Annotated in this window: 56 protein-coding genes and 1 pseudogene (2 of these 57 only partly in view); 15 read left to right on the top strand and 42 right to left on the bottom strand. The window is 65.8% G+C overall.

Going from position 1 to position 54,971, the window contains the following annotated elements; genetic code table 11:
* Window positions 1–1,845: the 3' portion of a putative bifunctional diguanylate cyclase/phosphodiesterase gene (locus ACWPVA_RS10555; RefSeq protein ID WP_454287641.1), read on the top strand. 366 nt of this gene lie to the left of the window's left edge; the window shows 1,845 of its 2,211 coding nt (coding positions 367–2,211); the start codon falls outside the window, past its left edge; the stop codon is at window positions 1,843–1,845.
* Window positions 1,846–1,894: 49 nt separating this feature from the next.
* Here ACWPVA_RS10555 and ACWPVA_RS10560 read toward each other — a convergent pair.
* The 29 genes and pseudogenes from ACWPVA_RS10560 to ACWPVA_RS10700 form a co-directional block, all read right to left on the bottom strand.
* Window positions 1,895–4,850 (bottom strand): annotated as a pseudogene (locus ACWPVA_RS10560) (bifunctional [glutamine synthetase] adenylyltransferase/[glutamine synthetase]-adenylyl-L-tyrosine phosphorylase).
* Between the two features lie 150 nt (window positions 4,851–5,000).
* Window positions 5,001–6,413, bottom strand: a complete 1,413-nt coding sequence (locus ACWPVA_RS10565; protein ID WP_454287642.1) for a sensor histidine kinase — start codon at window positions 6,411–6,413, stop codon at window positions 5,001–5,003.
* 7 nt (window positions 6,414–6,420) lie between these two features.
* Window positions 6,421–7,179, bottom strand: a complete 759-nt coding sequence (locus ACWPVA_RS10570) for a response regulator transcription factor (protein ID WP_454287643.1) — start codon at window positions 7,177–7,179, stop codon at window positions 6,421–6,423.
* Between the two features lie 85 nt (window positions 7,180–7,264).
* Complete coding sequence (locus ACWPVA_RS10575) at window positions 7,265–8,812, bottom strand: Do family serine endopeptidase (protein ID WP_454287644.1); 1,548 nt, start codon at window positions 8,810–8,812, stop codon at window positions 7,265–7,267.
* 155 nt (window positions 8,813–8,967) lie between these two features.
* Complete coding sequence (locus ACWPVA_RS10580) at window positions 8,968–9,429, bottom strand: cytochrome c-type biogenesis protein (protein ID WP_454287645.1); 462 nt, start codon at window positions 9,427–9,429, stop codon at window positions 8,968–8,970.
* Window positions 9,430–9,467: 38 nt separating this feature from the next.
* Complete coding sequence (locus ACWPVA_RS10585) at window positions 9,468–11,459, bottom strand: heme lyase CcmF/NrfE family subunit (RefSeq protein ID WP_454287646.1); 1,992 nt, start codon at window positions 11,457–11,459, stop codon at window positions 9,468–9,470.
* Window positions 11,456–11,905: a cytochrome c maturation protein CcmE gene (gene ccmE, locus ACWPVA_RS10590; protein WP_454287647.1), complete on the bottom strand. Its 450-nt coding sequence runs from the start codon at window positions 11,903–11,905 to the stop codon at window positions 11,456–11,458. The genes ACWPVA_RS10585 and ccmE overlap by 4 nt, the downstream gene beginning before the upstream one ends.
* A complete protein-coding gene (gene ccmI, locus ACWPVA_RS10595) occupies window positions 11,902–13,062 on the bottom strand; it encodes a c-type cytochrome biogenesis protein CcmI (RefSeq protein ID WP_454287648.1) in 1,161 nt (386 codons plus the stop codon). The genes ccmE and ccmI overlap by 4 nt, the downstream gene beginning before the upstream one ends.
* 117 nt (window positions 13,063–13,179) lie before the next feature.
* On the bottom strand, window positions 13,180–13,605 hold the full coding sequence (locus tag ACWPVA_RS10600) for a hypothetical protein (RefSeq protein WP_454287649.1): 426 nt from the start codon (window positions 13,603–13,605) through the stop codon (window positions 13,180–13,182).
* 115 nt (window positions 13,606–13,720) lie between these two features.
* Window positions 13,721–15,127: an ATP-binding protein gene (locus ACWPVA_RS10605; RefSeq protein WP_454287650.1), complete on the bottom strand. Its 1,407-nt coding sequence runs from the start codon at window positions 15,125–15,127 to the stop codon at window positions 13,721–13,723.
* Window positions 15,124–15,795: a response regulator transcription factor gene (locus ACWPVA_RS10610; protein ID WP_454287651.1), complete on the bottom strand. Its 672-nt coding sequence runs from the start codon at window positions 15,793–15,795 to the stop codon at window positions 15,124–15,126. Before ACWPVA_RS10610 ends, ACWPVA_RS10605 begins: the two co-directional genes overlap by 4 nt.
* A gap of 50 nt (window positions 15,796–15,845) precedes the next feature.
* On the bottom strand, window positions 15,846–16,133 hold the full coding sequence (locus ACWPVA_RS10615) for a hypothetical protein (protein WP_454287652.1): 288 nt from the start codon (window positions 16,131–16,133) through the stop codon (window positions 15,846–15,848).
* 77 nt (window positions 16,134–16,210) lie between these two features.
* A complete protein-coding gene (locus ACWPVA_RS10620; RefSeq protein WP_454287653.1) occupies window positions 16,211–16,435 on the bottom strand; it encodes a hypothetical protein in 225 nt (74 codons plus the stop codon).
* A 409-nt stretch (window positions 16,436–16,844) separates the two neighbouring features.
* Window positions 16,845–20,687, bottom strand: a complete 3,843-nt coding sequence (locus ACWPVA_RS10625) for a baseplate multidomain protein megatron (protein WP_454287654.1) — start codon at window positions 20,685–20,687, stop codon at window positions 16,845–16,847.
* Between the two features lie 316 nt (window positions 20,688–21,003).
* The gene (locus ACWPVA_RS10630) at window positions 21,004–21,441 is read right to left on the bottom strand and encodes an NlpC/P60 family protein (protein WP_454287655.1); all 438 of its coding nucleotides are present in this window, start codon (window positions 21,439–21,441) and stop codon (window positions 21,004–21,006) included.
* Between the two features lie 267 nt (window positions 21,442–21,708).
* Window positions 21,709–22,602 (bottom strand): DUF2163 domain-containing protein, encoded by an 894-nt coding sequence (locus tag ACWPVA_RS10635; protein WP_454287656.1) that lies wholly within the window; start codon window positions 22,600–22,602, stop codon window positions 21,709–21,711.
* Window positions 22,599–23,240 (bottom strand): phage distal tail protein, Rcc01695 family, encoded by a 642-nt coding sequence (locus tag ACWPVA_RS10640; RefSeq protein WP_454287657.1) that lies wholly within the window; start codon window positions 23,238–23,240, stop codon window positions 22,599–22,601. Before ACWPVA_RS10640 ends, ACWPVA_RS10635 begins: the two co-directional genes overlap by 4 nt.
* Window positions 23,241–23,324: 84 nt before the next feature.
* Window positions 23,325–23,915, bottom strand: coding sequence for a phage tail tape measure protein (locus tag ACWPVA_RS10645; protein ID WP_454287658.1), 591 nt, complete (start codon window positions 23,913–23,915; stop codon window positions 23,325–23,327).
* A 191-nt stretch (window positions 23,916–24,106) separates the two neighbouring features.
* Window positions 24,107–24,355, bottom strand: coding sequence for a rcc01693 family protein (locus ACWPVA_RS10650; protein WP_454287659.1), 249 nt, complete (start codon window positions 24,353–24,355; stop codon window positions 24,107–24,109).
* Window positions 24,352–24,735 carry a gene transfer agent family protein gene (locus tag ACWPVA_RS10655; protein ID WP_454287660.1) on the bottom strand — a complete coding sequence of 128 codons (384 nt, stop codon included), beginning with the start codon at window positions 24,733–24,735 and terminating at the stop codon, window positions 24,352–24,354. The genes ACWPVA_RS10650 and ACWPVA_RS10655 overlap by 4 nt, the downstream gene beginning before the upstream one ends.
* The gene (locus ACWPVA_RS10660; RefSeq protein WP_454287661.1) at window positions 24,735–25,142 is read right to left on the bottom strand and encodes a phage major tail protein, TP901-1 family; all 408 of its coding nucleotides are present in this window, start codon (window positions 25,140–25,142) and stop codon (window positions 24,735–24,737) included. Before ACWPVA_RS10660 ends, ACWPVA_RS10655 begins: the two co-directional genes overlap by 1 nt.
* Before the next feature lie 55 nt (window positions 25,143–25,197).
* The gene (locus ACWPVA_RS10665; protein ID WP_454287662.1) at window positions 25,198–25,596 is read right to left on the bottom strand and encodes a DUF3168 domain-containing protein; all 399 of its coding nucleotides are present in this window, start codon (window positions 25,594–25,596) and stop codon (window positions 25,198–25,200) included.
* A gap of 202 nt (window positions 25,597–25,798) precedes the next feature.
* Window positions 25,799–26,134: a phage head closure protein gene (locus tag ACWPVA_RS10670; protein WP_454287663.1), complete on the bottom strand. Its 336-nt coding sequence runs from the start codon at window positions 26,132–26,134 to the stop codon at window positions 25,799–25,801.
* Window positions 26,135–26,136: 2 nt separating this feature from the next.
* Window positions 26,137–26,706, bottom strand: a complete 570-nt coding sequence (locus ACWPVA_RS10675; RefSeq protein ID WP_454287664.1) for a head-tail connector protein — start codon at window positions 26,704–26,706, stop codon at window positions 26,137–26,139.
* 389 nt (window positions 26,707–27,095) lie between these two features.
* Window positions 27,096–28,382 carry a phage major capsid protein gene (locus ACWPVA_RS10680; RefSeq protein ID WP_454287665.1) on the bottom strand — a complete coding sequence of 429 codons (1,287 nt, stop codon included), beginning with the start codon at window positions 28,380–28,382 and terminating at the stop codon, window positions 27,096–27,098.
* A gap of 3 nt (window positions 28,383–28,385) precedes the next feature.
* On the bottom strand, window positions 28,386–28,961 hold the full coding sequence (locus ACWPVA_RS10685; RefSeq protein ID WP_454287666.1) for an HK97 family phage prohead protease: 576 nt from the start codon (window positions 28,959–28,961) through the stop codon (window positions 28,386–28,388).
* Window positions 28,962–29,029: 68 nt separating this feature from the next.
* Entirely contained in the window at window positions 29,030–29,350 is a 321-nt protein-coding gene (locus tag ACWPVA_RS10690) for a DUF6107 family protein (protein ID WP_454287667.1), read from the bottom strand.
* Window positions 29,351–29,720: 370 nt separating this feature from the next.
* Window positions 29,721–30,893 (bottom strand): phage portal protein, encoded by a 1,173-nt coding sequence (locus ACWPVA_RS10695; protein ID WP_454287668.1) that lies wholly within the window; start codon window positions 30,891–30,893, stop codon window positions 29,721–29,723.
* Window positions 30,894–31,063: 170 nt separating this feature from the next.
* Window positions 31,064–31,672, bottom strand: coding sequence for a glycoside hydrolase family 19 protein (locus ACWPVA_RS10700; RefSeq protein WP_454287669.1), 609 nt, complete (start codon window positions 31,670–31,672; stop codon window positions 31,064–31,066).
* 240 nt (window positions 31,673–31,912) lie between these two features.
* On the opposite strand from ACWPVA_RS10700, the gene ACWPVA_RS10705 reads away from it, so the two are divergent.
* On the top strand, window positions 31,913–32,062 hold the full coding sequence (locus ACWPVA_RS10705; protein ID WP_454287670.1) for a hypothetical protein: 150 nt from the start codon (window positions 31,913–31,915) through the stop codon (window positions 32,060–32,062).
* Window positions 32,063–32,149: 87 nt separating this feature from the next.
* Here ACWPVA_RS10705 and ACWPVA_RS10710 read toward each other — a convergent pair whose 3' ends face one another.
* From ACWPVA_RS10710 to ACWPVA_RS10740, 7 genes are all read right to left on the bottom strand, one after another.
* Window positions 32,150–33,481: a DNA-packaging protein gene (locus ACWPVA_RS10710; protein WP_454289569.1), complete on the bottom strand. Its 1,332-nt coding sequence runs from the start codon at window positions 33,479–33,481 to the stop codon at window positions 32,150–32,152.
* Window positions 33,482–33,710: 229 nt separating this feature from the next.
* Window positions 33,711–34,274 (bottom strand): hypothetical protein, encoded by a 564-nt coding sequence (locus ACWPVA_RS10715; protein ID WP_454287671.1) that lies wholly within the window; start codon window positions 34,272–34,274, stop codon window positions 33,711–33,713.
* Window positions 34,275–34,724: 450 nt separating this feature from the next.
* Window positions 34,725–35,075 (bottom strand): hypothetical protein, encoded by a 351-nt coding sequence (locus ACWPVA_RS10720; protein ID WP_454287672.1) that lies wholly within the window; start codon window positions 35,073–35,075, stop codon window positions 34,725–34,727.
* Window positions 35,076–35,230: 155 nt separating this feature from the next.
* Entirely contained in the window at window positions 35,231–35,581 is a 351-nt protein-coding gene (locus tag ACWPVA_RS10725; RefSeq protein ID WP_454287673.1) for a carboxymuconolactone decarboxylase family protein, read from the bottom strand.
* Between the two features lie 229 nt (window positions 35,582–35,810).
* On the bottom strand, window positions 35,811–36,011 hold the full coding sequence (locus ACWPVA_RS10730) for a heavy-metal-associated domain-containing protein (RefSeq protein WP_454287674.1): 201 nt from the start codon (window positions 36,009–36,011) through the stop codon (window positions 35,811–35,813).
* Between the two features lie 94 nt (window positions 36,012–36,105).
* The gene (gene cueR / locus ACWPVA_RS10735) at window positions 36,106–36,558 is read right to left on the bottom strand and encodes a Cu(I)-responsive transcriptional regulator (protein ID WP_454287675.1); all 453 of its coding nucleotides are present in this window, start codon (window positions 36,556–36,558) and stop codon (window positions 36,106–36,108) included.
* Between the two features lie 14 nt (window positions 36,559–36,572).
* Window positions 36,573–39,080, bottom strand: a complete 2,508-nt coding sequence (locus ACWPVA_RS10740; protein ID WP_454287676.1) for a heavy metal translocating P-type ATPase — start codon at window positions 39,078–39,080, stop codon at window positions 36,573–36,575.
* A 313-nt stretch (window positions 39,081–39,393) separates the two neighbouring features.
* Between ACWPVA_RS10740 and ACWPVA_RS10745 the strand changes: the two genes are divergently transcribed.
* Window positions 39,394–39,654 carry a type II toxin-antitoxin system ParD family antitoxin gene (locus tag ACWPVA_RS10745; RefSeq protein WP_454287677.1) on the top strand — a complete coding sequence of 87 codons (261 nt, stop codon included), beginning with the start codon at window positions 39,394–39,396 and terminating at the stop codon, window positions 39,652–39,654.
* A 2-nt stretch (window positions 39,655–39,656) separates the two neighbouring features.
* Entirely contained in the window at window positions 39,657–39,965 is a 309-nt protein-coding gene (locus ACWPVA_RS10750) for a type II toxin-antitoxin system RelE/ParE family toxin (RefSeq protein WP_454287678.1), read from the top strand.
* A gap of 26 nt (window positions 39,966–39,991) precedes the next feature.
* Here the strand turns inward: ACWPVA_RS10750 and ACWPVA_RS10755 are convergent, their stop codons facing one another.
* The 3 genes from ACWPVA_RS10755 to ACWPVA_RS10765 all read right to left on the bottom strand — a co-directional run bounded on the left by ACWPVA_RS10755 (window position 39,992) and on the right by ACWPVA_RS10765 (window position 43,258).
* Entirely contained in the window at window positions 39,992–41,917 is a 1,926-nt protein-coding gene (locus tag ACWPVA_RS10755; RefSeq protein ID WP_454287679.1) for an FAD-binding monooxygenase, read from the bottom strand.
* Between the two features lie 154 nt (window positions 41,918–42,071).
* A complete protein-coding gene (locus ACWPVA_RS10760) occupies window positions 42,072–42,707 on the bottom strand; it encodes an NrsF family protein (RefSeq protein ID WP_454287680.1) in 636 nt (211 codons plus the stop codon).
* A complete protein-coding gene (locus ACWPVA_RS10765; protein ID WP_454289570.1) occupies window positions 42,704–43,258 on the bottom strand; it encodes a sigma-70 family RNA polymerase sigma factor in 555 nt (184 codons plus the stop codon). Before ACWPVA_RS10765 ends, ACWPVA_RS10760 begins: the two co-directional genes overlap by 4 nt.
* Before the next feature lie 227 nt (window positions 43,259–43,485).
* On the opposite strand from ACWPVA_RS10765, the gene ACWPVA_RS10770 reads away from it, so the two are divergent.
* From ACWPVA_RS10770 to ACWPVA_RS10795, 6 genes are all read left to right on the top strand, one after another.
* Window positions 43,486–43,758: a BufA1 family periplasmic bufferin-type metallophore gene (locus ACWPVA_RS10770; RefSeq protein ID WP_454287681.1), complete on the top strand. Its 273-nt coding sequence runs from the start codon at window positions 43,486–43,488 to the stop codon at window positions 43,756–43,758.
* 42 nt (window positions 43,759–43,800) lie between these two features.
* Window positions 43,801–44,091: a BufA1 family periplasmic bufferin-type metallophore gene (locus ACWPVA_RS10775; RefSeq protein ID WP_454287682.1), complete on the top strand. Its 291-nt coding sequence runs from the start codon at window positions 43,801–43,803 to the stop codon at window positions 44,089–44,091.
* Window positions 44,092–44,166: 75 nt separating this feature from the next.
* Window positions 44,167–45,021 carry an MNIO family bufferin maturase gene (gene bufB, locus ACWPVA_RS10780; RefSeq protein WP_454287683.1) on the top strand — a complete coding sequence of 285 codons (855 nt, stop codon included), beginning with the start codon at window positions 44,167–44,169 and terminating at the stop codon, window positions 45,019–45,021.
* A gap of 7 nt (window positions 45,022–45,028) precedes the next feature.
* Complete coding sequence (locus tag ACWPVA_RS10785; RefSeq protein ID WP_454287684.1) at window positions 45,029–45,799, top strand: HvfC/BufC family peptide modification chaperone; 771 nt, start codon at window positions 45,029–45,031, stop codon at window positions 45,797–45,799.
* An 89-nt stretch (window positions 45,800–45,888) separates the two neighbouring features.
* The gene (locus tag ACWPVA_RS10790) at window positions 45,889–46,353 is read left to right on the top strand and encodes a DoxX family protein (RefSeq protein WP_454289571.1); all 465 of its coding nucleotides are present in this window, start codon (window positions 45,889–45,891) and stop codon (window positions 46,351–46,353) included.
* Between the two features lie 193 nt (window positions 46,354–46,546).
* The gene (locus ACWPVA_RS10795; protein WP_454287685.1) at window positions 46,547–47,050 is read left to right on the top strand and encodes a chemotaxis protein CheW; all 504 of its coding nucleotides are present in this window, start codon (window positions 46,547–46,549) and stop codon (window positions 47,048–47,050) included.
* Window positions 47,051–47,110: 60 nt separating this feature from the next.
* Here ACWPVA_RS10795 and ACWPVA_RS10800 read toward each other — a convergent pair whose 3' ends face one another.
* Window positions 47,111–47,575: a YcgN family cysteine cluster protein gene (locus ACWPVA_RS10800; protein ID WP_454287686.1), complete on the bottom strand. Its 465-nt coding sequence runs from the start codon at window positions 47,573–47,575 to the stop codon at window positions 47,111–47,113.
* 205 nt (window positions 47,576–47,780) lie between these two features.
* Between ACWPVA_RS10800 and ACWPVA_RS10805 the strand changes: the two genes are divergently transcribed.
* Window positions 47,781–49,946, top strand: coding sequence for a transglycosylase domain-containing protein (locus ACWPVA_RS10805; protein ID WP_454287687.1), 2,166 nt, complete (start codon window positions 47,781–47,783; stop codon window positions 49,944–49,946).
* Between the two features lie 172 nt (window positions 49,947–50,118).
* Window positions 50,119–51,318, top strand: coding sequence for a diguanylate cyclase domain-containing protein (locus tag ACWPVA_RS10810; protein ID WP_454287688.1), 1,200 nt, complete (start codon window positions 50,119–50,121; stop codon window positions 51,316–51,318).
* A 25-nt stretch (window positions 51,319–51,343) separates the two neighbouring features.
* On the opposite strand, the gene ACWPVA_RS10815 is transcribed toward ACWPVA_RS10810, so the two are convergent.
* Complete coding sequence (locus ACWPVA_RS10815; protein ID WP_454287689.1) at window positions 51,344–51,553, bottom strand: hypothetical protein; 210 nt, start codon at window positions 51,551–51,553, stop codon at window positions 51,344–51,346.
* Between the two features lie 255 nt (window positions 51,554–51,808).
* Here ACWPVA_RS10815 and greA point away from each other — a divergent pair, with 255 nt between their 5' ends.
* Window positions 51,809–52,291: a transcription elongation factor GreA gene (gene greA / locus ACWPVA_RS10820; protein WP_454287690.1), complete on the top strand. Its 483-nt coding sequence runs from the start codon at window positions 51,809–51,811 to the stop codon at window positions 52,289–52,291.
* A 317-nt stretch (window positions 52,292–52,608) separates the two neighbouring features.
* Here greA and ACWPVA_RS10825 read toward each other — a convergent pair whose 3' ends face one another.
* Window positions 52,609–53,364, bottom strand: coding sequence for an SDR family oxidoreductase (locus ACWPVA_RS10825; protein WP_454287691.1), 756 nt, complete (start codon window positions 53,362–53,364; stop codon window positions 52,609–52,611).
* Window positions 53,365–53,474: 110 nt separating this feature from the next.
* Here ACWPVA_RS10825 and ACWPVA_RS10830 point away from each other — a divergent pair, with 110 nt between their 5' ends.
* A complete protein-coding gene (locus ACWPVA_RS10830; protein ID WP_454287692.1) occupies window positions 53,475–54,413 on the top strand; it encodes an AraC family transcriptional regulator N-terminal domain-containing protein in 939 nt (312 codons plus the stop codon).
* Between the two features lie 287 nt (window positions 54,414–54,700).
* Window positions 54,701–54,971: the 5' portion of a DUF1214 domain-containing protein gene (locus ACWPVA_RS10835; RefSeq protein ID WP_454287693.1), read on the top strand. The gene runs 314 nt beyond the window's last position; the window shows 271 of its 585 coding nt (coding positions 1–271); it begins with the start codon at window positions 54,701–54,703; its stop codon lies off the right edge, out of view.

A 54,971-nucleotide genomic window follows, 5' to 3' on the forward strand; every position in this document is an offset into this window, starting at 1 on the left:
TACATCGAGGCGGTGACCAGCTTCCGCAGCCGTCTCTATGAGGCCGGGCTGGTGGCGATCCTCAGTTCCATGCTTGGCTTCGGCATGTACTTTGCGCTTAGGATCTTCCCCTTGCGGGTGCTCGACCAGACGATGGGCGCTCTGCAGCGGAGCCAGAAGGATCTGGCCACCCAGAATGAGCGCCTGGATACGGCGCTCTCAAATATGTCGATGGGCCTGAGCATGTTCGACGCTCAGGAAAAGCTCGTTGTCGCGAATGGGCGATTTGCGGAAATCTTTCGGCTCGCGCCGGAAGAAGTAAGACCCGGCCGAACGGTCCGGGAATTGCTGGAGTTGGCCTTCCGGAAGGCGGGGCGAAGCGAAGAGGACCTGCAGGACACCCTGAAACTGACCCAACGCTTCATTGCCGAACGCTCGATCGGATATGCCGTCCACCGCACTGGCGATGGGCGCAGCATTGCCATGACCCACCGGCCGGCCCCAAACGGCGGCTTTGTCGCTACCTATGAGGACATTACCGAAAGACTGCTTACCGAAGAGAAGATCAAGTATCTCGCGCATCATGATGCGCTGACCGGCCTGCTCAACCGTGCTGCCTTCTATGAGCGCATGGACTCGATCGTCGGGCGAATGCCAAAATCGAGGTCGATAGCGGTTCTCAGCCTGGACCTCGACCATTTCAAGAACGTCAATGACACGCTGGGCCATCCCGTGGGTGACCTCCTTCTCCTGGCGGCCGCCGATCGCATGCGCAGTTGCACGCGCAGCGAGGATGTCCTGGCGCGACTGGGGGGCGATGAATTCGTCATCCTTCAAGTCGACCCCGAGCATCCGTCCGACGTCACGGCGCTCGCGTCCCGTCTCGTCGAAGTGCTCGGCACGCCGTTCGATCTGGATGGTCACCAGGTGGTGGTGGCGGCCAGCATTGGCATCGCGATGGCTCCCAGTGACGGTACGGTGCCGGACGTCTTGATGAAGAATGCTGATCTCGCACTCTACCGCTCCAAAGCCGATGGTGGAGGCACCTATCGCTTTTTCGAGCTTGGCATGGATGCGCGAATGCAGGCGCGACGCAGCCTTGAACTCGATCTTCGCAAGGCGATCGTGACCCACGAGTTCGAGGTCTACTATCAGCCGATCATCGACGTGAAGGCCGGGACGGTTACCGCGTGCGAAGCCCTTGTGCGCTGGCACCATCCGGAGCGCGGCATGATCTCGCCCGCGGAGTTCATCCCGGTCGCCGAAGAGACCGGCCTGATCGTGCAACTGGGTGAATGGGTACTGCAGCAGGCTTGCGCCGAGGCTGCCAAGTGGCCGAGCCACATCACGATCGCCGTGAACCTCTCCCCGGCCCAGTTCAAGCACAAGAACCTTGTTCACTCAGTCACAAATGCCCTCGTGACCTCGGGTCTGCCGGCCAGCAGGCTGGAGCTTGAGATCACCGAGCTGGTACTTATCCAGGACAACGAAAGCGCCTTTGCCATACTCCATGAGCTCCGGAACCTGGGTATCCGGATCGCGATGGACGATTTTGGCACCGGCTATTCCTCGCTGGGCTATTTGCGCAGCTTCCCGTTCGACAAGATCAAGATCGATCAGTCCTTCATACAGGATCTGCCGCACAAGGAAGAAAGCCTCGCGATCGTCCGCGCCGTCGTGGGTCTCAGCAGCAGCCTTGGGATCGACACGACCGCTGAGGGCGTGGAGACGGACGAGCAGCTTTCGAGCGTGACTTCGGAAGGCTGCACCCAGTTCCAGGGCTATCTGTTCAGCCGTCCCCAGACTGCCGAAGATATCGGGCGCACGCTAAGCGCGGAGGCCGAGCGGACAACCAAGACCGCCTGAGCGCACCGGGCGCCTTGCGGCCGCCTCTCCGGAAGCCTCGACCCTCGCGCTACTTCACGATCCCTTGAAACACTTTCCTGACCGCCTTGGTCAGGCGGCGCAGTTCCGCTTCCAGCGTCTTCAGATCGGGGCTGTCGCCGGCGCGGCAGACAAGATCGATAAGTCCGGCCGGAACTGCGGCGGGGCTGAAACCGCCATCGACGCAGAGACGGATCACCTGCGTCAAATCGGTCAAGAGCCTCAATGTTGAGAGACAAAGATCAAGGTCGTTCGGATCCATGAGTTCGCCGCCGAGACGCTTCAGCGCATCCGCCGTCGAAAGCCCGTTGACCTCCGCCGAGACACCGCGCCCTCTGGCGATCAATGCCAGGTGCTGGGCAATGAACTCGATGTCGATCAGGCCGCCGGGGATGAGCTTCAGGTCCCAGATGTCCCTCGGCGGCTTTTCCTTGGAGATCATTGCCCGCATCTCGGCGACGTCCTTCGCCGTCTTCGCCTCCTCGCGTGGTTTGGCCAGTACGGCCGCGATGACGGCACGAGTTGCGTCCATCAGTTCGGCATCACCGGCGATCAGCCTGGCGCGGGTGAGCGCCATATGCTCCCAGGTCCAGGCTTCCTCGAACTGGTACTTCGCGAAGGCGCGAAGACGCGTCGCGACCGGACCCTTATTGCCGGAAGGACGAAGCCGCATGTCGACCTCGTAGAGCACGCCCTCCGCCGTCGGTGCCGAGAGCGCCGCGATCAGCCGCTGGGTAAGCCGTGTATAATAACGCACCGGATCGAGCGGCTTTGCCCCGTCCGATTCACCCGCATCGTCGTCATGTTCGTAAAGCAGGATCAGGTCGACGTCGGAGCCGGCGGAGAAGCTCGAAGGAGCCGAGCTTGCCCATGCCGGCAAGCGCCACCTTGCCGCCGGGGATCTTGCCGTGCGCGGCCTCCATCTCGGTGACCACCGCGCCTAGCGCCTTCTCGATGATCAGGCCGGCAAGGTCTGTAAAGGCATGACCGGCGAGCGCCCCGCCGATCGTTCCGGTCAGCAACCGGATGCCGATCAGGAAGCGCTGCTCGGCGGCAAAGATGCGCAGCCGGTCGAGAATCTCTTCGTAGTGGTGGCTGCCCTGGAGGAAGGAGGAGAGACGCCTGGCGAGATAGTCGCGCGTCGGCAGCTCGACCATCAGGCCGGGATCAAGCATGCCATCGAACACATGCGGACGCCTCGCGATGATCTCGGCCAGGCGAGGTGCTGACGACATGATGTTGACGATCAGGTCGAGCAGTGCCGGATTGCTGGTCAGCAGCGAAAAGAGCTGGATGCCGGCCGGCAGGCCGGAAATGAAGCTGTCGAAGCGAAAGAGCGCCTCGTCCGCGCGCCGGCTTTCACCGAAGGTCTTCAAGAGCTGGGGCGTCAGTTCCGTCAGCCGCTCGCGCGCCTCGACCGACTGCGTGGCGCGGTAGCGGCCGTAGTGCCATGTGCGGATGACGCGGGAAATATCCTCGGGTCGCTCGAAACCGAGCGCCTTCAATGTCCGCAGCGTATCGGGATCGTCCTGCTGGCCGGTGAATACGAGGTTGCCGGTCGCAGACGATAGAACCTCCTCCTGCTCGAACAGCCGGGCATAGCGCCGCTCGACCGTCTTCAGCACGCTTTCCAGCCGGGTGGAAAAGCTCGTCGTGTCGTCGAAGCCGGCCATGTAGGCGATGCGGCGGAGTTCGGTCTCGGTTTCGGGCAGGAGATGAGTCTGCTCGTCATGCACCATCTGGATGCGGTGCTCGATGTCCCGCAGGAACCAGTAGGCCTCGATCAGTTCGTCGCGGGTCGAAGCATCGATCCAGTTGGCGGCGGTCAGCGCGTGTAGCGCCGGCTCGGTCGGCCGAAGCCTCAGTTCCGGCATGCGACCGCCAGCAATCAACTGCTGGGTCTGGGCGAAGAACTCGATCTCGCGGATGCCGCCGCGGCCGAGTTTGACGTTGTGGCCCTTGACCGCGATCGCGCCATGGCCCTTGTGCACATGGATCTGCCGCTTGATCGAATGAATATCGGCAATCGCCGCATAGTCGAGGTATTTGCGGAAGACGAAGGGCACGAGCTCGCGCAGGAAATTCTGTCCCGCTTTCAGATCGCCGGCCACGGGCCGCGCCTTGATGAAGGCGGCACGCTCCCAGTTCTGCCCCCTGCCCTCGTAATAGAGCAACGCCGCCTCGACCGGTACGGCCAGCGGCGTCGAGCCCGGATCGGGCCGGAGGCGCAAGTCGGTGCGGAAGACATAGCCGTCGCCGGTACGATCCTGCAGGATGCGAACGAGGCGGCGCATCATCCGGCCATAGGTCTCGGTCGCATCCTCGGGCGAAACGAGAATGCCCGCCTCCGTCTCGAAGAAGATGACCAGGTCGATATCGGAGGAATAGTTGAGTTCGCAGGCGCCAAGCTTGCCCATTCCGAGCACGATCAACCCGCTGCCAAGCGCCGGGGCTTGCCGGTCGGCGAGCCTGAGCTTGCCGGCGTCCTCGCCGGCGAGCAGCAGATGATCGATGGCCGCCGCGACGCAAGCGTCGGCAATGGCGGACAACCAGCGGGTCGTGTCGCGCGCGTCGAAGATCCGGGCAAGATCGGCGAGCGCGGTCAGGAAGGAGAGCTTGCGCTTTGCTATTCTCAGCCGCGTCATCACCTGCGCTTCGGTCGCGGGTGGTCCGCCGTCCTCGCCGCGCCAGGCATTGCGGGCGTCGGCGACAAGGCCTTCAAGCAGCGGTTCGAGCGGTTCGTCCAGCGCCCGCGCCAGGGTCGCCGGATCGAGCATGGCCATGTCGCGCAGATAGGGCGAGAGGGAGAGCGCCGCCGTGACGAAGCTTCTTAGCGGGCCTTCACTGGCCAGCAGCTCGGCAATCGCCGGCTGCTGCTTGGCGGCGTCCTTCAGCAGGGAGATGACCGACTTCTGTTCCGTCTGGTTGAGCGGCCGGACCACAGCCTCCGCGACCTCGGCCAGTCTTTTCGTCGTCGTCTCGCCCATCGCAAGCCTCCCCCGCACGCGCCGTTCACGAGACGCTTTCTCGCGAATCTCGCGGTTTGCGCAGAGGTTATGCTTTCTGGTCGGCGATGACCATGCCGACGATCAAGCCGTGCACCCCTCGGGCCTGGCCAAGCCGAGAGGCGAATGGCGTCACCCCTTCTGGCCGGGAAAGACCATGCTTGCGGTCAGGCCGCGCGACGCGCCGCCGACCGGGTTCGTATCGGAAAGTTCCAGCCGTCCCCCGTGCAGCGCCATGATCGCCTCGACCAGCGACAGGCCCAGCCCTGTGCCCGGCTTGCTGCGGCTGGCATCGAGGCGGACGAACCGCTTGACCACGGCCTCGCGCTTGTCAGCATCGATGCCCGCGCCGTTGTCGGCGACCGACAGTTGTACCGCCCCTCCAACCTTGGCGACCGTCACCACGATCTTGCTCTCGCCCTCGACCGTCGCGCCATATTTGATCGCATTGTCGATCAAGTTCGAAAGCGCCTGGCCGATCAGTTCACGGTTCCCCCGCACCGACAGCCCGGGCGCGATCCGCGTTTCCAGCACCAGCCCGGCTTCCTCGGCCACCGGCTCGTACAGCTCGGCGCTATCGGCCGCGATGGCCGAGAGGTCAATATCGGAAAGTTCGGCGGCGATCGAGCCGGCCTCGACCCGGGAAATCATCAGCAACGCGTTGAAGGTGCGGATCAATTGGTCGGATTCGGAGATGATGCCTTCGAGCGCCGCGCGCCGCGCCGTTTCGTCCTTCTCGGCCAAAGCGTCGGAGGCCTTGTTGCGCAGGCGTGTCAGCGGTGTTTTCAGGTCGTGGGCGATATTGTCGGAAACCTGGCGCAGGCCCTCGTTCAGCTTCACGATCCGCCCGAGCATTTCGTTGAGCGAAGAGGACAGCCGGTCGAACTCGTCGCCCGACCCGGAAACCGGAAGGCGCTGCGAGAGATCGCCCGCCATGATCTTCTTGCTCGCCGCAGAGACCCGGTCGATGCGTTTCAGCGCATTGCGGCCGATGGCGAACCAGATGATGACGGCGCCGAGGCCCATGATGGCAAGCGCCACCATCAGCGCCTGGCGCACGAGAAGTCGCAGCTTGCTCGGTTCGCCGAGGTCGCGACCGACCAGAACCCTGAGCTTGTTGTCGAGAAAGAAGACATGGCCCGCCGCCACGTGACGCTGCACATCGCCGCTCTCGTTGTAGCGCTCATAGCGGAAGGGCCGGTCGGTCCAGCCCTCATGGTCGAACAGACCCGGCTCGACCGAGGCGACGTTACCGGCAAGAATCTCGCCCACCGGGCCGGCGATGATGTAGAGATTGGCCCCGGGTTGGCGGGCGCGGCGCTCCATCAGCCCGAGCAGGCGGTTGATGCCGCCGCGCTCGAAGGCCGTCTCGATCTCCTTGACTTCCTCGTTCAGCGTGTCGCGCGTCTGGATGTAGAGAATGCGCTCCGACATCGCCGTCACATAGATCACCAGCAATGCGGCGCAGAGCGCGAAAAGCGCAATATAGAGCGCCGACAGCCGGACCGCGGTCGACTTGAACAGGAGCTTGGCACCGGCGTTCATGGCACCCTCAGCCCTCGTCCTTCATCATGTAGCCGGCACCGCGCACCGTCTTCAGCAAAGGCTTGTCGAAGTCCTTCTCGATCTTGGAGCGCAGCCGCGACACATGTACGTCGATGACATTGGTCTGCGGATCGAAGTGATAGTCCCAGACGTTCTCCAGCAGCATGGTGCGGGTCACCACCTGGCCGGCATTCTTCATCAGATATTCGAGCAGCCGGTATTCGCGCGGCTGCAGCGGGATTTCCTTGCCGGCGCGACGCACCTCATGCGACAGCCGGTCGAGTTCCAGGTCGCCGACCCGGTAGACCATGTCCTGCTCGGGCTTGCCCTTGCGCCGGCCGAGCACCTCGACACGCGCCAGAAGCTCGGAAAAGGCGTACGGCTTCGGCAGATAGTCGTCACCGCCGGCGCGAAGCCCGGTGACACGGTCGTCGACCTGGCCGAGCGCCGACAAGATCAGCACCGGCGTGTCGACGCCGCGCTTGCGCAGCTCACTGATGACGGAAAGCCCGTCGCGCCGCGGCAGCATGCGGTCGACGACCATCACGTCATAGCCATTCTCGCTGCCCATGAAGAGGCCGCTTTCCCCATCGCTGGCGTGATCGGCGACAATGCCGGCCTCGCGAAAGGCCTTGGTGATGTAGGCTGCGGCTTCAAGATCGTCTTCAATAACAAGTATCTTCATGTGCGCGACATTACCGCCTGCGGTGGTCTGCGCACAACCGGAATCGCCCGGCTGTGGCGCTTGGCCCTGCCCGGTGTGCATGATGGACGTCCTTCTCTTCAAATAAGAAAGGGGCGCCGCGTCGGATAAGACAGCGGCGCCCCAGGATCAGGTCGGTTCGGCGCCGTCAGCTCTGAGCGATCGGCAGGGCAACGAAGCGGCTACCATTCTCGGATTCGATCTGGAACAGTGCTTTTGTGCGACCGTCCTTCTTCGCCTGTTCAAGTACCTTTAGCACGTCGTCGGCACTCACGACCGACTGGTTGTTGACCGAGGTGATCTTCTCGCCGGACTTGATGCCCTTGTCTGCCGCGTCGGAGGCGGGGTCGACGTCAATAATCGTCAGGCCCTTGCCGTCCTCGGCCGGCGCAACGGAGAGACCCATGTTGGCAAGCGCCTGCTGGGTCGCCGGTGCGGGGCTGCTCTGGCTGTCCGTGCCGGCAATCGCAGTCTCGTTCGGCAGCTGGCCGAGTTCGACCTTGATGTTCGTCGCCTTGCCATCACGCCAGATCGACACATCGACCGTGGTGCCCGGATCGAAGGCGGCGATCCGCTTGGCAAGGTCGCGGGGATCCTTGACCGCTTCACCGTTGACGGCAGTGACGACGTCACCCTGCTTGATGCCGGCCTTGGCGCCCGGTGAACCTTCCTGCGGGGCGACGACCAGCGCGCCGCTCGCTTCCGAAAGGCCGAGCGAGTCTGCGATGTCCTCAGTCACCGGCTGGATCTGCACGCCGAGCCAGCCGCGTTCGACCGTTCCGCCGTCCTTGAGCTTGGCAATGACGTCCTTGGCAACCGAGGAGGGAATGGCGAAGGCGATACCGACATTGCCGCCCGACGGCGAGAAGATCGCGGTATTGATACCGACCACTTCGCCGGCCAGATTGAAGTCCGGGCCGCCGGAATTGCCACGGTTCACGGCCGCGTCGATCTGAATATAGTCGTCATAGGGGCCGGAGCCGATGTCGCGGCCACGCGCCGAGATGATGCCGGCCGTCACCGTACCGCCCAGACCGAAGGGATTGCCCACGGCCACGACCCAGTCGCCGACGCGCATGTTCTCGTCTTCGGCGAACGTGACATAGGTGAACTTCTGCTGCGGGTTCTCGACCTTCAGCAGAGCAAGGTCGGTCCGGCTGTCGCTGCCGACAAGCTTGGCGTTCAATTCCTTGCCGTCATTCATCACGATGGTGAAGGTGGAACCGTCGTTGATGACGTGGTTGTTGGTGACGATATAGCCGTCCTCGGAGATGAAGAAGCCGGAGCCTTGTGATATGGGGCGCATGCGGCCCTGGCCGCGTCCATCCGGCCTGCGCTCGGGTGCGCGTCGGCCGAATTGTTCCGAATCGGGGCCGTATTCCTTGAAGAACCGCTTCAGCGGATGATCATCCGGCAGGTCTTCGAAACCGCGGCCGCCGAAACCGAAGGAAAAGTTGCTCTGGTCGGAGGTCTGCTCGACATTGGACTGGACGCGAACGGAAACCACGGCCGGCGACACGGCCTCGACCACGTCGGCGAAGCTCGGCACCTGGGCGGCCTCGACCTTGACAGGTTCTGCATAGGCGGGGGCGACCGCGATCGGAAGCGCGCCGGCCAGCATCGCGGCGGCCAGACCCGCAGCGGTCGAATTTCTCAGGATCGTCTTGAACTTGGAGCGACCAATTTGTGCGGACATGTAATCTACCTTCATCTGTTCTTCTGACTGGAGACCGGGAAACCCGGTGGAAGCGGTGGATGATGTAGATATAGGGCGCCTCACCTTACTGCGAACTGTACGCCAGATGAAATCTTTGTAATCTTTGGAGGCATCTGCGTGCTGCGCCCGGCCGTTCACTCGTCGAGCAGTTTGCCGAGCCGGGCCTCTTCCTCGTCCGAAAGCCTCTTCGGTTCCGGTCTGTTTCGCCCTCGGGCATAAGTGATGGCGACGCCCAGGCCGACCAGCAGAAGGAACCCCGGAGCGCCCCACAGCATCAACGTCTTGGCGGAGAGCCGCGGCTTCAGCAGCACGAACTCGCCATAGCGCGACACAACGTAGTTGATCACCTGCTCGTCGCTGTCCCCCGACATGATGCGCTCACGCACAAGCACCCTGAGATCGCGTGCCAGTTCGGCATTCGAATCGTCGATCGACTGGTTCTGGCAGACCATGCAGCGCAGATTGGCCGAAAGGTCCCGCGCCCGCTGCTCCAGCTTCGGATCGGCAAGCCTCTCGCCCGGATCGACGGCGAAGGCCGGGAGGGGAAGGAGAAGGAGGGCAAGAACAATAAGGATGCGCCTCAATGCACAGGGCATACGCCCCTCATCCGGCCGCCGTTTCCCTGGATGGCGCATCATTCAGCCGCCTCCAACGCGGCCGGCACCGTCGCCTTGGCATGCCGCTTCGGCACGCCGACACGCAGCCGCCGGTCAGAAAGCGAGACAAATCCGCCTGCCATCATGATCAGCGTGCCGTACCAGATGCAAAGAATATAGGGCTTCCACCAGACACGGACGACGAGGCCGCCGCCGTCGATCTGGTCACCGAGCGCGATGTAGAGCTGGCTGACGCCGAAGGTGCGTATGCCGGCTTCCGTGGTCGGCATGCGCCGCGCCGTATAGAGCCGTTTCGACGACCAGACATCGCCGAGATCGACGCCCGCCTGCCGGATGGTGAAATGGCCGCGATCCTCGGTGTAGTTCGGGCCGGCGGCCGATTTCATGCCGTCGAAAGTGACCGTGTAGCCACCCGCATCGGCCGTCATGCCGGGTTTCATCTCGACCACGGTTTCGGTCTCGAAAGTGGTTACGGCAACGATCCCGAGAACCGTGACGCCCAGCCCCATATGAGCAAGCGCCGTGCCGATCGCCGAGCGAGGCAGGCCGTTCAGGCGGCGCAGAGCCAGCCCGGTCGCCAACTTGCGGAACCCGGCGCGATACCAGAGGTCCGACAGGGCACCGAAGATCAGGAAGAAGCCGAGGGCAAGGCCGAAGACAGCCATGACCGGACCACCGTTCTCGACATAATAGATCGCAAGCGCGAGCACCAAGGCAATTGTTGCGGCAAAATAGAGCCGCTGCAGCGCCGCGTAGAGATCGCCGCGCTTCCAGGCGAGCAACGGGCCAAAGGGTGCGGCGACAAGAAGCGGCGCCATCAGCAGGCCGAACGTCAGGTTGAAGAACGGCGCGCCGACCGAGATTTTCTCGCCCGTCAGCGTTTCGAGCAACAGCGGATAGAGCGTGCCGATCAAGACGGTCGCAGTCGAGACCGTGAGGATCAGGTTATTGAGGACGAGCGCGCCCTCGCGCGAGATCGGATGGAAGAGCCCGCCCGACTTGAGCAATGGCGCACGGAAGGCGAACAGCGCAAAGGCGCCGCCGATGAAAAACGTCAGGATGCCGAGGATGAAGATGCCGCGGCTCGGATCGGTGGCAAAGGCATGCACCGAGGTCAGCACGCCCGAGCGCACGAGGAAGGTGCCGAGCAGCGACAGTGAGAAGGTCAGGATTGCAAGCAGCACGGTCCAGATCTTCAGCGCATCGCGCTTTTCCATGACGAGCGCCGAATGCAGCAGCGCCGTGCCGGCGAGCCAGGGCATGAAGGAGGCGTTTTCGACCGGATCCCAGAACCACCAGCCGCCCCAGCCAAGCTCGTAATAGGCCCAGTAAGACCCCATTGAAATGCCGGCGGTCAGGAAGGTCCAGGCGGTCAGCGTCCAAGGGCGCACCCAGCGCGCCCAGGCGGCGTCGATGCGCCCGTCGATCAGCGCCGCGATGGCGAAGGAGAAACACACCGAGAAGCCGACATAGCCAAGATAGAGCAGCGGCGGATGGATCGCCAGACCGATATCCTGCAGCACCGGATTGAGATCGCGGCCTTCGGCCGGGATCGGCGACAGGCGGTTGAATGGATTGGAGGTCAGAAGGATGAACAGCAGGAAAGCCGCGGAGATCCAGGACTGGACTGCGAGCACATTGGCCTTCAGCCGGTCCGGAAGGTTTGCACCGAAGAAGGCGACCAGTGCGGAAAACAGCGTTAGCGTCAGCAGCCAGAGCATCATCGAGCCTTCGTGGTTCCCCCAGACGCCGGAGATCTTGTAGATCATCGGCTTCATCGAGTGGGAATTTTCGAAGACGTTCTGCACCGAGAAATCGGAGACCACATAGGCCCAGGTCAAGACAGCAAAGGAAAAGGCAATGAGCAGGAACTGTGCCATCGTGCCGGTCACGGCGACCCCCATCATCGCCGTGTCGCCGCGCTTGGCGCCGATCACCGGCAGGATGGCGACGATGATCGATGCGGCCAGCGCCAGCACCAGAGCGTAATGGCCGAGCTCGATGATCATTGGGTCTTTTCCTCTTCCTGCCAAACGCCGTCGGCCTTCAGACGGTCGGCGACTTCCTTCGGCATGTAGTTCTCGTCATGCTTGGCGAGCACGCTGTCGGCTGAGAAGACCTTGCTGCCGGCCGCAAACTTGCCCTCGGTCACCACGCCCTGGCCCTCGCGAAACAGGTCCGGCAGGATGCCGACATAGGTCACGGGTACGGTCGCGGTGCCATCGGTCACGGAGAACCGGACGGTCGAGCCCTCGCTGCGCACCACCGAACCTTCTTCAACCAGCCCGCCGAGACGGATGCGCGTTTCCGGACCGACGACCATCTTGTCAAAATCGGAAGGCATGTAGAAATAGGCGACCGACTGGCCAAAGGCGAACATCACCAGGAGAACGGCGGCAATGATGAAACTCATGCCGCCGCCGATCACGGCCAGTCGTTTCTGTCTGCGGGTCATTTCAATGCCTCCTCAACCGGCAGGCCGAGCTCTCGGCCCATGGCGATCAACTGCTTACCCTCATCCTGTTCCGACGGGAAGGCGGCAAGGCCGGCCTTCAGCGCGGTGATCGCCTTGTCCTTTTCGCCCAGCATTGCATAGGAACGAATGAGGCGCATCCAGCCTTCGAAATTATTCGGGTCTTCCTTGAGCTTGGCGTCCAGTCCCTCGACCATGCCGCGGATCATTGCGTTGCGGTCGGTCGCAGACATGCCGGCAGCCGCCTCGACGTCGCTTTCGCTCGGCCCTCCGGGAGCATTGGACGGCGCCTGCGCCGGCAAGCCGGCAACGGGCGCGCCGCCGGAATTGGCGGCAATGTGTTCCTGCACCAGCGGCAGCCAGGGCGCATCGGCCGGCGAGGCCTTGGCGAGAGCCTGGAAAGCGGCCAACGCCTCGGTCTTCTTGCCGGCCTGCTCGAGCGCCAGCGCCAGGTAGAATTGCGCACGCGAATCCTTGGGATCGAGCCGCAGTGCCTCCTCGAAGGCGGAGCGCGCGTCGTCGGTAACAATCCCGTCATTGCCAGCCAGCAGCACCTCGCCGAGGCCGTTCATGCGCCCCGGGCTCGTGCCCTGCAAGCGGATGGCGTTGCGGTAGGCGAGTTCGGCATCGCCGAGACGCTGCATCTTGAAGTAGATCGGCGCAAGAACATCCCAGCCCGAGCCATCGGCCGGATTCTGCGCCAGATGTCGCTCGACCTTGGCGACCAGCAGCTCGATGTTGTTGCCAGGATTTTCCAGTCGCGCGGCCAGAGGTGCGGCCGGCATGTCCGGACTTCCGGTCTTGAGGTAGAAGCCGAGCCCCACCGCGGGAACACAGAGAATGACGAAGGCCTGCGCGAGCTTGTTCAGGCCCTTCGTGCGGCCGCCATCGCTCGCCTTTGTACTTTCGCCCGAAACCGCCAGCAGACGTCGACCGATCTCGGCGCGGGCATAGCCGGCATCCTCGGCGGAGATAAGGCCTTCGGCCTTGTCACGCTCGAGTTCCTTGAGCTGGTCGCGATAGACGGCGGCTTCGCCGGCATCATCAAGCGCCGCAGGCGGCGCACCCTTCAGAAGGGGCCAAAGGAGAGTGACGGCGACGGCGACCGTCAACAAGGCAGATAAGATCCAGAACAACATGGTGCTCAATTACTTCAAGCCGAGGCAAGACGCCACAAGCAAACGGCGGATGACGCGAAGTTGAGGCGTTTGGCCGCAAGCCGATCACTAGAGTAGTCGCGACAACCCGGCCTTGACTTACGTCAAGGGCGTCCAGGTGCCGTTGGGATTGCGGCAAGCCGCGCCACGCGCCTCGATCTGGCGCCCCTTGACGCTCAACGTGTGGAGATACTGGCGGCAATTCTGCTGGCCGACCTGATAGGGCGCAGCCGCGACCACCTGGCCGCTGACATTCTGCCCGGTCCAGGCGACCGGCTGGAAGCCCGGTGCCGCCTCCAGTGCCCTGTATTCGGCCTCCAGCGCCCGCTGCAATTCGCTATTGGTGAGCTTGACGGCGGCACGCGAGACGATGCCCCCCTGAAGAGCCGAAATGTAAAGCGCGGATGAATTCGATCTGCCTGAAGTCACGGCACCACTCTGCGATCCGCCGCTCGTCGTGCAAGCAGAAAGTACAAGTGCAGCCAGCGCCATTGCTGCCGCGCCCCGAAAGCGTGAAACACCCATAGGAACAGCCCCAGTCCCGTTATCGGAACGATCAATCATAACATCTGTCCTCGCTGTGCTGCGGCACACCCATGGCATCTTTATGGCTGCCATTGTATATTCACAACAAAATTGATCATGCAGTGTCCCTCGTCACAGCTGGCAGCACAAGCCTTGCCTTCAGGCCGCCGATCGAAGCGCGCGACAGGCTGAAAGTCCCCTGGTATTCGCTGGAGATTTCCTTGACGATCGACAGGCCGAGCCCGGTGCCCGGCTTGCTCTCGTCAAGCCGCTTGCCGCGCTTCAGCGCCTCACCGATCTCCTCGGGGGCCAGGCCCGGACCGTCATCCTCGACGGTCACCTCGATCCAGCCGCGCCGCGCGCCCTCGGGCGCCGTTTCCGGCTCGTACGCCGCGACCACGGCCGAGACGGCAACCTGCGCCTTGGCAAAGCGGGCGGCGTTCTCCAACAGGTTGCCGACCGTTTCCTCGACGTCCTGCTGCTCCATGGCGAAGGCAACGCCCGGTGTCACATCGAGGCGGAATTCGACCTGCGGATTGAGCCGCCGCATGACGCGCACCAGCCGCTCCATCACGGGCTCGGCCTCGCAGCGCGCCAGCACCGAATCGCGCTGTGCCGCGATGCGCGCCCGGTTGAGATAGGTCGCCACCTGCGCCTGCATCGCCTCCGCCTGGCTGCGAACCACGTCGCCCTGCGCCTTGTCGAGGCCGCGCGCCTCGTTGAGCAGCACGGCGATCGGTGTCTTCAGCGAATGGGCGAGATTTCCCACCTGCATGCGCGCGCGCTCGACGATGCGGCGATTGCTCTCGATCAGCGCATTGATCTCGTTGGCGAGCGGCTGGATCTCCCGCGGATAGTCGCCCTCGATCCGTTCCGCCTCGCCGCCGCGGATATTCTCCAGCGCACGGCGCGCCCGGTCGAGCGGCTTCAGACCGAGAAGAATGGCAAGGCCGTTGACGACGAGCCCGCCGAAGCCGAAAAGCGCGAGCCCGGCATAGAGACGGGTGGAGAAGAAGCTGATCTCCTCCTCCACAACCTCGAGATTGCCGGACACGCGAAAACGCGCGGCCCGGTCGCCGCCGTCGAGTACGACCTCGGTTTCAGCGACCAGGATCCTGTTCCCCACCGTATCGACCATCGGATAGAAGCGCTCGTAGTGCTCGTCGAACGGCACCTGCTCGAGGCTCGGCACGGCGAGTTCGGCCATGCCGAGCGAGGTCGAGGCGAGCGGGGCAGCGGCAAAGTCGCCGAGCGGCTCGACCAGCCAGTACCAGCCGGTTTCCGGCTGCGAAAAGCGCAGGTCGCCGAGTTCGGGACTGCCCGACAGGCCGTCGCCGTCGCCGATCGAGACGGAATTGATGACATTGTAGAGCTGTGCGCGCAGGAGATTGTTGAAGCCGCGTTCCACGCCCTGTCGGTAGAAGGCCGAGATCACCAACGCGATGGTGATCAGCGAAACCGCCGACCACAGCGTGGCCATGAGCAGCACGCGGACGGTCAGCGACCGGGAGACGGGGATCATTTCGCCTCTTGCTGAGCTTGGATGCGATAGCCAAGCCCGCGGACGGTCTCGATCATGTCGATGCCGATCTTCTTGCGCAGCCTGCCGACGAAGACCTCGATGGTGTTCGAGTCGCGGTCGAAGTCCTGGTCGTAGAGATGCTCGACCAGTTCCGTGCGCGACACCACCTCGCCCATGTGGTGCATCAGGTAGGACAGGAGGCGGTACTCGTGCGAGGTGAGTTTCAGGGCCGTGCCGTCGACCGTCGCCTTGGAGCTCTTGGTGTCGAGTCGGACCGGGCCGCAGACGATCTCCGACGAGGCGTGCCCGGCGGCACGGCGGATGAGCGCGCGGATACGGGCGAGAACTTCTTCAAGATGGAAGGGTTTGGCGACGTAGTCGTCGGCGCCGGCATCGATGCCGGCAACCTTGTCGCTCCAGCGGTCGCGCGCCGTCAGTAGCAGGACGGGCATGACGCGCCCGGCGGCCCGCCATTTCTCCAGCACTGTGATGCCGTCCATTTCCGGCAGGCCGATGTCGAGGATCACGGCGTCATAGGGTTCGGTTTCACCGAGGAAGTGGCCTTCTTCGCCGTCGAAGGCCTTGTCGACGACATAGCCCGCGTCCTGAAGCGCTTCGACGATCTGCCGGTTCAGGTTGACATCGTCCTCGACGACCAGAATGCGCATCTACCCCGCCCCTCTTCTAGCACGCACGCCGCGGCTGGCCGCAGCGCAGATCAGTTGGAAACCCGCATGGTCACCTTGCGCGGGCGTTCGTTGCCGCTGCCCGGAATCAGGACCGTGATGACACATTCATTGCCGGATTGGCGCACCGAGAGCAACTGCCCGCCGACTTCCTCGACCGCGCGATAGGCGGCGCTGCGGCAGTCGATCCCGCTGCCGTTGTCGTCCGCGGACTGCACAAGTACGAGCGGCGCCTTCATGGCACCCGCGCCCACGCTGTCCTGGGCAGGCGTCGCCGCCATTCCGACCGCCAGGCCCGCGATGATCATGATGGATGCCATTGCTTTTTCTTCCGCACAACTTGAACTCTTGCTGACTTTCTACCGCATGCCTTCTGAATGGCAAATGAATGCGACCATCAATTGCGCCTGTCGCGGAGGTCGATCGGACCGGTTGCCTTGATCCGACCGTAGATCGCTAGGACGCCCCCGAAGGCACCGGCGAAGGTCGCCAGAGCATCGGCGAGGTCGGCCTGTTCGGCAAGCCCCAATTCGAGCCCGGCATATCTCAAAAGCGGCGCCCCGATCGCAATCAGCGCCCCCCACACGGTCTTCGACTGGTACCATTGCTTCATGTCGAGCATGTCGCTCTCCTTTCACGGTAGGTTGATGGAAATGGGTGGGGTGGAGCGTAGGTACCGGCGTCAACGGCATGGTTCGTTCCGACCGGAGGAACATGCGGCCGCCGATTTTCTGATCGTGGTCCCCCCGCAACCCGCTCGTCGCACCGAACCGATTGCCCTCACCCATACCTCTCCCCTCAGGCGGGAGAGGTATGGCCACGGCGGTACCGCTTGTCCCTTCTCCCCGTTCACGGGGGTGAGGAATGGTCGGCGAAGCCAACGAAACGATCCAGCGAATCGTTTCGAATAACGAACGCCCTGAGCCCAAGCGAAGGGCCGGCAGAGGTGCCGGCAGGCGGATGATGGGCAGTCACCGGAGAGCGGTCCCGTGGCTCGAGGCTCGGCGCGAAGAAACGCAAAAGCTCGTCCCTCACCGCACCACCAGTACCGCCTCGCTCGCAATCCCCTCGGCCACGCGCCCCAACTGGCGCACTCGCACCCGAATACTCGCCTGCATGGCCCCGAAATCCAGAAGCTCCTGCGCCTGCGGATAGACGAACCGCGCCTCGCTTACCTCAACCGATCGCCGCACCACGGCGCCGTCAAGGATCTCCACCCGATAGGTCTCGACCGCCTCGTCCAGCGGCACCTCGGCCGGCAGCCAGTTGTCGGCATCCGCGCGAGACCGGCGGACCCAGCCAAACACGATGTCCCCCGAAGCACCGCGCCGGGCGCGCAGGTGCACCGGCGAAAACGGCGTCTCGGCCCTCAATCCACCAGTAAATCTGCCGATCGCTGCGGGCGCTGCGGCCATACCGACCGGTTCGGCAATGTAGGCGAGCGACAGCCCCGCCTCCTCTGACGTCAGCCCGAGCGGCCGCACCGCCGCGTCGAGCAGCACCACGACCGCCCCCGCATCAGCCCCGACCGCCATGGCATCCTCAGATCCGGCCAGCCCGCGCAGCAGCGTCGACAGCCGCCAGCGGCCGGCGGCAATCTCCTCGGCGTCCGCAAAGCCGATCACTTCCCAGGCACCGGAGGCCGAACACAGCGCCAGCCGGTTCTCGCCATCGAGTACCGAAAGCCGGCTCGCGGATGCGAAGCCGCCGAAGTACAGATCGACCTCCATCGCCTGCGAGCGGTCGAAACGCCCCGACACACCGCCGGCGAGCGGCGCGGCCAGCCGGCCAATCGTCGCCGGACGGTCGAGCGTGACCCGCGGGCGAAACGCGCCCCCGTCCCCCAAGGACGAGATCAGCATCCGCCGCCACGGCCGCGTCAGCCCCGCCACGCAGGCGAAATTCGCCCCCTCTCCCGTCGCGTAACGCGGCAGGTCCATCAGCGCGACAACCGGATCAAAACCCACCGAGCCGGGTCGGTCGGGCGTGCGTCCGGTCCCTTGGATCACCGTCGTCGTCGAAACCGCCGCCGCCACCTCGCGCAGAGACAGCCGCCGCGCCAGCCCGTCATCGATCTCACCCACCAGAAACCGCCCCTCAGGCCCCTCGGCAAGGCTGAGCACGTCTCCCGGCTGCACGGACAGCTCGTTGGGTCCGAGCGAAAATTCGAGCCGCCGCCTCCCGATGCGATGATCGCGCAACATGCCTTCGGCGAGCGACAGCGCCGTCTCCTCCGAGAGCACCGCCGGCAGATCGCGCACCAATTGCCGCTCGGTCGCCGCCTCGATTCGCCGCGAGCGGGACGAGGCCTCGCCATAGTCTGCGGCCGGATCGAAGTAGGTGAGCGAGGCCTCGGCGGCGAAATCGCTGTCATGGCCGCGCGTCTCGCGCCACAGCGGTTCATCCTTCAGATCGGCCAGCACCGCGATCTCGCGTGATGGCAGGCTCACCGCCATGCGCGAGCGGAATTTTAGCCTTGCCCCATCCTCGACGATGTCGATCAGGAAGCTTTCCGCCAGCGGCTCGATCAGGCTGCGGGCCGAGGCGAGATCCCCCTGCACATAGCCCATGAGGTCGCCACTCACTTCCGACACGTCGTAATCTGCGAACCCATGGTCCTCGAGCAACGCGGCCAGCACATCCGCCAGCGTCCCCGCCCCCAGCCGCCCGTTCAGCCAATGGCCGGTGCGCCAGTTCATGCCATCGGCCCAGAGATCCAGATCCTGCGGAAAAGCCGGCTGCGGCCGCGCGTCCCAGGTCCAAAGGAAAATGCCGCCCGGATCGACCATTCCCGCCGGCGCCGCGCCGCCCTGCCAATGGCCGAGATGCGCCTGAAGAAACCGCCGCTGCTGGCTGTCGGAGCGCGCGCCATTGGAAAAATGGGGCAGCGCGCTTTCCGCCGATTTCGGATCGCCGAACACGTTCGGCTGGTTCGCCCCCTTGTCGACCGCGGCGCAGCCGAGCTCGGTGAACCAGACCGGCTTCATGCCCGGCGTCCAGGCGGTCGGGCTCACCCGTTCCACCCCGCCGACACGGTCGAAGTGCAGATTGCCCCACCAGCCCTCGATATCCTTGAAGCGAAACACCCAGGGCTTGCCGGCCAGCCCGTCGCTGATCGGCGTGCGCACACGCGCCGCCCGGTCTGCCTCGCTCGCATAGTACCAGTCGAAGCCTTCGCCCGCCGCGATCTGCCCGGCCATGGCCTGACCGTCATCGGCCAAGCGAAACCCGTCCGGATTGGCGCCCTCCAGGTCCGCGTCGCGCCAGTCGGACAACGGCATGTAATTGTCGATCCCCACCGCGTCGATCGCCGGATGGGCCCAGAGCGGGTCGAGATGAAAGAACACGTCGCCCGTGCCGTCCGCCGGATGGTGGCCGAAATATTCGCTCCAGTCGGCGCCATAGGTGATCTTCGTTCCTGCGCCCAGGATCGCCCGAACGTCCGCCGCCAGATCCGCCAATGCCGCGACGAAGGGAAAGCCGTTGGCCGCATCGCGCAGGGTGGTCAGCCCGCGCAGTTCCGATCCGATGAGGAAGGCATCCACCCCGCCCGCCGCCTCAGCCAGCAGCGCATAGTGCAGCACCATGCGGCGATAGCCCTCATCGCTGCCTTGATACGCAACGGTGGTGCCGGACACGTCGAAATCGCTTGGCCCCGCCGTCCCGCAAAAGGCCCCGACCATCGCCGGGATCGCCGCCGACCGGTCGGGCGAGCCGGGCCGTCCCGGCGCGGGATGACAGGTGATCCGCCCGCGCCAGGGATAGGCCGCCTGCTCCGCCCCGCCATAGGGATCGGGCAAGCCGTTGCCGTCCGGAATATCCATCATCACGAAGGGATAGAGCACCACCTTCAGCCCGCGCGCCTTGAGGTCGACAATCGCCTCGACCACGCTTCTGTCATCCGGCGTACCGCCATAGGCCGGACCGCCGTCGTGGTGGCTGACCCGATAGGCCGCCTCCCGCGTCACCCCCGACACCTGCCAGTCCCGGCTCTCGTTGCGGCTCTCAACCTCGACGCCCGGCACCACGCGGCACTGCCCGGCGCGCAGATCCGTGCCGAACCAGGACACAACCAATGCGACAGTCTCGAGATTGGGGCAGAGCGCCTGCAGTTCGTCGATCGACGCCTGCCAGTCGGTATGGGCGACCAGCGTATTGCGGTTGAGGATACGCGAGGCGCCCTCGCCCATCCGCTCCCTGACCTGCGCCGTCGCATAGCCGTGCTCGGTCGAGCCCGGGATGACGGTCACAGCCTTCACCATGCCTTCCAACACCCCGACAGGCCGAATGACCTCGAACTGCAGCAGCGGAATACGGTTGCCGAAATCGTCGAGCGGCAACCGCTCGAACACCACATAGCAGAGCCCGCGATAGGCCGGCGCATTGCCCGCCCGCTGCTTCGCCTCGATCAGCAGATCGGGCAACTGGTCCTCGCTTCCGGGATAGAAGCGCATCTCGATCTCGGTCAGGTCGATCTCCTGCCCGTCGGCCCAGACGCGCCGGACCGAAGCCACCTCCCCCTCGCAGAGCCCGACCGCCAGATTGGCGAAATAGCGATAGGTCTTGACCCGCGTGCCGGTCGCCTTGGCGCCGGTCCGCTCGGTCGTCGCTTCCTCCTCGAAGCGCGTCGCCCATATCAGCGTACCGCCGAGCCGCGCCGTACCATAGAGCCTCGGGATCGCCGTCCCCTCGGCGGCCCCCGGCAGGCGCGCCGCCGAAAGCCGTGCGCCGGACAGCGTCGTTCCGCCGCCGATCAGCGCCCGGTCGAGCATGTTGCCGGCGAGCGCCCCCGCCGCCCGGCCAATGACGGCGCCCAGCGGCCCGAACACCGAACCCAGCGCCGCACCCGCCGCCTGGAAGAGGATTGTCGCCATGGATGCCCCTTGCGGCACCCTTATGGATGCTCGCCTAGATTGTGACAGGATGTGGAGGTTCGGGAGCAGGAGCGCCGAGCGCCGCGTCCGCCGGCGCGTCGCCGAAGACGGGCTCCGCCGACCTTGGCAAAGGCCCTGCTCTCGCATGTGGCGGTCGTGCTACGTGGTCTTGGCCAATTGGCATTACGCTGATCTTGAGGATAACCCGGACGGGCTGGTCTATGACCGTCCGGGTCAACTTCAAAGCTTAGCAAACGCTGGACGAGGTAGCAGCCTCGTCCAGCACTTCACCAAGATACGGCACCCCCCCGGGGTTTCAAGAATTCCCCGGGAACCGGTAGATCCCGGCAATGCGCCTGCGCCAGGCTGGCACCAGCGCCGAGCGGATCACTGCCGCCTGCTCATAGGCATGGATGAAGGCGTCGGCGCCGACGAGAATTCCGGCATGCTTGGCGGCAAACTGCGGGCGAAAGCGGAAGATCAGCAGATCGCCCGGCCGCGCCGCGGCAAAGCCCGGCACCGCCGCGCAATGCCGCCCCGCCGCCTCCGGCAGGCGTTCCTGCCCGCCGCGTTCCGCCCAATCCGCCGCATAGGGCGCCACCAGCTCCGGCTCCGCCCCATAGATCTCCCGCCAGATCCCCCGCACCAGCCCCAGGCAATCACAGCCGACACCCTTCGTCGATCCCTGATGCCGATAGGGCGTGCCGATCCACTGCTCGGCGATCGCGACCACGCGGTTTCCGATGGCGGTCATGGGTCATGTTCCCGTGCAAGAGATCAATAGCGACTGTGCAGTGGCATCAATTTGGTGGCAGAGCGCCGGCGCTTCTTCTCCCCTGGTGGGAGAAGACGCGAAATCGAGGGCTTGGCCGAAGGCTAAACCTCAGATTTCGCAGATGAGGGGGACGGAAGGGACGTCATGCGGCAAACCCCCTCACCTGAAATTTCTAGCACTTGGCTTGCGCCAAGACGCTGAAATTGCTTCCTCTCCCACAAGGGGAGAGGAGCCCGTCCCCCCTCCTCACTCGAAGAGCGCCGTCCCGTCATGCGTGCTCTCGCCCTTCACGTAGGAATAGGCGAAATCGCTGCCCGGCATATGGGGAAATCCGCGAAAATTGAGGCCATTGGCGAACCGGTCGCGACAGGTCGAAAACCCCTTGTCGCAGCCGACCGTCACCGTCACCGCGTCGCCGACCGCCGCCACGCTCTCCAGCGGCAGCCACAGCGTCAGCCGCGTCCCACCGGAAACAGCGACATTGCCGTCGATCTCAACCGTCTGCCCCTGGTTCGCGCCCGCGTCGAACCACAGCGTGCCGAGCCGGAAATGCCCGTCCGCAAACCCGCCGAGCCCGGACACCACAATCCGGTCACGCCCCTCGACCGCCATCACCACGCCCGTCGCCCGCCGCCCGGCGAGCGACAGATCCACCCGGCAGCGCCCATCGCCGAGGCTCGCATCGCAGCGCCGGCCATAGATTCGGCCCTGCTCCTGCGACAGCCGGTGCGCAAAACTCCTGAGCTCCGCGGCAAAGGCCCCGCCCGCCCGCGACACCTCGCCGATCTCCTGCACCTTCATGAGCAGGTGCTGATCGCCCGGCGCCTGCCAGTTGACGGTAAACACCTCGACCCGCGCGCCGTCATAGCGCCCGGCCGAAAGGTCCGCCTCGCGGATCGCCGCGCTGGAAAAGCCGCCGGTCACCTCTGCGCCGGGCGCCGCCAGCCCGTTCACGGCCCGCGCCTCGGTCCCGGCAAAACCGCTCGCGGCGAGAAACACCGTGCCGGCAAAGGTCAGGTCGCGGTCATGCTCGGTAAAGCAGAGCACCACCCCGTCGCGCCGCGTCACCCGCCAGCAGCGGCAAAGCGTCGTGGCATCGCCGACAAGATGGGCGGCGAGCGCTGTCGGTATCTCTCTCACGGCAGGATCTCCTTGAGCGGAATGGCCGGAATGCTTCCTGCCCGGAACGCCTCGAGATTGACGTCGATGCGGTCCGTGTCGAAACGCACCGGCACGTCGAATTCAAAACCGGCCTGCACCGCTGCGCCGGGCTGCGGAATATATTCCTCGGCGATCGTCACCACACCCGTCGTCGCATCGCAGGCGAAACCCGCCCCGGGCAGCGCCACCCCATCGACCGCGACCCGCACCGTCCCCGCCACCGGCTTCAGGATCTCGCGCCGCCATTCCCCGCCTGCATCGCCATAGGTCTTGGCCAGCCGGAACGTCGCCGTCGCCCCGTCACCCGTGCCGATCACCTGGTCGAAGGGCTGCACCGTCTCGCCCGGCCCGCAGGATCTTGCATCGAGCGGATCGCGGAAGCGAAAACCGTAAAGCTGCCCGCCGCGCGCCTCGAAGAAGGCGACAACCGCATAGAGATCGTCCACGCCCCTCAGGCCTGAGCCCGCGTCATAAACCCGCCGCGAATTGCGCCATCTTGCATTGCGCGCCTCGCGCCCGTTGGTCAGGTCGACGATGTCGGTCAGCCGCTTCGGCCCGCCGCTGGTCGACAGCGACAGGCGCAGCGGAAAACGCACCTCGTGGAAGCCATTGCTCATGCTTCAGCGTCCTTCTTGAAAGGATGGAGACAAGGGAAGCCCTTGGGCGAAGCGGCCGCTGCGCTCACGCCACAAAAGCCGCCGTCAGAGATGCCGCCGCCCGCGCCCGACGCTGCGCGCCAGCATGGCGGTGATCTGGCCTTCGCTGCGGGCAAAGCTCGCCGCGTCGCTCGCCGTCACATGAAAATTGATCTGCGTCGTTGCGCCCGCAGCACTCGCCACCCCGAGCGACCCGTCCGAACCGCGCTTCAAGGGCAGGATCGCCTCCGCCCCCGCCTCGCCCATCAGGCCCAGATCGCCACCGAGCGGAAAATAGGTCGGCGCCGATACCACGCCCCCCGCGGCAAACGGCGTCACCCGCCCCGGCACGCCGCCTCGAGAGAAGGGCATGATCGCCCCGAACCCCGCCGTCAGCCCGGAAATCAGGCCGGTCAGCGCATTGCCCATCAGCCCTTCCAGCGGCTTCAACCCGGCCGAAAGGGCAATATCGGCCAGCCGCGTGCCGACAGCCCGCAACGTATCCTCCAGTCCCTTGCCGCCCACCGTCGCGCCCTTCAGCGCCGAGGTCAGCGCCGCGCCAAAACTCCGCGATCGCGCCTCCAGGTCATCCAGCACCTTCAACGCCTCGCTCGCATCGAGATCGAGGGACAGGGCAATCATGTCATCGTCGGTCATGGAGAAATCCTCTGTGTCGCCGTTGTGCTTGTCTTTTCGCCCTGCCTGGCGAGGGTAAGGAATGGTCGGCAAAAGTGCCGGCAGGCCGATGAGGGGCAAGGCTCGGACCCTTCGAGGGTCGCTGCGCTCCCACCTCAGCGTGAAGGCAGAAGCGGCACGCCCGCCCGATCTCCCCCCTTGCCGGGGCGATGTCACGCAGTGACAGAGGGCGGTGAACCTCCATCCTCCACGTCCGGATAGTCTCGCATCAACCGCTCCAGCCCGGCTCGTGAAAGCCGGACCGACCGCGGCGCAAAGGCCCCGGCCATGGCGGCGAACTCGACAAGGCTCAGAGCCCAGAACACATGCGGATGAAGCCGCAGGCGGCAGAGCCCGGCATCGAGCACCGCCTCCCAGGGGAAGGCCCGCGCCGTCGCCGCCTCGCCGCCTGCGGCCCTCAAGGGTCCGGCATACCCGCCCCGCCTCCAGGCTCAGGGCCCGGCGCAAAGGTCACCACCAGCAGGTCGCGCACCACCGCCGCCGCCCCGGCGATCCCGCCCTCGACCGTCATCTCGGCCAGGTCCTCGTCGCGCAGCCGGTTGCCCCCACCCCGCAGGCCAGCGCCGAGGATGCACATCAGATCCGCCGCCTTCAGCCGGCCTGCGGCAAAGCGCTGGCCGAGATCGGCCAGGCTCTCCGCCCCGAACGCCGTCTCCAGTTCGGCCAGCGCCCCGAGCGTCAGGCACAGGATCCGGCGTTCCCCGCCGATCACCGCCTCCACCTCGCCGCGCCGCCGGTTGGCCCGTCCGACCGCGCCGAATTCTTCGCCCCCGCCGCGCATCACAGCACCGCAAAGGCAAGCGCGCCGGCCAATTCCAGCGCGATCTCGAAGGTCAGTTCGCCGTCATGCGAACCGGCATATTCGAGCGCCGTCACCTGGAACGGCCCGCTCACCGTGCCGAAATCGGGGATCACCACCTGCCAGGCGAGAATGTCGCCGGCAAAGAAAGCGCTTCTGACCAACGCATCGGAAGCCTGGTCCTTGAACAGCCCGGCCCCCGACAGCGCGGCGCGCTGCACGCCTGCCCCGCCCAACAGCTCGCGCCAGCGCCCGACGCTCTCCGCATCGGTCACGTCGACGGTCTGCGCGTTGAAGGAAAGCCGCTTGGACCGCAGCCCCGCCACCGTGACGAAGCCCGCCCCGTCCTCGACCTTCAGGAGCAGGTCCTTGCCCTTCTGTGCCACCATGTCGAAATCCTCTCGATCTCACGGATATTGTTCAGTGTCTTGCCAGCGGCGACGCTCACTCCACCACCGCCCGAAACGCCATCTCGGCGACGATGAACCCCGTCTTCGCCTCGCGGCGGCTGACCGTCCGGCGATGCCGGAGGCTCACCAGCGTATGGGCAGCCAACGCCAGATCGGCGTCGTCCAGCAGACCCCGCACGGCATGGCCGATTGCTTCCGTCTCGCGCCGCCCCTCGGCCGACCAGGCCTCCAGCGTCAGCAGGATTTCAAAACCCGCCTCGCTGGCCGTCGAATAATCGCGGGCTTCGACCACCCCCAGCACCAGCGCCGGCAGGTCAAGCCCGCGCGCCCGCCGGTCGCGCAACCCGCCGCCGCCGATCAGCGCGGCGAGCCCGGCATCGCCTTCCAGCCGCGCCTGGATGGCGACCAGCAGTTCGTTCACCGCGCTGCTCATGGCTCGCCCTCGTTCCCGGTGCTGCCCCGACCGCCTAGCCCGTCCGACCGAGCACCGGCGCGTCCTTCGGCCAGGTCCCCGCCCGCCGCATCGCCGTCCGGACGCTGCCGCATCCGCCGTGCCAGCCCATCGGCCAGTGCGCGTCGCAGCGCCAGCTCCAGATCCTCGCCCGTCCGCGCCAGCGACGCCCGTATCGCCACCCTCATCGCCCTTCCTCCCGGCAGCGGCAGACGAGATAGCGCCCGGTCTCGTCCGGATCGCGGACGCTCTCGATGGCAAAGCGCCGCGTGCCCTTGGCGAGCCGCATCCCCGCCGCCACATCGGTGCGAAACCGGAGCCATATATGGTGAGAGACGATCACCCGTCCCGCGCCCGCGAGCTCCTCGACCTCGGCCGCCAACGACTCGATCCGCGCCCAGAGCTCGGCCACGGCCTCGAAGCCGACCACCGCCCCGCCCTGTCCGTCCGGGCTTTCCACCGGCCGCTCCAGCCTGAGCCTGGCCGTCAGTTGCCCCGGGTCGAAATCGATCAACCCCATGGTCAAAGCCCTCTTCGGCAATAAGGTGCGATCAGCCGCTCGTAGCCGGGCGGCATCGCCGCCGGCTGCGCCTCGATCGGGATCGCCCCACGGACGGAAAACATCGCCGCGACATGCGTCAGCATCGCCCGTTTCAGCGTGTCGGGTACATCCGCGCCGCTCGCACCAAAACCGGCGATGAAATCGATCTCGATGCCGTTCAGCACCCGTCCCGGTGCCGGCGGATCGCGCAGCCACAGCCGCGCCGGCCGCGCCTCGCCGTCGAGCAGATGGTCGGCGAGCGAAACGGCCGTGGCATTGCCCTCGCCGTCATAGACGGTCACGTTCGTCACTTCGCGCACCGGACCACAGCCGATGCGGATCACGCCGTCGCCCGGCCAGTCGTCGAGGCAGAGGCGAAACGGCCGGGCGATCAGCACACGCCCCGTCTCGCGCTCGATGTGCTCGCGGGCCACCGTGACGAGCTGCGCAATCAGTGCATCCTCGTCACTGCCGTCCACCCGCAGATGCGCCTTGGCCTCAACAAGCGTCACCGCCTCGGCCGCCGGCGGCGCCGTCGGAAATAGGGTCATGGTTTTCTCCTGGGTGGGTTGGAAAGAGCAGAAACGGTTCGGGCAATCTCTCCCCCATTGAGGGGGAGATGTCGGGCGCAGCCGACAGAGGGGGCGCCGCCCGCACCACACGTCCCCGCCCTCATCCTGAGGTGCCCCGCAGGGGCCTCGAAGGATCCGGAGCGGCCACGGCGGTGCCCCACATCCCTTCTCCCCGTTCACGGGGGTGAGGAATGCTGAGCGAAACGATCCAGTGAATCGTTTCGAATGACGAACGCCCTGAGCCCAAGCGAAGGGCCGGCAAAGGTGCCGGCAGGCGGATGAGGGGCAAGGGCTGGCCCCTTCGAGGGTCTCGCGGACGCTCTGCCACCTCAGGGTGAGGGACACCTGCGCCTCAAACCGAGCCCCGCTCAGCTCGCCGCGAACTTCACCAGCTTGATCGCCTCGAAGTTCTGCACCCCGCCGCCGACGCGCTTGGTGGTGTAGAACAGCACATAGGGCTTTGCCGAATAGGGATCGCGCAGCACCCGCACGCCCACCCGGTCGACCACCAGATAGCCCGAGCGGAAGTCGCCAAAGGCGATCGCGGTCGCATTGGGGGCGATCGCCGGCATGTCCTCGGCTTCCGCCACCGGAAAGCCGATCAGCGACGCGGCCTCGCCCGGCCTTGCCGGCGGCTGCCAGAGATAGTTGCCGTCGGCATCCTTGAACTTGCGGATCTCGCCTTGCGTCTTGCGGCTCATGACGAAGCTGGCATTCTGCCGGTGCCCGGCTTTCAGCGCATAGACCAGATCGACCAGCACGTCAGACGGCCCCGATGCGGCAAAGCCGCCCGCCACCCCGGTCGCCAGAGTGCCGATCTTGCCCCATTCCCAGGCACTGTCGGCCACCTGGTCATAGCTTAAGAACCCCTTCGGCTTGTTCACCCCGTCGCCGGAGACGAAAGCCGTGCCCTCCTGCTCGGCAAAGGCGATGTCCACTTCGCTCGCGATCCAGGCCTCGATGTCGACCGCCGCGTCGTCGAGCAGCGTCTGGCTTGCCGCCGGCATGGCGTAGAGTTCCATGGTCGGAAAGGAGAGTTCGGACAACTGGGCCGTCGCCGTCTGCGGCCGCGCCGCGGTCTCGGCCACCCAGCCGGCGGTCATGCCGGCCGGCGAGAACGGCTTCTTCAGCACCGAGCCCGAGACCTGCCGGACCGTCGACAGCGCCCGGATCGGCGAGACGACGGAGAGCCTGCGGCCGATCTCCGTGTCGGTCTCCGGCGGCACCAGATAGCCGCCGTCGGCCGGCGTTCCGGCGCTCATCGCCTTTGCCTCCAGCTCGCGAAGCCCCGCCTCGTCGCCGCGGCGGATATAGGCCTCGAAGGCCGCCTTGTGCTCGGCCACCTCCGGCCCGTCTGCCTCGCCGCCGCGGCCGAGCGGCGGGCGCATCTTCTTCAGCACCATCTCATCGAGCACCCGTCCCTGCTCGTCCATCGCCTTGTTGATCCGCTCCATCTTGTCGCGGGTCACCACGTCGGCGGTCAGCTTCTGCTCGATCTCGGCAAGCCTGCGGTCGTTGACGTCCTTGAACGCCTCGAAGGCGCCCATGAAGTCCTCGAAGGCCGCCGTCACGCTGTCGGGCACGGCCTTCATCTCGGGCGCCGGGCGGCCCTTGCCGCCGGCTTCGGTCTCAACTTCGATCCTTGCCTTGCTCATCTGTCATCCTTTCCTGAAGACATCCATGGCCATTGACCGCGCCGCCCGGCGCATGGCGCGGACGAGCTCGGTTTCCCTGTCGCGGAAAAACCGCGCATGCTTGACGTTCGAAACCCGTGCCGCCGGCAGCATCGGGAAGGTCACCACCGAGATCTCCCAGAGGTCGGCCTCGAGAATGCGGCGCACGCCGCTCGCCTTGTCGCTCCGCGAGCGCACGGTGCGAAAGCCGATCGACAGCCCGTCGAGCGCGCCCGACTTCATCAGCGCATGCACCTCGCGGGCCCGCGCCACGCCGGGCGATAGCTGCCCCTCGACATAGAGCCCGCGGGCGTCCTCGCGGATGACCCGCCAGGCGCCGATCGGCTCGGCCGGGTCATGCTGGAACAGCATGCGCACGCCCTTGGCGCCGCGCTTGGCAAGCGAGGCGGAAAACGCCCCCGGCGCGATCGCGTCGCGCCCGAGATCGACCTCGCCGAACAGGCTGGCATAGCCGCAGAACGACCCGTCGCCCTCCACTCCCTTCAATGTCAGGTTGACGAATTTTTCCGTCAGCGAGACAGGCCCGCGATAAGCGTGCATGGCATTCTCCTCGAGATGAATGATGTTTGATCGCGCGGGCGCGGCGCTTGGCGTTTCCGTAACACCCCTCACCCGCCCGGCCGCTGCCCGTAGCGGGCAAAGAGCCGCACCAGCAGCCCCAGTCCCCACCACGCGGAAAGGCTCGCTGCCGTCGCGCCGGCCAGCATGATTTCCGCTGGTGACAGTCCGGCCGCGACGTCGAGCTTTCGCACGATCCACAAGCCCGCCGGTCCGCCGAAGATCATGCCGCAGGTCACCCCGGTCAGAAAACGGATCGCCGCCTCGCGTCGTCCCTCAGGCAGGAGATAGACCAGCGAGATCGCCGAGCCGGCAATGGCGCCGATCACCCGCGCGCTCCACAGACCACCGTCATGGCTGAAGTCAGTCATTTGTTAATCTCCCACCGCTAAAATAAGAAAGATCTGAACGGCATTGGCTTGGCCACCGACCTGCTCACAGCGCCAGCCACCTGTCGGGGCAAACGCTCGTCCGCATCGGCAAAGCGCAGCGAAAGCCACCCGAAGCGGCTTCATGCAGTGCTTTAGGTGCGAGGCTTTTGCCGAGTTGATTGAATCACTTGCGCGCCGCTTTTCAGAGGTTGATTCAGGCGGGGGATAAGCCGCTTCAACGACTTCATCTTTTGATTCAGGTTGCGGTGCCGAGCGTCGCTGCCGACACGCTGCGCGCGCCGGCATCACCTCTCATCCTGTGGTGCTCTGAAGGTGCCTCGAAGGATTGGGCCAGTCCGGCGCCCTCCCCTCAATAGCCCACCGCCTGCCGCTTCTCCTCCTCGGTGAGGAAATCCGCCGCCCCGAGCCTGGCCCAGAGCGCGTCCCGCTCGGTGGCCAACCCCGCCACCTGGTCGAGGTCCGGCACCAGCCTGAGCGGCTCGCCGTAGAGCCCGGAAAGGAAGCCGGAGAAGCTCGCCGCGGTGCGTGAAACGAGCGGCAGGACGGTCAGCCGGTAGAACGCCCGGTTCGCCTCCTGGTAGTTGGCATAGGTGTTGTCGCCGGGAATGCCGAGCAGCATGGGCGGCACACCGAAGGCGAGCGCCACGTCGCGCGCCGCCCCGTTGCGCGCCTCGACGAAATCCATGTCCTTGGGCGACAGCCCCATGGATTTCCAGTCGAGCCCGCCCTCCAGAAGCAGCGGCCGCCCGGCCCGCATCGGACCGGAATAGCCATCATCGAGTTCTGTCTTCAGCCGCTCGTATTGGTCGGCCGAAAGATTGCCGCCCTCCTTCGGCTGGTAGACCAGCGCGCCCGACGGCCGGGCGGAATTGTCCAGGAGCGCCTTGTTCCAGCGCGCCGCCGCATTGTGCAGGTCGAGCGCAACCTGGGCCGCCGCCAGCGGCGGAAAGCCGAGATGGTCGTCAAGCGGATGAAAGAGCTTGAGGTGCAGCAGGCCCACGCCGGAGCCCTCGCCGGCGTTTGCCGCAATCCGCCGCCGGGCGGCGCCGGTGCGATAGTCATAGGCATCCGGCCAGCCATCGGCGCCGGCCACCACTGATACCCGGTCGGGCCTCAGCAGATGCAGTTCGGCCGGTCGGGTGCCGATCGTCAGCGGCTCGACATAGGCATTGCCGGACAGGAGCAGGTGGCCGTAGAGCGCCTCGAGGAAATCCGCGCCGCCCATGCGGGCGTTCGGCTGCGCCAGCAGCGAAAGCGCCGCGTGTCGGTCCAGTTCCTCCGTCTCGCGATAGGCCAGCCAGGGAATGGCGGCGGCGGCTTCCGCCACCAGCCGAACGGTTCGATGCGCCACCGGGTTCTTCATGAAACCCTCGCGCGACAGCGCCGCATAGGACCGCCCGGTCCACCGCGCCTCCCCCTCGCCCGCCACCAGCGACAGACCCTGCACGCCGACAGCCTTGTTTTCGGGCACGGCTCCTTGTTCCGGGGCGAAGGCCCACGGCAGTCGAAACGACAATTTCATCGTATTGATCCTGTTGTTTGCAGTCCGGCGCCGCTCAGAGGACGGCACGCAAGATGAGACGGCGCTTCCTCTCCCCTTGGGGAGAGGATACAAAATCGAGGGCTTAGCCGAAGGCTAAACCTCGGATTTTGTCGGTGAGGGGGCGTTTCTTCCCCCACGCCGCACCCGGCCTAATCCAGCGCCGCCAAAAAGGCCCGGCCATAGCCCGCCACCAGCGCTGCCCGGTCGCGGCCATTGACGATACGCCGCGCGCCCGTCCAGTCGGCGCCTGTTCGGTCAAAGACATCGGCAAGTTTGACCCCGCTGAACAGCCCGTCGCGCATGCCGACAACGAGGATTTTCACCGCCGCGTCGAGCATCATGGCCCGGCCCGGGTCGCCAACGAGATCGATCCCGGTCGCCTCGGAAAGACGCTCGTAGTTGCGCCTGTGGGTGATCTGCACCAGACCGCGCCCGAACCAGCTTTTCCCCTCCGCGTCCGGCCGCCAATAGGGCCGGCGCACCTGAGGCAGGAGGCCCGCCGCATAGGCTCTGTCGAGGCGCGCGACAGCCACCGTGTCGGAACCAGCAAAGGTCTCGCGCACCGGCTGCATGCGTCCGCCGGTCTCATGAAAGGCGGTCGCCAGACAATAGGCGAGCCGGCGCGGATCGTCGCCGTCGCCAAGCTCGCGCCATCCGGCGGCAAGCGCCGCCATGCCGGCGACCTGCGCCGTCGTCAGGCGTCCACCGAACAGACCGGGGCGCACCGCCTTGAAGAATCGCCGCTCGTCGAATGTCATCGTGCTCTCCCTGGTCGAAGACCTGTTTTTCGCCCCGCCACGGCCTTTCCATAAGCCGAGACACGCCGCTTCGCCGCGGCGGTTAACCACGGCCGAGATTTTCCTGTTCGATCTAATCGTTTGAAGTGATTTCAATCGTTTAGAGGGACCTGCGGCCTTCTTTACAAAAATTTAACACTGTGGAACTTTCCGCCGCATTCGAAGTTTGATCACCCACACGCCCCCGTGAGGAGTAGACCGATGCAAGTAAACAGCACGCAGCAGCAGCCTAAGGCCTCCGTCGCCACCATTCCGGCCCATGTTCTGGAGCGCCTCGAGAACGAGTGGCGCCAGATGCGTCCGGTCAACGCCCAGCCGACGGCCAACGCCCAACCGACCAACGCCAAGTAGGCTTCATCTTGCAGCCCTGATCGAGCCGGCGTCCCATCGGGCGCCGGTTTCTTTTTGCGGTTGCTTCTCTCCCATTGGGGAGGAAAGTCACACTCCCCGGATGCGCGGCTCGCCCGTCCCTTCCAGCATCAGCGCGGTCAGCGCCCAGACCAGCGCGTCCAGCCGGTCCGGCGAGCGGCCGCCCGACAGCCCGTCCGGCCCGAAGTCGCACATCTGGTCTTCCAGTTCGACGAAACGTCCCGCATGCACCACCCGGCCCTGCTCGTAGAGCGCCGCCACCGGCTCGGCGCGCAGGTACTTGCCGCGCGTCGCCCGGACCATGGTGACCGGCAGGTTGGCCTCCACGCTCTTCAGCATGACCGCCACCATGTCGCCGCCCTGGTTGACCTCCGCCACCACCCGGTCCGCCTCGAACCGGCGATAGGCGCCCGCCACCGCACGGGCCCAGTCAGCCGGGCTCCTGCCTGCAACCGAGCAGTCGGCCAGCACCGCGGCGCGACCGCTTTCCGTCACGCCGGCAACGACAATGCCGCAGACGGAAGCCGGTCCGCTTCCGGCCGGCGGATCGACCGCGACGACGATCCGCCGCAAGGGCTCGACCAGCCGCACCGTCAGTGCTTCCAGCCGGTCGCGCTTCCACAGGCCGTCCTCGCGGTCCTCGATCAATTCGCCGCCCAGTTCCTGGCGCCCGAGCCGCGTGCCGCCATAGCGTCGCTCCAGCGCGGTGATGAAACCGGGCGCCAGATGGGCGGCATTGTCGGCGGTCGAAAGCCGCGTCACCACCGTTTCCGCATCGCCGATCAGCCGCTTCAGCAGCGGCACGGCGCGGGGCGTGGTGGTCACCAGCTGGCGCGGCTGATGGCCCAGCCGAAGGCCGAACTGCAGCATGTCGAAGGTTTCCTCGGCATGTTTCCACTTGGCCAGTTCGTCGCACCAGGCATAATGAAACTGCGGCCCGCGCAGGCTTTCCGGGTCCTCCGAGGAGAAGATCTGGGCGATCGCCCCGTTCGGCCAGACGATCCGCCGCCGGGTGATTTCCACCTCCGGCCGCATGCGTCGCGCGATCCTTGCAATGCCCGAGGCCCCGTCGATCATCACCTCCCGGGCATCGCCCAGCGTCTCGGCGACGAGTGCGATCCGCAGATCGGTGCGGGCGCCGGCGGAAAGCGCCAGCCCGTGCACCCATTCGGCCCCGGCCCGCGTCTTGCCCGATCCGCGCCCGCCCATCACCAGCCAGGTCGACCAGTCGCCCGTGGGAGGCCTTTGTTCCTCGCGGCCGGTGATCGCCCAGCTGCGCCCGCTCCGTCGGCTGGCCAGAAGACCGCGTTCGGCGACCAGCGCGGCAAGGCCTCTCGCCAGTGCTGCGGAAGCCGGATCGGCCGTGTCCGATGCCTCGGCGATCGGCGGCTCCAACTGCATGTCGCCCGCCGCGATCGGCCGTTCGGCATCAGCCGCGGCAGCCACCACAGCCGGACCATCGGGCGCGGCCGCCACGGTCCCGTCAAGGCCGGCACTGACCGCGCCGATCAACTCGCTCCCGCGAGCAAGCGCATCGCCCGCGACATCGGCCAGCAGGGTGTGCATGCCGTCCCCGAGCCCACCGAAAGCCCGGCGGGCCTGTCTGCCCCGGCGCACGACGATCTTTGCCTCAGCCGCTTCCCGCATCAGGCGTCGATGCCGGCTCGATTGCCCCACCGATCCCCGCGGCGGCGGACCCTTCGACGGCGTTTTGCCAGGCGGCAAGCCGGGCTTTCGCCCGGGCTTCGGCCTGGGTTTCGATGATGCGGAGCAGTTCCGCCGTGATCGCCTCTTCATCCTCGCCCTCGCCGCTTGCCAAGGCCGCGTCCTCGCGGTCGCGCGCCAGCTGGCGCTGCAGGCTGTCGATCTTTTCCAGTGTGCGCACGATCAGCGCGATCGCGTCGGTCGCCGCCTTGGCGTCCGTGCGCGCCGCCTTGGCCACCGCCTCGTCGGCGCCGTCGATCAGCCGCTCGGCCGTGGCGCGCAGCTTGCGAAACAGTTCGAACTGGTCGCGCATCTCCTGCGTCAGGTCGTCGAGCAGCGCCGCCAGCCGATCGAGCGGCGACAGCGCATCGGTGGATTTCACCTCCAGCGCCGCCGCATCCGCCGCGCCTACGCTCTCCGGGCCACGCCACCCGTTCGCGCCCGGCGCAAGGCCCAACAGCCCGAGCACAATGTCTTGCCCGTCATCCATGATATTCTCCTCGTGTCGAGGGGTGCGGCATCGTCTCTCCGCTGGAGGGAGAGACAGCAAAATCGAGGGCTTGGCCGACAGGCCAAACCTCAGATGCTGCCAGTGACGGGGTCCCCGAGGGACGCAGCCGGCATATCCATCATCGTTCCGAAGCGCCCGCACCCTGAGGTGCCCGGCCCCGCCGGGCCTCGAAGGGTCCAGCCCGCACCCAACAAAAAAGGCCCGGTTCCCCGAGCCTTCGCCAAATCCCTTGCGCCGGTCCTGCCTGCCGAGGCATCCGCCCCGGCCGCAATTTTCCGACTATGCCTGAACCCTATCAAACGACCGTCACGCCGTCAAGGTATTTATTCCTATTTCAGTGAATTTTTTCCTTGGTCCGCTGCACCGTTCCCCGGCGCCCCGGCGCCCCGGCAAGGCTACCCGAGGGGTCGCCCCCCGCAGCCTGCACCTTTACTGGACAATCAGCGATTCTGTCTTGCGCACCTTCAAGCCCATGGAAAGCCTGGAGCAGATCGGCAGGGTCTCGCCTTCCAGCACCGCGACGATCGAGCGGCCGGCCTTGGGGTCGCAGAACAGTTCGACCACCCCGTCGGGAAGGCATTGGATCACCCGTTCGCGGCCGTCGGTGGTGCGGCGGATGAAGAAATCGCGACGGCGCTTGAAGTCCGGCGTGGTGTCGGAAAAGACCTTCTCGCATTCCTGGAAGGAGCTTGCCGCCTTTTCATAGTAGGTCGGCTCGCCGGCAAGGGCCAGCGCCGGAAGGCCAAGAAGGCCAAGCGAAATCAGGATCATGCGGCGCATCGGAGCAACTCCATGGGATTCGTCGGATCTCACACTAGCGCCCGCGGCCCTGCCGCGAAACCGCCAAATCCGGTCCTATCGAAGGCCACGGTCATGGCAGTATCTCTCCCCTTGTGCGGGGAGAGCGCTCGAAGCCCAGACAGAAAATGCCGCCCCTATTCCGCCGCCCCGCCATACTGTTCCCAGGCGGCCATGGCGTCGCCGGCATACATGAGCGACGGGCCGCCACCCATGTAGACCGCCATGCCGAGCGTTTCCTCGAATTCGGCGCGGGTGCAGCCGAGCTTGACCAGCGCCTCGGTATGGAAGCCGATGCAGCCGTCGCAACGGGTGGAAATGGCAATGCCGAGCGCCACCAGTTCCTTGGTCTTCTTGTCGAGCGCCCCATCCTTGCCGGCCGCCTGCGCCATGGCCGAGAAGCCGGCCATCACGTCGGGAATATCCTTGCGCAAGGTCCTGATACCGCTGGAGATCTGCTTGGTGATGTCGTGATAGTTCTTGGACACGGGGGACGCCCTTTCGGTTCGAACACATATGCCCCCATGTATGTACGACACTCCGTAGATACACAAGAACTGCGGCGACAATAATTGCCGGCGCGACAATCCACCCCAACCGGGAGTCACCGACAAAAGCGGCCGGAGTCTCCTCCGTGTCCCAGTGTGCCCATACAAAAACGGCGGCCGGGGATCGCTCCCCGGCCGCCGGCCCCTTACCCCCCAGGGCCCCACGCCGTCAGGCGCTTTTCCGGACCGGCGTATAGCCGGCCTCGCGTATCGCTTCCTCGGCTTTCACCACATCGCCCTCGACCGCCACTTCGTGGGCCTTGAGGTCGATCGTCACCGCCGCGCCCGGCAGCGCTTCATCGAGCGCCTTGGTGATTGCCTTCTCGCAATGGCCGCAGGTCATGTCCTCGACCTGAAACAGATGTGTCACGCGCATTCCTTGTCCTTTCCTGGCAGTTCCTCGCATCGCCCCTTCATGCACCTTTCCATGGTGGGAAGGTCAAGGAGAAAAACGCGTGGCCCGCTCAAGCCCGGCCCGCCAGTCGCGTAACGTTGCCGCGCGGCGAGGGCTGCGGCTCCCGCGCCGTCTTGCCGCCGGAGAGATCGGCCAGGATCGGACAATTCGGCCGCTCGTCGCCGTGGCAGCAGTCGGCCAGTTCCTTCAGCGTCGCCACCATGGCCTGCAGGCCGGCGATCTTCTCCTCCAGCTCGCCGATATGGTCGAGCGCCAGTTTCTTCACCTCGGCGCTCGTGCGATCCCTGTCGGCCCAGAGCGTCAGGAGTTGCTCGGTCTCCTCGAGCGAGAAGCCGAGCGAACGGGAGCGCCGGACGAAACGCAGCCGGTGCACCTCGTCCTCGCCATAGACGCGGTAATTGCTGGCCGTGCGGTGCGCCGGGCGCACCAGGCCGATCTCCTCGTAATAGCGGATCATCTTCGCTGAAACGCCCGAGGCCTCCGATGCCTCTCCGATATTCATGCCTTCGATCCTTGTTACCTTTGGCCACTTGCAAGATCGGTCACCCGCGCCCGCTTCAGCCGCAGCGCATTGGTCACGACGAAAACGCTCGAAAGGCCCATGGCGCCCGCCCCGATCATCGGCGACAGCAGTATGCCGAAATTCGGGTAAAGGATGCCCGCCGCCACCGGTATCAGCAAGACGTTGTAGCCAAACGCCCAAAAAAGGTTCTGGCCGATATTGCGGATCACCGCGCGACTGAGCTCGATCGCATGCAGTGCCGAACCGAGATCGCCGCCGACCAGCACCACGTCGGCGCTTTCAATCGCAACGTCGGTGCCGGTGCCGATGGCAATGCCGGTATCGGCGCTGGCGAGCGCCGGCGCGTCATTGATGCCGTCGCCGATGAAGGCCACCTTGCGGCCCTTGGCTTTCAGGTCGTTGATCACCGCGACCTTGCCGTCCGGAAGCACCTCGGCCACCACCTCGTCAATGCCGGTCGCCCGGCCGATCGCCTCCGCCGTCGCGCGGTTGTCGCCCGTCACCATGACCACCGAAAGGCCCAAGTCCTTCAAGGCCTTGATCGCCGCGATGCTGGTCTCCTTCAGCGGATCGGAGACGGCGAGCGCGGCGGCGAGTTTTCCGTCAATCGCCACGTAGAGCGGCGTCTTGCCCTCGCCCGCCAGCCGCCCCGCCACCGTGGCAAAAGGCGAAACGTCGAGCCCGAGCTTGACCATGTAGCGGTCCGCGCCGGCCGCGACCGTGCGGCCAGAGACCTTGCCGGTGATGCCGTAGCCGGCCACCGCCTCGACACCGTCCGCCGTCGCAATGGAAAGCCCGCGCGCCTCGGCATGCCTGACGATCGCCTCGCCGACCGGATGCTCCGAACGGGCCTCCAGCCCTGCGGCAAGCGCCAGCACCTCGGCCTCGGCAAAGCCGTCGGCCACCGCGACATCGGTCAGTTCCGGCCGGCCCTTGGTGATCGTGCCGGTCTTGTCCATCACCACAGTATCGACGTCGCGCAGCGTCTGCAGCGCCTCGCCCTTGCGGAACAGCACGCCGAGCTCGGCGGCCCTGCCCGTGCCGACCATGATCGAGGTCGGCGTCGCAAGTCCCATGGCGCAGGGGCAGGCGATGATCAGCACGGCCACCGCCGCGACCAGACCATAGGTATAGGCCGGCTCCGGCCCGACGTAGAGCCAGACGAGGAAAGTCACGGCGGCGATCGCCATGACCGCCGGCACGAACCAGGCCGTCACCTTGTCGACCATCATCTGGATCGGCAGCTTGGCGCCTTGCGCCTCGCCGACCATGCGGATGATCTGCGAGAGCATCATGTCGGCGCCGACCTTGTCGGCCCTGAAGCGGAACGAACCCTTGCCGTTGATCGTGCCGCCGATGACGATGGCGCCTTCTCGCTTATCGACCGGCAGCGGCTCGCCGGAAATCATCGCCTCATCGACATGCGAGGCCCCGTCGATCACGGTTCCGTCGACTGGAATGCGCTCGCCCGGACGGATCACCACCACATCCCCGACCACCACGTCGGAGGCGGCAATGTCCAGTGTGGCACCGTCGCGCTCGACGCGGGCCGTCTTGGCCTGCAGCCCGGCCAGCTTCTTGATCGCCGCCCCGGTGCGCCCCTTGGCGCGGGCCTCGAGCAGCCGCCCGAGCAGGATCAGCGTGACGATGACGGTCGCGGCTTCATAATAGACATAGCGCGCCTCGGCCGGCAGCACGGCCGGCGCAAAGGTCGTCACCAGCGAATAGAGATAGGCCGCCCCGGTGCCGATCGCCACCAGCGAGTTCATGTCCGGCCCGCCACGCAAGAGCGCCGGCACGCCCTTGACTAAGAAGCGCCGGCCGGGACCGGCAAGCACCGCGGTCGCCAGAGCGAACTGGATGTAATTCAACAGATTGCCGGGGAAGAGGTCCATCAGCGTGTGATGCAGCGGCGGATAGAGATGGCTGCCCATTTCCATGACGAAAAGCGGCAGCGTCAGAACCAGCGCGATCCAGAAATCGCGCGTCAGCCGGCCGATCTCGCGTTCCTTGGCCTCTTCATGGGCGTCCGTCTCGCCGGTCTCCGCCTGAAGCTTCGCCTTGTAGCCGGCCTTCTCGACCGCCTTGACCATGGCCGGCACGGCAGCCTTGCCGCCCAGCACCGTCACCACCGCCTTGGCGGTCGCGAGATTGACCGAAGCCGTCTCGACCGCCGGCACGCTTTTGAGCGCCTTTTCCACCCGCGACACGCAGGAGGCACAGGTCATCTCCTCTATATCGAGGATCACCGTCTCGGCCCTCGCCTCGTATCCGGCATCCTTCACCGCCTTGACCAGCGCTTGCGCCGAAAAGCCCGGCCCCGGCGTCACCGACAGCGTCTCGGTGGCGAAATTGACCGCGCTCGTCTCGACGCCCGGCACCTTGGCCGCGGCCTTCTCCACCCGCTTGACGCAGGAGGCACAGGTCATGCCCTCGACCGGCAGGGTGATCGGCTGGAGCGCCGGGATTTGCGGCGGATTGATCTTTACCTGTTCGTTCATTTCATCACCTCTTGGCCGTGCCCCGGGCCTTGCGCCTGAATATAGGTCGCAAGAGCTGCCAAGGCACGGAAAACCACGCTTCCTTCTCGCCCGCGACCCATCCGGCCCCGGCGACTTGACCCTAGATGCACCTTCCCATCATGGGAGGGTCAAGGGGTGTGGAGGTGATTTTGTTGGATATTGCCTCCAAGCTCGGTCTGGCCGAGTGGATGGCCAGCATTGGGCGCCGTGTGCCACGCGGAGTGCCGCAACCGCCCGCTCCGTTTGCCCGCGCTTGCCGTCCATGCTAGATTTTCGCTCGGAGGTACCGTCCATGGTCGGCAATGTTCATCTCGAAAAGAAGCTCGAAAACTATGTCGAGGAGCTTGTGCGTACGGGGCGCTACACGTCGCGCGAGGAGGTGCTGAGCGAAGGCGTTCGCCTTGTCGAACGGCGCGAGCAGCAAAGGGCGGCCGTTGACCGAGCGCTGGAAGCCGCGATCGCCGATGCCGAAGCTGGTCGCGTTCATGACGCTGACAGCGCCTTCACCGCCTTGCGCCAGCGTTACCAGGTCCTGCAAGCCAAAAAGGACTGACGATGAAGGTCGTCATCACCCAGGCGGCCTATGCAGACCTCATAGAAATCGGCGACTACATCGCTCGGGACAACCCGACACGGGCCATCACCTTCGTCGACGAGCTGGAACAACGCTGTCGGTTGATCCGCGACCATCCGGAGGCCGCACCATTGCTCCGCGAACACCGCGATAAGGCCATTCGCCGAACCGTGTATGGCCGTTACTGCATTTTCTACCGGATCAGGACCGACATGATCGAAATCCTGCACGTGCTCAACGCCGCCCGGGATATCGACCGACTGCTCCTCGATATCCCCGAGGAACCTTGACAGGCCCCCCCTTTGCCTGACCCGCCTCACCCCTGCTTCGCCATGAACCCATCGAAATAGCCGGCAAGCTCTTCAAATCCGTCGAGCGGTAAAACATGCGCCACATACTGGTCCGGCCGGACCACGACCACGCAGCCCTTGTCGCGGTCGATGCCGCGCAGGTCGAAGATGTCGGGGCCGGTCTTCAGGTCGGGGCAGAACATCTTTTCGTAGTCGGTGAGGCCGTAGCGTCCCTTGGCCGGCTTCAGGAGCGCCGGCATGGCGTCGAGCGACAGATCGCGATGGTCCTGCTGGAAGATGGCGCGCAGGTCGATGACCTGGTCGATGTCGGCGCCGGCAGGCGTGTAGCGGCAGATCGGCGAGCGGTCGGAGGTCTGAAGGAAATCGCAGAGCGCGCGGATCGCCGAGCCGGAGGTGGCCGGGTCCTTCCTTTCGGCGAAGGCGTAGAGCCGGAAGCGGCCGTCGGCCAGCCCGACATGGCCGAGATGGACGGGCCTTGCATCGGCGAGGCGAATGACCGGGGCGGAATGGAAGCGCATGCCGATCCCGAAGCCTTCGGCCAGGGACTGGTGGGTCGGCTCGCCCTGGATCGTCGACGGCTGGTAACGCGTCGCGGTGCCGGCGGTGAACCGGCCCTGCTTGATGAAATAGCGCTGGAATTCGGCCGGGTCGACGGCGTCGGCGCCGGCCCCTTCCGTGCCCTTGGGCGGGGCGGAGAACATCTTGGCGAATTCGCGGTCGAAGTCGATCAGTTCCCTGGCGATCGCCTGGCGCTCGCTCGTATAGGTATCAAGCAGTTCGGGGCCGCTACGGCCCTGAAGCACCGCCGCCAGTTTCCAGCCGAGATTGAAGGTATCCTGCATTGACACGTTCATGCCCTGCCCGGCCTTGGGGCTGTGGGTATGGCAGGCGTCGCCGGCGATGAAGACGCGCGGCTGTCGGATGCCCACCTCCGCCTCGGCCACGTCGTCGAAGCGGTCGGTCAGCCGCTGGCCGATCTCGTAGACTGACCACCAGGCGATCTCCTTCACGTCCAGCGTATAGGGATGAAGGATGCGCTGCGCCGCCGCCACCAACTGGTCGGCGGTGATGGCGCGGTTGGAGACGCGCTCGTCGGCCTTCAGCTTGTCGAGCTCGATATAGAGCCGCACCAGATAGCCGCCCTCGCGCGGGATGATGAGGATATTGCCCTCATTGGCCGAATGGATCGCGGCTTTCAGCCTGATGTCGGGGAAATCGGTGACGGCGAGCACGTCCATGACGCCCCAGGCCTGGTTGGCGGAATCGCCCTTCAACTCGCGGCCGATTGCCTTGCGCACGGCGCTTCTGGCGCCGTCGCAGCCGACCACATAGCGCGCCTTGACCGTCTCGACCTCGCCCTCATGGCCCGCATCGAGCCGTTCGAGCCGAACCGTCACCGGATGGCTGGCGGCGGCCGAAGGATCGACTGCCAGATCCACAAGGCGGCGTGCATAGTCCGGCTCCAGTCGGTGCGGCGCGTTGCGCATCACGTCGAGATAGAAATCGTGCACGCGGGCCTGGTTGAGGATGACGTGCGGGAATTCGGAGAGCCCGTCCTCGGTGTCCTGGATCCGGCCGTGGCGGACGATGGTCTTCAGGCCCTGGTCGTCCGGCTTCCAGAAGGTCGTCTCGTTGACGAAATAGGCTTCCCGCAACACCCGGTCGGCAAAGCCGAAGGCGTTGAACATTTCCATTGTCCGGCAGGCAATGCCGTCGGCCTGGCCAAGGGTGATGGGGCCGGCGCGCTGTTCGACGATGCGCACGCTGATGCCTGGGAAAGCGCAGAGCTGGGCGGCGAGCGTCAGCCCGGCCGGCCCGGTGCCGACGATCAGCACGTCGACCTCGCCAGCGGATGCGGCGTTGCCAGCGTTCGCCAGCGGCTCGGCGATCGCCGGATCGCCGGTGCGGAAACCGTCTTGATGAAACTGCATGATGTCTCTCCTCCCTCAAGGCCCGGCGGGCCAGCCTTTGCGATCTCCGCGGGTGTCGTGTCACGCGCGCGCGATCTACCCTCCCGGCGGATCGACTAATTACGTAGTATACTTCTTACTTTGATCTGTCAATCTTCCGGATCGCCGTACACCCTTACCAGCGCAGGAGGCGGCGGCCGATACCATAGCCGGTGGCGATGACCAGCATGATCGCCAGCGTATACCAGGCGGCGCCGAAAAGCGGGCTGTCGTCCGGGCAATGCCAGGCATAGAGCGCCGCCCCGATCGCGCCCGCGGCAAGACCGGCGGCGGCGCCCGCCAAGCCCGGATTCTCCGGCGCGCCATTGCGCAGCGCCGCGAGGAATGCGGCAAGCGGTGCTAGTGACAGCAGCGGAATGAAGAACAGGCAGAAGGCGGCGTTGCGGCCCATGAGCCTTGCCGCCCAAGCGTCCTGCGGCACGACCAGAAGCTCGACCCCGACCGCCACGACCATGAGCGCAAGCGGCAGGAGAAGCGCCACTGCCCAGGGCCTGAGCGGAACACCCGGCCGGCCGATGCGCGAAACGAGGCCGAAGGCCACGATGGCCAGCACGAGCGTCATGCCGATCTTGAAGGCGACGCGCACGGTCGCGATGGCGCTGGCGAGATCGTCGCGCAGGCCGACGGTGGCCAGCAGCAGCACTGCGGAGACGGCAAGGCCGGCCGCCAGCGCCAGCGTCAACATCCGCCCGAGGCACATGCGTACCGGCGCATCCTGCGATAACAGCCTGATCAACTCGTCGGTCTTCACGTCTCGCTCCGATACAGGGCGGCCAGGGATTTCAACGCCCGGTGCAGCGCCACCCGCACCGCACCTTCGCTCATCTTCAATCGCGCCGCCGTCTCGCCGACACCCGCCCCGTTGAGCGAGATGGAGCGGACGATGTCGCGCTGCGGGTCCTTCAGCCGCGCCAGCAGCGTCTCGACGTCCATCCGGTCGGTCGCATCGGTGCGCTCGGCGGCCGCCAACGTTTCCATCACGTCCTCGATCGGCACGCTGACATGGCGGCCCCGGCGCCTCAGGCTGTCGATCAGCTTGTGGCGCACGATGGTCGAAAGCCACGGGCCGATCGGCCGGGCCGGGTCCCAGGTGCCGCGCTTCAGGTGCACGGCGATCAGCACTTCCTGCACGATGTCCTCGGCCTCGCCGGCGGGTGCGCCGAACTGTTCCAGGCGGCGCCGCGCCATGGTGCGCAGATGCGGCGTGACGGCGGACAGAAAACGCTCATAGGCCTGCGCGTCGCCATCCAGCGCACCGCGCATCCAGTCCGCCCACTCGCTTTCGCGCTTCGCCTGCCTCACATCACCCTCTACGTCGCCACACACGTTTTTGTTACCGGCACCGTGCGCCACGCCTGCAGTTCAAGCCAAACCACGGAAATGGTTCGGTATTTTATTCGACCTTCGACCGTCGCCCGGACCGGGAGGCGAAAAAACCGGCGAGAGGCGGCGTAACATTTCCCCGCCCCGACCCGTAGCTCCCGATGTCCAGGCCAATTCCGGCCTGCCACTCCAAGGGAGAACCCACCATGAAAAACAGTTTTGTCACTCTGGCGCTCGCCGGCTCGCTTGCAACCGCCCTTGCCTCCGTCGCCGTGCCCACTGCTGCCCAGGATGCCGCCAAGGAGAAGTGCTACGGCGTGGCCATGAAGGGCCAGAACGACTGCGCCGCCGGCGCGCATGACTGTGCCGGCAAGGCGACCATGGACTATGACAAGCAGTCCTTCAAGCTCGTGCCCGCCGGCACCTGCGCGACGATGATGGCACCGGACGGCAGCCACGGCTCGCTCACCCCGGCCTGATCCTGGTCGCGAACCGTCTCCATTATCATCAAAGGACAAGACATGACCAGAACCACCCATGCGCTCGCCGCCTCGCTCGCCACGGCCCTCACGCTTGCCGCCGCCCTGCCGGGCGTGGCTGTCGCCCAGGATGCCACCAAGGAGAAATGCTACGGCGTGGCACTCAAGGGCCAGAACGACTGCGCCGCCGGCCCCGGCACGACCTGCGCCGGCACCTCGAAGATCGACTACCAGAAGAATGCCTGGAAACTCGTGCCGGCCGGCAGCTGCATGACCATGATGACGCCGGACGGCGCGCACGGCACGCTGGAGCCCGGCCCGGCACCGGCCTGAGCGAGCCTCCAAAGGCGGCGGCGCGGAGCTTCGCGCCGCCACCCCTCCCTCCCCGTCTGCAATCGGAGAAGACCCATGAAACCCGCCAGCCTCCCGCCCCGCGCCGGCGTCGGCTTCAAGCCCGAGCATTTCCCAGCCATCGATCAGGCCCCGCAGCCGCTCGGCTTTTTCGAGGTGCATGCGGAAAACTACATGGGTGCCGGCGGCCCGCCGCATGCGAAGCTGTCGCGCCTCAGGCAGGACTATGCGCTCTCCATCCACGGCGTCGGCCTGTCGATCGGCGCCATGCAACCGCTCGACCGCGACCATCTCGCCCGGCTGAAAAGCCTGTGCGACCGCTACGAGCCGGAGAGCTTTTCCGAACATCTCGCCTGGTCCAGCCATGGCGAGGTGTTTCTGAACGACCTCTTGCCGCTGCCCTATACCGAGGCAACCCTTGCCCGCGTCGCCGAGCACATCGACACGGTGCAGCATGTGCTCAAACGGCAGATGCTCCTGGAAAATCCGGCGACCTATCTGACCTTCACCGAGAGCACGATCGAAGAGACCGATTTCCTCGCCGAACTGGTGCGCCTGACCGGCTGCGGCCTGCTGCTCGACGTCAACAATGTCTTCGTCGCCGCGACCAATCACAATCTCGACCCGCGCGCCTATCTCGCCCGCTTCCCCTTCGCCGCCGTGCGGGAAATCCACCTGAGCGGCCATTCGGAAACCATCGACGATGCCGGCGCGCGCCTCTTGATCGACAGCCATGACACGCCGGTCAAGGACCCTGTCTGGGCACTCTACGAAGAGGTGCTGGAGCGCACCGGGCCGGTCGCCAGCCTGATCGAATGGGACAATGACGTGCCGGACTGGCCGGAGCTGCTGGCCGAGGCGCAGGCGGCCAACGCCCTGCTCGACGCCCGCGCCCGCCGCCGGGCCGCGTGAGGCCGCCATGACCAACACCTTTCAGTCCGGTTTCGCCGCCGCGCTCGCCGATCCTGACCGCCCCGTGCCGGAGGGGCTGACGGCCTGGACCGGGAAGCAGCCCAGACTCCGCTTCGGCGTCTACCGCAACAATGCCCGCGTCGGCCTGACCGGCGCGCTTGCCGCGCGCTTTCCCGCGACGGAGGCGATCGTCGGGCAAGACTTCTTCGCGGCCATGGCGCAGGCATTCGTCGCCGCCCATCCGCCGCGCTCGCCGCTGCTTCTCGCCTACGGCGACGACTTCGCCGATTTCGTCCAAGGTTTCGAGCCGGCCGCCGGGCTTGCCTATCTGCCCGACGTCATCCGCCTCGAGGCGGCCCGCAGCCGCGCCTATCATGCCGCCGATGCCGAACCGCTCGCCGCCGCCGATCTCGCCGCCGTTCCGCCGGAACGGCTGGCCGACCTGCGGCTGGAGGCTCATCCGTCGCTTTCCATCCACCGCTCGCCCCATCCCGTCGTCACCATCTGGGCGATGAATGCCGGCGAGTTGCCGCTTGCGCTGATTAGCGACTGGATCGGCGAGGATGCGCTGGTCGTCCGGCCGCACATGACGGTGGAGGTGCACCGCCTGCCGCCCGGCGGCGCCGCCTTCTTCTCCGCCCTTTTCACCGGGCTGACGCTTGCCGAGGCGACGGATGGCGCCATCGCCCAAGCGCCCGCCTTCGACCTTGCCGCCAATCTCGCCGGGCTGATTACCACCGGCGCTTTCGTCCAACTCGCTTTCCGGGAGGAAGCATGATGCCCCAGGACCTCGCCCCAAAATCCGCCGTCACGCCGGCCATGACGGCGGCGCGATCATCGGCCCAAACATCCGCTCCGGCGTCGGCCATGACACCGTCCGGCGCGCAGTCCCCGGTGGTCCGCCGGATCTCCGATCTGATCGGCCTTGCCAACCGCATTCCGCACGACCTGATCGCGCTGGTTGCCCGCCTCTCCATCGCCGGCGTGTTCTGGCAGTCCGGCCAGACCAAGCTCGACGGCTGGCGGGTCAGCGACAGCGCGCTCTACCTGTTCGAGAACGAATTCCGCCTGCCGCTGATCTCCCCCTCAATCGCCGCGCATCTGGCGACCTTCGCCGAGCATTTCTTCCCCGTGCTGCTGGTGGTCGGTCTTGCCAGCCGGCTTTCGGCGGCGGCCCTTCTGGGAATGACGCTGGTCATCCAGATCTTCGTCTATCCCGGCGCCTGGCCGACCCACGGCACCTGGGCCGCCTGCCTCATCCTCATCCTCGCCCGCGGCCCCGGCCGCGCCTCGCTCGACCATTGGCTCGCCGGGCTGTTCGGCAGGCGCTGACGGGTTCGTCAGGGGGATGGCGACACGCTGAGGCAAGGCGAGCGGCCGGCGGCATTTCGATCTCCGCCCTTGCGAGATGGCCGGCAGGCCAGAGGGGGCTTCGCAGACGCGACAGCCAGGCCCCGTCAGCCTTGCGCCAGCTTTGGCCGCTAAACAAGGAGACTCTAATTCCCTCTGTCGCAAGGACGCCTGCGTGAATATCAATGCCAGCATCAATGGTTCGCTCGAAATTATCGCGTTCCGGCTGAACGAACAGTCCTTCTGCGTCAGGACGCGATCGATCCGCGAGATCCGCGGCTGGGTGCCGGTGACGCCGATGCCGCATGCGCCCTACGAGGTGCTCGGTGTCATCAACCTGCGCGGCATGGTGATCCCGATCATCGATCTCGCCGTCAAGCTCGGCATGGGCGGCACGGAAGCCTCCGAGCGCAGCGCCATCATCGTCACCGACGTCAATGGCATGACCATGGGCCTTTTGGTCGAGGGGGTGTCCGACATCCTGACCGTGCCCGCCGAGAGCCTGCAGCCGGTGCCGTCCAATGCCGGACAGGCGACGCAATTCGTCGACGGTATCCTGACCCATCAGGACCAGATGATCTGCTTCCTCAACCTGGAGGAACTGTTTTCCGCCAACGGCCCGAGTGGCGCCAGCGGCGGCAACGGTGGTGGCGCCGGTCCGGGCTGGGAAGAGTTCTGACGGCCCCCGGCCTGTGCGGCGTTGCCTGATGCTCCGGGAGATCGGAAGCCATCGCCCCCTCTACTCCGCCGTCTCCCCCACCGTCAGCGGCCAGTCGACCACATAGTCCTCGAAATCCTCGACCGGCACGTCGTCCTCGCTCACCGTGCGGCCGCGGGCCGAGATGCCGGCCTCGTGTACGGTTTCGCGGTCGCCGGAGACCAGATAGTGCCACCAGTAGAGATCGCGGCCCTCATGGACGAGCCGATAGGCGCAGGTCGGCGGCAGCCACGGGATCTCGTCGACGCCCTCGACGGTGAGCTGGATGCAGTCCGGCACGGTCGCCTGGCGGTTCTCATAGTCCTTGCAGCGGCAGCTGTCCCCGTCGAGCAGGCGGCAGGCGACCGAGGTGAAGACCACCTCGCCGGTTTCCCAGTCCTCGAGCTTGTTGAGACAGCACAGGCCGCAGCCGTCGCATAGGCCCTCCCATTCGGACGGGCTCATCTCGGCAAGCGTCTTGGTCTTCCAGTAGGGTAAATCACTCATCCGTCATCACCGGCCGGTCGCAGGGCCATGGGCAGGCGGCGGCGTTTGCCGCCGAACCTCGCTTTTTTCTTGTCCTTTGCCGGCAAATGGACAATCTATCAGCAAATCGGGACAATGCCGCTTTGCCGGCGCAAGGCTTGCTCTTGAGCCCTGCCGGGGGCCGCGTCAAGGGCGGCATGTCCGCTTCGTGAGGGATCGAACCGCAGTGGCCGAGGATCAAAAGCCGGAAGAGAAGAAGCCGCGCCTCAAGCGGCACATTCTGCTCAGGATCGACAGCTGGATCGATTCCACCCTGTGGAATGCCGGTTTCCAGCTCGGCGAGACGTGGGAGGAGATCACCATCTTCTTCCGCCGGTTCCGTGTGCGCGGCTGGAAGAAGCTGTTCTTCGAAGTGCTGGGCGAGGGCATGACGCTCGGCACCGCCGGCGCGGTGCTGCTCCTGACGCTTGCCCAGCCGGCGCTGGAAGAAACCAAGAAGGACTGGCGCTACCGTGGCGACTTCGCCGTCACCTTCCTCGACCGCTACGGCAATCTGATCGGCCATCGCGGCATCATCCATGAGAACTCGGTGCCGATCGATGAACTGCCGGATCACCTGATCAAGGCGGTGCTGGCAACCGAGGACCGGCGTTTCTTCGAGCATTTCGGCATCGATTTCCTCGGTCTTGCCCGTGCCATGACGGAAAACGCCAAGGCCGGCACGGTCGTCCAGGGCGGCTCGACCATCACCCAGCAGCTGGCCAAGAACCTCTTCCTCACCAACGAGCGGTCGATCGAGCGCAAGATCAAGGAAGCCTATCTGGCGCTGTGGCTGGAGGCCAATCTGACGAAGAAGGAAATCCTCTCGCTCTATCTCGACCGCGCCTATATGGGGGGCGGCACGTTCGGGGCGGCGGCGGCCTCGCAATTCTATTTCGGCAAGCCGCTGACCGAGGTCAATCTCGCCGAATCGGCCATGCTCGCCGGCCTGTTCAAGGCGCCGGCCAAATACGCGCCGCACGTCAACCTGCCGGCGGCGCGCGCACGTGCCAATGTCGTGCTGTCCAACATGGTGCAGGGCGGGATGATGACCGAGGGCCAGGTGATCGCCGCCCGGCGCAATCCGGCAACCGTCATGGACCGCGACGAGGCGGAAGCGCCGGACTACTTCCTCGACTGGGCCTTCGAGGAGGTGCAGAGGATTGCCGCCAGGTACAAAGACCATACGCTGGTGGTGCGCACGACGATCGACACCGGGCTGCAGAAGGCGGCGGAAGAGGCGGTGGCGGCGCGGCTGCGCGAATATGGCGAGGCCTATCACGTCAAGCAGGCCGCATTGGTGATGATCGAAAACGGCGGCGCCGTGCGCGCCATGGTCGGCGGACGCGACTACGGCGAGAGCCAGTTCAACCGGGCGGCGCGGGCGCTGCGCCAGCCGGGATCCTCGTTCAAGATCTTCACCTATTCGCTGGCGATGGAGAAGGGCCTCACCCCGGATTCGCCGATCGTCGACGCGCCGATTTCCTGGGGCAACTGGAGCCCCGGAAATTACGGCAATTCCTATGCCGGCCGGGTCGACATCAAGACGGCGCTGGCGAAATCGATCAACACCATTCCGGTCAGGCTCGCCAAGGAAAAACTCGGCCCGAACGCCATCGAGCAGATCATGGCCGAGACGAAGAAATTCGGGGTCGAGACGCCGATCCGCAAGGATGTGACCATTCCAATCGGCACCTCGGAAATGACCGTGCTCGACCAGGCGACCGCCTATGCCGTCTTCCCCACCGGCGGCTACCAGTCGCGCCGCCACGGCATCGCGCAGATCATGAACTACGCCGGAGAGGTGCTCTACGACTTCGAGCGCGATGCGCCGCCTGCAACGCGCGTGCTGTCCGAGACCGCGGCCGATTACATGAACCAGATGCTGACCCGCGTTCCATACGTGGGCACGGGACGGCGCGCGGCCGTCGACGGCGTCCTGACCGGCGGCAAGACCGGCACGACCCAGGCCTATCGCGATGCCTGGTTCTGCGGCTATACCGGCAATTACACGGCCGCCGTCTGGTTCGGCAATGACGACTATACCTCGACCAACAACATGACCGGCGGCTCGCTGCCGGCGATGACCTTCAAGGCCCTGATGGACTATGCCCACCAGGGCATCGACCTTCGCCCCATTCCCGGCGTCGGAACACCGGAACCCGCGGCACAGCAGGCGATCGCGGCAGCGAGGGCTGCCAAGCCCGCCGCCGGAACGGATGCGCTTGCGCCCATGCTCCGGCCCCGCTCGCTGTCAGCCGAGGCGACCCGGATGATCCGCGACATCGCCCGGCGCCTGCGCGAGGCAGAGCCGCTGGCGCTCGACCCGGACAAGGTCGCGAGCATCGACTGAAGCGGATCGGCACAGATCCCCGCCACGTACTTACGCACGGTTTACCATGTCCGCCGGTCTCCGTGGGTTTTTCCTGAAACCCCACCTATTCTAGGGGTCGCTTAACGGTTTGCCTGATAGCTTGCCGTCGCACCGCTCCCGCGTTGCCCCTTCGATAACCACAGGACGAAGCATGGACCGCCACTGGTCTCACCTTGCTGCGCTTCCCCGCCTGACGGGCGAGCAAGCGGCTGCCTTCGAGCGCGCTCGGTCGGCCGAGCGGAGCCGGGCGCTGTCGCGCATGACCGTGACGATCGCCGCCTTCTATCTGTCCTATGCGCTGGTCGACGCCCTGATCCTTGCCGACGTCACCTGGCTGTCGCTTTCGCTGCGCTTCGGCCTCGTGCTGCCGCTGGCGCTGGCGGTCGGCTGGTATCAGTCGGACATGGCGCGGTCGGTCCGCGCCAAGGAGATCGCCACGCTCAGCGTCGGCATGGTGGCGAATCTCGTGTGGTGCATCGTCCTGGCCTCCAGCGACAATCCGGCGGTGCTGCACTATTTTTATGCTGCGGTGATCTTCCAGATGGTCGGAACCATCGCCATTCGGCCGAGCTTCGATCTTGCCGTCTGGGCAAGCCTCGGCACGGCGGCGATCAACTACGGCCTGATCGGCCTGATCGACGGCGTATCGACCACCTATCTCTTACACCATATGGCGATCTACGCGCCCACGGTGCTCCTGACGCTGCTCGCCGCCCACCAGCTGGAGGCCGAGCGCCGCTGCGCCTTCCTGCAACTGGATGAAAACGAGGCACTGAAGCGGGAGCTGTCGCATCAGAATGGCGAGCTTGAGCGTTTATCCTCGACCGATCCGCTGACCCAGCTGTCCAACAGGCGGGGCACCGAGAGCGAGATCGCGCGGCTGCGCCGGTTGCTGGCACCCGGCAAACTCGCCGAGAGCGCCCTGCTGATCGCCGACATCGACCATTTCAAGGCATTCAACGACAGCTACGGCCACAGTGCCGGCGACGACTGCCTGATACGGGTCGCCCAGGCGATGCGGAAGGAGCTGCCCGACACGGTCCATCTGGCGCGCTTCGGCGGCGAGGAATTTCTTGTCGTCTTGCCGCAGGTCGAGCCGGCCCGCGCCGAAATGATGGCCGAACGGCTGCGTCGCGCCGTCAGCGCGCTTGGCATAGCCCACGAGCACACCGGCGACCGCAATCGCCGCGTGACCATCAGCATCGGCATTGCCTGCGGATCGATCGCCGACGACAGCAGGCTTGCCCACCTGCTCAAGGCGGCCGACGAGGCGCTCTATACCGTCAAGGCGTCGGGCCGCAACGGCTGGCGGCTGGCGCCGCCGCTGGACGGAAAATCGAACGCGGCATAAGCTACGGCAAGGCCGTCAGCCGATGCTATTCCGTGGCGGTCTGTTCTTCCGCCGGCAGACGCGACTGCTTGAGCAGGACGACCTTCTCGGCCGCGTCCTCATCGACCGCGACGCTTGCCGTCGTGATCGACCGGTCGACATCGAGCGCGGCCGTGGTCTTGTGATAGCTGCAATCGGCAAAGGCGGCACCGGCCGACAGCGACAGGGCTGCGGCGATCAGGGCGAGAGACTTCATGGCTCATTCCTCCTGTTGACTTGGGCCTCGAAAGGATAGCGCGTTTTTGAGGAGGCCCTAAATCACGTTTTCGAGGGCGGGCATGCCGGCCCTGCGCAGCCGCCGGCTTTGGCGCCCGGTCGCTCCTCCCCTTCCGCCCCTCAAGTCCACGCGCCGGTCATGGCCTAACGCGACCGGTTCGGCTATTCTGATGCGATGCGTTGCGCGAGCCTCAAGCTTGCGGGCGTCCATGACCGTTCAGCAGGAGTTGCGGATTTGAGCGTTGCCTTCGTCAAGGAAGAAAGTGCGGAAGCGGCATCGGAGACCCACCTGCCGGATCGCCCGGTGTCGCCGCATCCCAACCTCGTGACCGAGGAAGGGCTGAAGGCGCTCGAACGCCAGCTCGATGACGCACGCAAGGCCTATGAGGCGACGGCGACCATCGAGGACGTGAACGAGCGCCGGCGCCAGGCAGCCACCCCCTTGCGCGACCTGCGCTATTATGCCGAACGGGTCCACACGGCCCAGCTCATGCCCGCGCCGCAGACCACGACCCAGGTCGCTTTCGGCAGCACCGTCACCTTTTCGCGCGACGACGGAAGGGTGCAGACCTACCGCATCGTCGGCGAGGACGAGGCCGACCCCAAGGCCGGCACCATCTCCTATGTCTCCCCGGTGGCAAGGCTTTTGCTCGGCAAGGGGGTCGGCGACGTGGTCGCCATGGGCGAGCAGGAGCTGGAGATTGTCGCGGTGGGGTGATGGGGGATGCTTCGTGCAGGACGCCTCCTGCAACATCGGCACCGACCGATTTGGGGCCGGTGGCGGACCGTCGGCCTTTGGCAACCTGAGCTCGGAAAGTTGCCATTCGGCAAGCCACTCCGCTCAGTCGATCAGCACGCGATACACCGGCCGCGACCTGCCTCCCGACGGGGAGGCCCCAAGTTCGTCGCCCGAGAAGACGGCATTCGGCTACATCCAAGGTACCGCTGGCAAGTGGACGACAAGCTTGGGGCTCGAAGCACTCTTTCGAGGCAGAGGAGGCCGGGTGCCGTTCGCGCAGCACCCGGTGTCAAGAGTCAGATGGTCTGCCCGCCCGACACTTCGACGCGCTGGCCGTTGACCCAGCGGTTGTCGGGGCCGAGCAGGCTCGCCACCATCGGGCCGATATCATCGGGCACGCCGACGCGGCCGAGTGCGGTCATGCTGGCGAATGCCGTGTTATAATCCGGCATGTCACGCACCGCGCCGCCCAGGAAGTCGGTTTCGATCGCGCCCGGCGCAACGGTGTTCGCGGTGATCCCGCGGCTGCCCAACTCCTTGGCCATGTAGACTGTGAGAATCTCGACAGCACCCTTGGCGGCCGAATACGCCGAGAAGCCGGGGAATGACACGCGGGTCAGCCCCGACGAGAAGTTGATGATACGGCCGCCATCTGCCAGCATTGGCAACAGCGCCTGCGTCAGGAAGAACACGCCCTTGACGTGGACGTCGAACAGCATGTCAAACTGTTCCTCGGTGGTGGTGGCGAAGTCGGCCATTTCGCCGTGCCCGGCATTGTTGACGAGATGGTCGAACGTGTCGCCCTGCCATGTGGTCGTCAGCGCGGTTCTCAGCGCCTCGACGAATGCCGGAAAGGTCGAGACCTTACCCGTGTCGAGCTGTAGCGCCACAGCCTTGCGGCCCAGTGCTTGGATGTCGGCGACGACGGCGTCGGCCTCGTCCTTGCTGCTGCGATAGGTCAAAATCACATCCCCGCCGTGGCGAGCAATGCTGATGGCGGTGTTGCGGCCCAGGCCGCGGCTTGCGCCGGTTACGAGTGAAATGCTGGTCATACATGCCTCCGTTGCTAGGACATCCTTATGCAACGGACCGGCCGCGCGTGGTTGCGCAATCCTCCCGAATACTTGCCTGATTATCCTGCCATATTGTCGGAAGGGTCTGGATGCCGTATCAAACCGCAATGACCGATCCCCTCTTGGACCATGCCCGGCGCTACGCCGATGCCCATGTCGACCCGACCGGCGTTGCCGCGACACCGGTGGCGGGCATGGTGATCCTGCGCGAAACCGCGCCGACGATGCTGCAATTTGCCATTTCTAAGCCATTGATGGCGCTCGTCTTACAGGGAAGCAAGCGTGTGACGATGGGAAACCGCAGCTTCGATTTCGGCGCTGGCGAATCGCTGCTGATCACCACCGATGTCCCAACCGTCAGCCAGGTCACGACTGCCAGCAAGGTCTTGCCTTATTATTCGATGGTGCTCGAACTCGACCCCGCCGTCATCAGCGACCTGGTCGATCAGATCGGCCAGGTCCCGTTCGAAGCGGATCAGCCGGTTCGCGTCGATCGGACCGAAACGGAAATTGCCGATGCGGCGCTCCGCCTTGTCCGGCTCTTCGACCGGCCCGCCGCGCTGGCGGTACTCGGCGAGCAGTTGCGCCGCGAGCTGCACTATTGGTTGCTCTCCGGCCGGCACGGCGGCGCCATCCGCGCGCTGGGTGTGACCGACAGCCATGCGCAGCGCATCGCCCGTGCTGTTGCCTTACTGCGCGATCATTATGCCGAGCCGGTGCGGGTTGAGGCGCTGGCGGCGGCGGCGGGCATGAGCCTGTCGGCCTTCCACGTTCACTTCCGCGGCATCACCTCGGTGACGCCGCTGCAGTTTCAGAAACAGCTTCGGCTCATCGAGGCCCGACGTCGGATGCTGGCGCAAGGAGAGGCGATCAGCGATGCGGCCTACAGCGTTGGTTACGAGAGCGTCCCGCACTTCACGCGCGAGTATGGTCGAATGTTCGGACAGCCGCCTGCGCGTGATGTCCGGCAAGCGCGCGCAGACCGCATAGAGCGGTCCCGATACACCTCCTTCCAGGAAAACCGGTGATCCAAGCCAAAGGCAGTTATCGCCATCCATGCACGAACCCGCTACGCGGCAGGGCGTGCGTGAAGGCGCAATGCCGCCGTCCAAGTGTCACGAAATCAACGTCCCCCTCCGGGCCCCGTCAGCGGATGGCCCCGCCACCCCCGGCCCTACGCTTGCGCTTCGGGCGTTCGGCGCTGCGACCTGTCCGCTGGATCGATCGCTCCGCTTCGCGGACCGCGCCTCACCCTTCACCTTCCCCGGAATCAATGCTACCCGTTTGACCGTCTCTTCATGGTTCAAGGCATCACGTGTTTCGGGTTCCGCTTCTCATCGCCGTTTCGCTCGTCATCGCCTTTGGCGGCGGGATCTTGACGACACTTTCGGCGCTTAATGCGTCGGCCGGCTTCGGCGCCATTCGGCTCGGCGTGTGGCGCGCCTTTCCCGATGCGCAGAAGGTCGAGGCCGATCCTTATGCCAAATCGCACCGCGCCAAGGCCGGGCGGCTGCTGCTCGGGGCGGCGGAGGGGCTGGTGTTTACCGCCTCGAGCGACGAGGACGGCAACCAGCTGACCGGGACCT

It is taken from the genome of Rhizobium arsenicireducens, assembly GCF_964021225.1.

What these genes read in the sequence shown, in the direction of transcription:
- ACWPVA_RS10755 (WP_454287679.1), bottom strand. Translation starts at nt 41,917, where the DNA reads ATGCAGTTTCATCAAGACGGTTTCCGCACCGGCGATCCGGCGATCGCC.
- ccmE (WP_454287647.1), bottom strand. Translation starts at nt 11,905, where the DNA reads ATGACCCGCAGACAGAAACGACTGGCCGTGATCGGCGGCGGCATGAGT.
- ACWPVA_RS10625 (WP_454287654.1), bottom strand. Translation starts at nt 20,687, where the DNA reads ATGGCGACAATCCTCTTCCAGGCGGCGGGTGCGGCGCTGGGTTCGGTG.
- ACWPVA_RS10610 (WP_454287651.1), bottom strand. Translation starts at nt 15,795, where the DNA reads ATGCGCATTCTGGTCGTCGAGGACGATGTCAACCTGAACCGGCAGATC.
- ACWPVA_RS10665 (WP_454287662.1), bottom strand. Translation starts at nt 25,596, where the DNA reads ATGAGCAGCGCGGTGAACGAACTGCTGGTCGCCATCCAGGCGCGGCTG.
- bufB (WP_454287683.1), top strand. Translation starts at nt 44,167, where the DNA reads ATGAAACCCGCCAGCCTCCCGCCCCGCGCCGGCGTCGGCTTCAAGCCC.
- ACWPVA_RS10680 (WP_454287665.1), bottom strand. Translation starts at nt 28,382, where the DNA reads ATGAGCAAGGCAAGGATCGAAGTTGAGACCGAAGCCGGCGGCAAGGGC.
- ACWPVA_RS10690 (WP_454287667.1), bottom strand. Translation starts at nt 29,350, where the DNA reads ATGACTGACTTCAGCCATGACGGTGGTCTGTGGAGCGCGCGGGTGATC.
- ACWPVA_RS10775 (WP_454287682.1), top strand. Translation starts at nt 43,801, where the DNA reads ATGACCAGAACCACCCATGCGCTCGCCGCCTCGCTCGCCACGGCCCTC.
- ACWPVA_RS10720 (WP_454287672.1), bottom strand. Translation starts at nt 35,075, where the DNA reads ATGCGCCGCATGATCCTGATTTCGCTTGGCCTTCTTGGCCTTCCGGCG.
- ACWPVA_RS10580 (WP_454287645.1), bottom strand. Translation starts at nt 9,429, where the DNA reads ATGCCCTGTGCATTGAGGCGCATCCTTATTGTTCTTGCCCTCCTTCTC.
- ACWPVA_RS10620 (WP_454287653.1), bottom strand. Translation starts at nt 16,435, where the DNA reads ATGCTCGACATGAAGCAATGGTACCAGTCGAAGACCGTGTGGGGGGCG.
- ACWPVA_RS10815 (WP_454287689.1), bottom strand. Translation starts at nt 51,553, where the DNA reads ATGAAGTCTCTCGCCCTGATCGCCGCAGCCCTGTCGCTGTCGGCCGGT.
- ACWPVA_RS10810 (WP_454287688.1), top strand. Translation starts at nt 50,119, where the DNA reads ATGGACCGCCACTGGTCTCACCTTGCTGCGCTTCCCCGCCTGACGGGC.
- ACWPVA_RS10645 (WP_454287658.1), bottom strand. Translation starts at nt 23,915, where the DNA reads ATGACCGACGATGACATGATTGCCCTGTCCCTCGATCTCGATGCGAGC.
- ACWPVA_RS10800 (WP_454287686.1), bottom strand. Translation starts at nt 47,575, where the DNA reads ATGAGTGATTTACCCTACTGGAAGACCAAGACGCTTGCCGAGATGAGC.
- ACWPVA_RS10675 (WP_454287664.1), bottom strand. Translation starts at nt 26,706, where the DNA reads ATGACCCTATTTCCGACGGCGCCGCCGGCGGCCGAGGCGGTGACGCTT.
- ACWPVA_RS10750 (WP_454287678.1), top strand. Translation starts at nt 39,657, where the DNA reads ATGAAGGTCGTCATCACCCAGGCGGCCTATGCAGACCTCATAGAAATC.
- ACWPVA_RS10615 (WP_454287652.1), bottom strand. Translation starts at nt 16,133, where the DNA reads ATGGCATCCATCATGATCATCGCGGGCCTGGCGGTCGGAATGGCGGCG.
- ACWPVA_RS10585 (WP_454287646.1), bottom strand. Translation starts at nt 11,459, where the DNA reads ATGATCATCGAGCTCGGCCATTACGCTCTGGTGCTGGCGCTGGCCGCA.
- ACWPVA_RS10740 (WP_454287676.1), bottom strand. Translation starts at nt 39,080, where the DNA reads ATGAACGAACAGGTAAAGATCAATCCGCCGCAAATCCCGGCGCTCCAG.
- ACWPVA_RS10770 (WP_454287681.1), top strand. Translation starts at nt 43,486, where the DNA reads ATGAAAAACAGTTTTGTCACTCTGGCGCTCGCCGGCTCGCTTGCAACC.
- ccmI (WP_454287648.1), bottom strand. Translation starts at nt 13,062, where the DNA reads ATGTTGTTCTGGATCTTATCTGCCTTGTTGACGGTCGCCGTCGCCGTC.
- cueR (WP_454287675.1), bottom strand. Translation starts at nt 36,558, where the DNA reads ATGAATATCGGAGAGGCATCGGAGGCCTCGGGCGTTTCAGCGAAGATG.
- ACWPVA_RS10685 (WP_454287666.1), bottom strand. Translation starts at nt 28,961, where the DNA reads ATGCACGCTTATCGCGGGCCTGTCTCGCTGACGGAAAAATTCGTCAAC.
- ACWPVA_RS10705 (WP_454287670.1), top strand. Translation starts at nt 31,913, where the DNA reads ATGCAAGTAAACAGCACGCAGCAGCAGCCTAAGGCCTCCGTCGCCACC.
- ACWPVA_RS10825 (WP_454287691.1), bottom strand. Translation starts at nt 53,364, where the DNA reads ATGACCAGCATTTCACTCGTAACCGGCGCAAGCCGCGGCCTGGGCCGC.
- ACWPVA_RS10830 (WP_454287692.1), top strand. Translation starts at nt 53,475, where the DNA reads ATGCCGTATCAAACCGCAATGACCGATCCCCTCTTGGACCATGCCCGG.
- ACWPVA_RS10695 (WP_454287668.1), bottom strand. Translation starts at nt 30,893, where the DNA reads ATGAAATTGTCGTTTCGACTGCCGTGGGCCTTCGCCCCGGAACAAGGA.
- ACWPVA_RS10605 (WP_454287650.1), bottom strand. Translation starts at nt 15,127, where the DNA reads ATGATCCCCGTCTCCCGGTCGCTGACCGTCCGCGTGCTGCTCATGGCC.
- ACWPVA_RS10700 (WP_454287669.1), bottom strand. Translation starts at nt 31,672, where the DNA reads ATGACATTCGACGAGCGGCGATTCTTCAAGGCGGTGCGCCCCGGTCTG.
- ACWPVA_RS10785 (WP_454287684.1), top strand. Translation starts at nt 45,029, where the DNA reads ATGACCAACACCTTTCAGTCCGGTTTCGCCGCCGCGCTCGCCGATCCT.
- ACWPVA_RS10670 (WP_454287663.1), bottom strand. Translation starts at nt 26,134, where the DNA reads ATGGGGTTGATCGATTTCGACCCGGGGCAACTGACGGCCAGGCTCAGG.
- ACWPVA_RS10655 (WP_454287660.1), bottom strand. Translation starts at nt 24,735, where the DNA reads ATGCGCGGCGGGGGCGAAGAATTCGGCGCGGTCGGACGGGCCAACCGG.
- ACWPVA_RS10575 (WP_454287644.1), bottom strand. Translation starts at nt 8,812, where the DNA reads ATGTCCGCACAAATTGGTCGCTCCAAGTTCAAGACGATCCTGAGAAAT.
- ACWPVA_RS10660 (WP_454287661.1), bottom strand. Translation starts at nt 25,142, where the DNA reads ATGGTGGCACAGAAGGGCAAGGACCTGCTCCTGAAGGTCGAGGACGGG.
- ACWPVA_RS10640 (WP_454287657.1), bottom strand. Translation starts at nt 23,240, where the DNA reads ATGAGCAATGGCTTCCACGAGGTGCGTTTTCCGCTGCGCCTGTCGCTG.
- ACWPVA_RS10570 (WP_454287643.1), bottom strand. Translation starts at nt 7,179, where the DNA reads ATGCACACCGGGCAGGGCCAAGCGCCACAGCCGGGCGATTCCGGTTGT.
- ACWPVA_RS10745 (WP_454287677.1), top strand. Translation starts at nt 39,394, where the DNA reads ATGGTCGGCAATGTTCATCTCGAAAAGAAGCTCGAAAACTATGTCGAG.
- ACWPVA_RS10565 (WP_454287642.1), bottom strand. Translation starts at nt 6,413, where the DNA reads ATGAACGCCGGTGCCAAGCTCCTGTTCAAGTCGACCGCGGTCCGGCTG.
- ACWPVA_RS10710 (WP_454289569.1), bottom strand. Translation starts at nt 33,481, where the DNA reads ATGCAGTTGGAGCCGCCGATCGCCGAGGCATCGGACACGGCCGATCCG.
- ACWPVA_RS10715 (WP_454287671.1), bottom strand. Translation starts at nt 34,274, where the DNA reads ATGGATGACGGGCAAGACATTGTGCTCGGGCTGTTGGGCCTTGCGCCG.
- ACWPVA_RS10630 (WP_454287655.1), bottom strand. Translation starts at nt 21,441, where the DNA reads ATGACCGCCATCGGAAACCGCGTGGTCGCGATCGCCGAGCAGTGGATC.
- ACWPVA_RS10600 (WP_454287649.1), bottom strand. Translation starts at nt 13,605, where the DNA reads ATGGGTGTTTCACGCTTTCGGGGCGCGGCAGCAATGGCGCTGGCTGCA.
- ACWPVA_RS10790 (WP_454289571.1), top strand. Translation starts at nt 45,889, where the DNA reads ATGACACCGTCCGGCGCGCAGTCCCCGGTGGTCCGCCGGATCTCCGAT.